The organism is Bacillus cereus group sp. BfR-BA-01408, assembly GCF_022663305.1.
Lineage (GTDB): Bacteria > Bacillota > Bacilli > Bacillales > Bacillaceae_G > Bacillus_A > Bacillus_A pacificus.
On record NZ_JAKUFF010000018.1, the window covers coordinates 1 to 57,671 of the forward strand.

Sequence of the window (57,671 nt, forward strand, 5' to 3'; positions counted from 1 at the left end):
CAAGTAATACGACAATAACGAGGGTGAATAGAGGGCGCTTCAATGTAATAAAAACAGTAAATAAACAAGCAACGCGAGTAGGAGATACGTTAACGTATAGTGTGCAAGTTACAAATACGGGAACGGTAACAGCGACGAATGTTCAGTTTGTTGACGTCCCATCACCTAGTTTAGAATTCATTCCTGGAAGTGTACAAATAAATGGAATTCCGCAAGTAGGCTTAGATCCATTTGTAGGCTTTTCATTACCGAATCTTGCAGTAGGAGATAGCGTATTAATTACATTTGAAGTAAATGTAATCGCGGTTCCACCTTCTAGTAGCATTATGAATACAGCGAGAGTAACGGGTGATTTCGAATTGATTCCAGGAGAACCTCCGTTTACAATTACGAATTCAAGTAATACGACGGTTACGCCAGTAAATAGAGGCAGCTTAGATATGCTAAAAGAAGTAGATCATTCAGTTGTTGGAGTAGGAGAAACGGTAACGTATACGGTTCGTATATTAAATACTGGTACTGCTGATGCAATGAATGTTCAATTTATAGATGTGCTATCTCCAGAAGCCGATTTTGTCGCAAATAGTGTAACGATAAATGGAGTTTCACAGCCGGGGTTAAATCCGCAGCTCGGATTTACGATACCTGATATTCCAGTTGGTGAGACCGCACTTGTAACATATAAAGCTACGATTACAAGTTTTCCAGATGGTGGTACAGTAGTGAACGTTGCAGGGGCGTTGGCAGAATATATTTTAGTACCAGGAGAGCCGCCAGTTACAGTGATGGACACGAGCAATACAGTTATAGTAACGGTAAATACTGCAATCTTATTTGTTGCAAAAGGAGCAAACTTTGAAGTAGCGATGGTAGGAGATGTTATCACTTACGGAATCGCCGTTATAAATGACAGTACAGTTCCTGTGACGAATATTATTTTAACAGATATCATTGATCCGAATACGTTATTTATAAATGGCACGGTAACGGTAAATGATGTACCTCTCCCATTTGCCAATCCGAATACTGGTATCCCGTTAGGTGATTTTCAGCCAAATGATGCGGCAATTATTAATTTCCAAGTTGTAATAACAGGAGGACAAATAAATAATTTAGTTACAAATACTGCTATAGCAAATGGGTTTGCAATTGTAAACCCGAATGAGCCGCCAGTATTAGTTGAAGGTGATAGCAATACAGTTGTTATCCCGTTTATTTCTCAAAATGTCTCAACGACAGTCGTAAAAACAGCAGATTTACAGGCAGCAACGATTGGAGATGTTATTACGTTTACAACAGTTATTACAAATACGGGGGATACAGCAATACAAAACATTCGTTTTCAAGATATGTTAGATAGTAGTGTTCAATTTGTCCTTGGAACTGTAACGGTTGATAATACGTCAGTGCCAAATGTAAACCCAGTATCAGGATTTCTTATAGGAAGTTTAAATCCTGGTCAAGCGCGAACGGTTTCGTTCCAAGTAGTAGTGCAGAGCGCACCAAGTGGTTCAGGAAATTATATTAATCAAGCGAGTATTCGTTTCGAACATCAAGTAGGTACAGTATTGCCACCTGTTACACAAATAGTAGAAAGTAATATGGTCGTCATTCCGTTCGTTCCAACGATAGAACAAATTTGCGAAACGAATCTTAATTGTTTAGGGAAAATTCCTTTTCAATGTTCTCCGTGTGATCACTTGCAAATAAAGAAAAAATAAATGCAGAAAGAGCATCCTGTAAGAGAAGGATGCTCTTTCTGTATGAATCATGTAGATTCTTTTTCGGGCGAGGTGAAAAATTCATCGATTTTGTCGGAGAGTAGTAATGGAATCGCTCTTTTTATAACAGAAATGTCCCAATCCCACCATGCAAGATTCTCTAGTTTGTCAATTATTTCTTGCGGGAAACGATATCGAATAAATTTTGCTGGATTACCAGCCACAATTGCATATGGAGGGACGTCTTTTGTAACAACACTTTTGGCACCAATAATGGCACCGTTACCAATTGTAACACCAGATAAAATGCAGGATTGATAACCAATCCATACATCATTGCCGACTACGATATCACCTTTTGAAGAGGGGTGACCAGTAATATGGGCTCCTTCGCTGAAAAGAGCGTTAAATGGATAAGTCGTTATCCAGTCCGCGCGATGTTCTCCGCCAAGTATGAAAACAACGTCTTCTCCTAATGAACAAAACTTACCTATTTTTAATTTCGTTTCATCATTCCAAGAAAAAATAGTTGGACCTACTTTACTATAAGTATAATCACCGATATCATACTTACTATATTCAGGTTTTTGATTTAAATATAACATGATTCCTCAACCTTCTTTCTCAATCAAGAAATAAGCGTGGAATATTATATGCAAGGTGTAGTAAGGTGACCAGTGTTAATAGGTAAAATGAATAAGTGGGAGTGGAATGTATGAGATATGAAATGGGATTATATAATAAACCTTTTCAGTCAATTAAATTAGGAAAAAAAGTGTATGAAGTGCGCTTATACGATAAAAAACGTCAACTCATAAAACAAGGCGATCATATTATATTTACGAACCTTACGACAGCAGCAACGATGGCTGTAAAAGTAACGGAGATAAAACGATACGAAAACTTTCAAGCAATGTACGAACAAATTGATAAAAAATTATTGGATTGTGAAAATGATAGTTTAGAGGAAATGTTAGAAAGTACATACAAAATATATACGAAAGAACAAGAAAAAAAGTGGGGAACAGTTGCGATCGGTATTAAGGTAATAAAATGATAAGAAATCGCGGCGCGGCTATCATTGTGCAGGAAGGAAAAATAGCTCTTATAAAACGTATTCGAGAAGATGAAACGTACTATGTTTTTCCAGGCGGAGGAATCGAAGAAGGAGAAACACCTGAAGAAGCAACAAGGCGAGAAATTTTTGAAGAATTAGGGGTACATATAAAAGTGGAGCATTTAATTGCAAAGGTGGAGTATAAGAGTACGGAGTATTATTTTAATGCCGATATTATAGGTGGAGTTTTTGGAAGTGGTAAAGCTGAAGAATTCGAAATGAAAGATAGAGGGATTTATATTCCGTTATGGTTGCCGATATATGAGTTGGAAAAAGTGAATATAAAACCGTATGAAGTGGTCGGAAGTATATTCAATCATTATAAAAAGTAAAGTCTGACAACATACAAAAAAAACCATTGACATAGCCTTCTGATTTAAGTATTGTATTCGAGTATGTTTATAATCAGGAGGTTTATATGAGCAATCAAACAACTACACATCATGTGAAAATGACAACAGCAGATCCATCTGGAATCGGTCTATTTGGATTAGCGATGGTAACACTTGTAGCATCATCTCAAAAGTTAGGCTTAACAGATGGCGTTTCACTCGTATTACCATGGGCAATCTTTTTAGGAGGATTTGCACAAATCTTTGCGTGCATTCATGATGCAAAGCATAACAATACATTCGGTACAACAGCATTCGGTGCGTACGGTCTATTTTGGCTAGGCGTTGGAATGACTTGGTTAATTCAACTTGGAGTATTCGGCGAAAAATTAGTACAAGCTGCAGATTCAAAACAGCTTGGTGTAGCCTTTATCGGATATTTGATTTTCACAATCTTTATGACAATTGGTGCAATGGAAACACATAAAGTATTATTTATGATTTTCGTTCTTATTGATTTCTTATTTATTGGTCTTTCATTAAGTACTTTAGGTGTTATGCCGCATGCAATGCATAATTTAGCAGCATATTCTGAACTTCTTATTTCATTATTATCTTTCTATGGTTCAGCAGCAGCAGTGTTAAACACACACTTTGGAAAAGTTGTTTTACCAGTTGGAAAGCCGTTTGGTATTTTTAAAAAGTAATAAAAAGCACAGATGATTGTATAGTCATCTGTGCTTTTTTATATGGAATAAATAAAAATATAATTGAAATTGATTCTCATTATTAATATAATGAGAATGAGAATCATTTATTGTAAGAGGGGGATGCCGAAGTGGCGAAAATTTTAATAGCTTATGCGAGTATGTCAGGAAATACAGAGAGTATTGCTGATTTAATTAAAGTTAGTTTAGATGCCTTTGATCATGAAGTAGTATTGCAAGAAATGGAAGGCATGGATGCTGAAGAGTTATTAGCTTATGATGGAATCATTTTAGGGTCTTATACGTGGGGAGATGGGGAATTGCCATTTGAAGCGGAAGATTTCCATGATGACTTAGAAAATATAGATTTATCAGGGAAGAAAGCAGCGGTATTCGGATCAGGTGATACGGCGTATGAACTATTTTGTGAAGCGGTAACGATATTTGAAGAAAGACTTGTAGAGCGCGGTGCAGAGCTTGTACAAGAAGGGTTGAAAATCGAACTAGCTCCAGAAGATGAAGAGGATGTTGAAAAATGCAGTAATTTTGCAATTGCATTTGCTGAGAAGTTCTAAGAATGGGAGTGTCAACGTGGAGACAATGTTAAGTGCGACCGCTATTACAAAGTTAAGAGATGGAAAGCTTATGTTAGCTACTACATATAATGGTTTATTTATTGAACAAGACGGAGAATGGAAACAAATTTTACATGGTTTTCAAAAACGAATTAGGGATTTACATAGCGAAGATAATGTAGTGTATGGTGTAGGTGACGAAGGAATTTTTATTCGTAGTATGAATGGTGGGGAGAATTGGACGGTTCAACGTTTTCCAACAAAGGCAACGAGTTGGAATGTGTGTAGTAATATAGAAGGAACTGTCATTGCTCATGGAGATAAAACGTTGTATCATTCGAATGATTTTGGTTCGACATGGGAAACCATTCATCCATTTCTTGAGTATGGTGGCGGGGCACCATCTATTCGATCGTTGTTTTTATATAAACATTACTTATTTATTGGTACGAAAATACATACTAAATATGGTGGTGTTTGGCTCTTTAATTTGGAGACACGTAAATTAAAGAGGATTAAAATCGTAATGAATCAGATGATTTCAGCGTTGACTTTACACAATTCTTATTTAGTAGCAGCCAGTGGGTCGTGCAAGGGGATTAGCGGTAATATTTCTTTTTGTAAAATAGATGAAAGTATAGAGAGTGAAAAAACATATTGGCACACATGTCAAAGTGAGCAAAAAGCAAGTAGCTATTTAGACTTAAGTGTAGATCAACATGTGCTATATACAACGTCAACGCAAAATAAGGCGGGGATTAGTACAGTTTGTCGTGTACTTCTAGAAGAAGGAATTGTTACAGTATGTGACTCAGTTAAAGGGCATGGTTGGCGCATCGTGAACGAAAAAGAAGGCTATGTTGTAGCTGGATCAGGTGAATCAAAAGCAATGCAATGGAAGAAAAAAGTTGTATAGTAAAAAAAACTTTGCTTTTATTATATTGATATGATATATTATATTTAAACCATTTTACTTTTAATAATATAGAGATTTAAATGAGCTGTAACTTCCGAGGAGGATAGCAATGTTAAATCTCCTCAGAGTTGCAGTTTTTTTAATGTCTGACTTATTTTTGTAAAGTGGTTGAAAATGAATATGTACATATAGGTACATTGTAGGAGGATTTTTTTCATGCAAAACGGTAAAGTAAAATGGTTTAACTCAGAAAAAGGTTTCGGATTCATCGAAGTTGAAGGCGGAGAAGACGTATTCGTACATTTCTCAGCTATCCAAGGCGAAGGCTTCAAAACTTTAGAAGAAGGTCAAGAAGTTACTTTCGAAGTAGAACAAGGTAACCGTGGACCTCAAGCTACTAACGTTAACAAGAAGTAATTGTGGAAAAAAGAAGGGCTTGCCCTTCTTTTTTTTTGCGTTTTTACTGAATAACCCCCTATGTACATATAGTAATGAGATTGAATTTGTTTTTTTAGACAAGGTATTGCATGCATAAAGTGTATGAATAAATAAATACTGAAAATAAAGTATGTGTGTGAAAAGGAACTTAGAAAGAGGTAAAAAAATTGAAAAACACTACACATTTTATTGTGTTTGATATAGAGAGAAATTTTAGGCCGTATAAATCAGACGACCCGTCAGAGATAGTTGATATAGGGGCTGTAAAAATAGAAGCGAGTACAATGAAGGTAATTGGAGAATTTTCGGAATTAGTAAAACCGGGTGCTAGGCTTACTCGTCATACGACAAAATTAACGGGAATTACAAAGAAAGATTTAATGAATGTAGAGAAATTTCCGCAAATTATAGAGAGATTTATTCAGTTTATCGGAGAAGATTCTATATTTGTTACATGGGGAAAAGAAGATTATCGGTTTCTAGTTCATGATTGTACGTTACATGGTGTAGATTGCCCGTGTATGGAAAAAGAAAGAAGAATTGATTTGCAAAAGTTTGTTTTCCAAGCGTATGAAGAATTATTTGAGCATACACCGAGTTTACAATCTGCAGTAGAACAACTCGGTTTAACATGGGAAGGAAAGCAGCACCGTGCTTTAGCGGATGCTGAGAATACAGCGAACATACTTCTTAAAGCATATAGTGAGAGAGATATTACTAAAAGGTATAAAAGGCATGGTGAACTTGAACTTGTAGAGAACGGAAAACTAACAGAAAAAGCGAAAAAAAAGATGCGAAAATGGGTATTTAAAGAAATGAGAAAAAATACTGAGCGTCCGTTCGCTTGGAGTACATTTGAAAGTAGTGACACGTGGGAAAGTATAACGGAAAGATATTATATAAGTGAACCTACAATAGAACTTCTGAAAAAACATTTTCGTACGGCGGTTAGAAAAGCGGAAAGGCAGATTAGGTATTTGGCTGAGATGGAGAAGAATGCAGAGGTTAAATGACATTCTTCTCTATTTGTAGCTACATAAATTTACTGTCATTGTATTGATGGATGAATAAAGTATTCATATAAATAGGAATTGATTTGTTGTGCTACTTTGAAATTTATGGTGTGGTAAGAAATTTTTTAATATATTCATAAAATTAGAGCCCATAGAAATGAAAGAGGGTAAAGTTGAATGGAAGCAATCTTTAACATTGTAACAGTTTTAGTTTTTGGGATAATATTTACCACGCTATTAGCGGTAATTACACTTCCTTTCATAGCAAAGAAGAAGAATTGGAAAAAGCTTAATATCTCTTTAAGTCGTGGTGTGTTAAAGATTAAAATAGAAGAGTAAAAGATGAGTTTTATACAAGGGAGGTGTGATAGTGATAGACTTAGATATTAAAGACGTCAACGTACAGATGGAATTAAACGGAGTCTTTTGGAATGAGGATGGGATTGCTGAAATGACGGTGACTACAAAAGAAGAGCATTCTTTTATTCTTCGTTTAGTAGTTGACTTAGAAAATAAAACGATTAGGGCGACGAGTGTTGAAATAGTGAATGGATTCTGTCCGCTATGCAAACAGAAAAGGAACGAATGTAGTGAATTGAATGACTTGCAAAATAAAATGGAAATTTTAGAAGAAGCCTACGATTGGGTGAGAGAGCATCCAGAATATCGTTTTCAATTATCTTTCTACGATTACAATAAATTTGAGGTAGTGAAGTGAAATTTTCACTTGAACAACATACATAGTGACTAAAAAGAAAACATAAAAAATGTATAGACGGACTTGTTCAACTAGAAATATTGAAGTAAGTCCTTCTATTGGCAATACGCTTGTGTAATAAGGAAGTAATCTACTTGATTCTGTAACAAATGTCCTCTTGGATCAAAAATAAGCATATTTTATTATAAAGCAGAAAAACCGATTCTTAGTAGAATCGGTTTTTTACATAACTTTCAAATATGTCCTAAATAAAAGATCGTTTGTTAATAGCGCTCAGTAAAAATAGGTATATAGAAGAATTTATTCAATCCCGTTCGGATCATAAGAATACTGCTGCTTATTCTCAATCCGCTCAATTACGTCTTGCAATTCATCTGGCTTCAGAAACTCAATTGGAGAGAAGCCTTTCTCAAATGTAAGTGTATCAGCCTCAATCATTAATACGTATCGGTCATTTACCTTTGCGATATGTATTTGATCCCCGAAATCAGCAAGCAGGGCCTTTACAGAGATATGGTCTGCTTTTAGCTTTAATTCCACTTCAGGCGCGTGCTCGACGATTTGAGCGGTAGCTTCCATTACTTCTTCGGTTGAAAATTGTTCCATAATTTCGCGTTTCGGACTGGCAGCCCATACTTCCATCGCTTGGTCGAATTGTTCGCGCTCTTCCGTACCTTCTTCAAATACATCTTCAATTTGGTCGTATACCATGTCCATTACTTGTGTTTTCATAATTTCAGGCATAGAGCGTTCGTATTCGACGAATTTTAAGAAGTCTTCAAAGTAACGGGCGTGTGATGCTTGGTGAATCTTTAGCTCGCCCACTTCGACCATACCTTCTTCGGGCATGTACGGATATTGGATAGATTTCATATTTTTTGTTGTGATGGCCATTTCAACGTTACGAATTAGTGTGGATTCATCGGAAATAGAAGCGACTTTTGGCTCGAAGTCACATTTCATAACGAAGACGAATGGATCATCAAAGTATTTGCGTAGTTTTGCTTGCGCAATTAAAAATACACCACCGCGCACAGCACTTGTGTCAAGATATGTATAAACGAGAGGTTCGCTCATATCTTTGAAGTTTTCCTTCGTTTCTGCAAAGCGGATGCGATTAAATAAGTTGTAATGAGGGTTTGAATCAAGTTCGTGCCCTTCTTCTACAATAAAGCGACCAATCTTTGTCGGAGCTTGTTCTGTTTTCGCATGACGTTCTACTTTTCGCTTTGAAATTTTTAATAATTCTCCATTCAAAAATTCTTTTAAGGAGCTATCTTCATACTCTTCAGCGTCTAATGTTTGAAAATGTTTGTAGCGTTTATCAACAGCTTCACCTTTTCCTTCTACTTGTATAACATAAAAGGAAAGATAATTTATTTCAAAATCCATATTTATCACCTTGTTTCATTTCATTAACTCTTATCAGTATAGAGATGGAAAAAACTTTCGTCAATTTATATAAGGAAGGGGAAGCCCCCTTCCTTCATATATTTTTTATTTTCGAAATTAAAATCCGTCTTCTAATGCTGAAAATGGAATGTTCAGTCTGTTTTCTACTGTACGTAAACGTTGGTTTAAGCGGTTTAATCTACGTGTATGACGCTCAACCGTGTTTTCTAATTGACGTACTCTTTGTTCAAGCTCATTTACTCGTCTTTCTAATTGACGGTTTCCAGCACCAGGAAAAGAGATTGGAAGTTGGAATTGTCGAGTTTGATCGTATGGATTAACTTGTTCTACTGGATCTATATATTGTTGGTATTGTGCTTGTAAATCATATTGAGGTTGATAACCAGTTTGGTTATATGGATCGTATGGATTGTAGGGGTACATAAAAACATCCTCCATTTCTTTAAAATAGGTTAATTCACCATAATGTATGTGTAAAAGCGGAGTGTGGCACGGCAAATACCTATTTATGTTCACAGGATGTTTTTTTATAAATATGAATATGGAGTTTTACATTTGTATTTCGTTCGTTTTATGGTATATACTGGATAATGGGGAGAGGTTACGTAAAGGTTACAATTTTATCAAACTCAAACTTTTATGTAAATATGTATAGACATTTGGAAAAGAACAGAGTAATTTATATAGAGTGAAAAATAACTTGTAACAATTTATAAATATATTGTAAAATGATTGTAACAAAACATACATAAAAATGAAATAATACATAAAAGTAGTATTGGGGAAAAGGGGAGAGTATATTGTTCCGTAAAGTAAAGGGTATATTAGTTGGGGTTTTATGTGTAGCTGTAGTGAGTGGCTGTGGTACAAAAGTAAGTGATGTTGCATTAGTAAGTGATATTGGTGGCCACACGGTAGAGGCTAAAGCAGAAGTACAGGATTCTATTAGTTTAGTAGATGGTCGTACAGGTACGGAAGTGAAAAAGCTAGATTTGTCGAGTCTAGGTTATTTTGAAGATGAAGCGAAATTTAAAAAATCCGTTGAGAAGGTTGCTAGGGAAGTTGGAAAAAATGTTGACAAAAAGATGGTCCCTTCACGTCTAGGATCTGATGGAAGTTGGCAAGAAGGGAAACCTTCTTATGAATTAATGGAAAAAGAATTAGTAGATAAATTATTAAACGTAGGTATGTGGGATTCTTCCTATCAATTACCTATTGTTGAGAAGAAGCCTACTGCAACATTAAGTGATGCGCAAGGAAGTGGTACGGTAATTGGTAGATATGAAACGAATTTAGGTGGCTCAACAGGTGGCCGTATTGAAAATATTCGTTTGTCAGCAGCGAGCATAAATGGAGTTGTATTAGCAAAAGGAGACCGTTTCTCTTTCAATGCATTAATTGGTGATACAACGCCAGATAAAGGATATCAATTAGGAAAAGAAATTGTAGATGGTAAATTAGTAGATGGATATGGCGGTGGTGTTTGTCAAACATCATCAACATTATACAATGCAGCAGATCAAGCTGGTTTGAAAATGGTAGAGAGAACAACACATTCTAAAACGGTAGGTTACGTTCCACAAGGAAGAGATGCTACAATTGCATATCCATACTTAGACTTAGTGTTTGAAAACACGAATGATGCACCTGTGAAGCTTTATATGGGTATTCAGGGCGGAAAGTTAGTTGCTGAAGTACATAAAATGCGATAAGAATCATAATCTAGAAAAAGCCATTATTTCTACTAACAATAGAAATAATGGCTTTTTCTGTGTAGTTTATCCAGTATTAGTGATACATTTCAAGACTAGGTGAATGTGAGGAACAAGATGTTTGGGCATTTATCCGGCTTTAATGGGCAGTAAGACCCCCCACCTCAAAATTCAGCGAAAGCAAAGAAGGTTAGGTGGGGGATGAAGAAACCCCCCACTGATTAAAGTTTCACTTTATCGAATTTAATTCTTAGTTTTCCTATTGACATTATTAGTTATTAATTGTATTCTTCATAATACCAACTAAATAAATGGAAAAATTTATTAGTTTTCTTATCAAGAGAGATGGAGGGACTGGCCCGATGAAATCTCAGCAACAGGCTATAAAAGTAATGTGCTAAGTCCAGCAAACGTATGAAGCGTTTGGGAGATGAGGGGAAATGGATTAACATTCAACTCTTCTTATATGTGTAAGAAGAGTTTTTTATTTAGAGAGGGGGGATAGAGTGAAGTTTGATGTAACGTATTTTTTAGAAAGTTTTCCGCAATTATTTAAGTATGTATACATAACTTTAGGAATTACTGTAGTTTCAATGATTATTTCTTTTGTTATAGGGATAGGTTTGGCGATCATAACGAAAAACAAAACGAAATTTCTATATTCTATTGCAAGAGTATATATATCTTTCTTTAGAGGAACACCTTTATTAGTTCAATTGTTCGTGTTGTATTTCGGATTGCCGCAAATATTTCCAACCTTTACAGTACTTACAGCGATGCAAGCGACTTTAATTGGTCTCAGTTTAAATAATGCAGCGTATTTGTCAGAAATTATTCGAGGTTCATTAAATGCTGTGGAATCAGGACAAATGGATGCTTGTTTATCAGTTGGGATGACAAAGGCGCAAGCTATGCGACAGATTATCTTTCCACAAGCTATTCGTGTTGCGGTACCGTCACTTGGAAATAATTTTGTTGGATTGTTAAAAGAATCTTCGTTATCTTTTGCACTTGGGGTGGCTGAAATTTTAGCGCAAGCGAAAATGTTAGCGGCACAATCGTATCGTTATATGGAAAGTTACTTAGCGGTAGCGATTGTATATTGGATTATTACAATTGTAATTAGCTGGGGGCAGAAAAGGTTAGAAAAGAAACTTGATGCACCGTATTTGTAACAAGGATGAGGTGATATGTGTGATTGAGATAAGTGATTTGTATAAATCTTATAAAAGTAATGAAGTACTAAAAGGAATCTCACTTACTGTCGGTAAAGGGGAGGTAGTAGTCATTATTGGACCTTCTGGTTCAGGTAAATCGACACTATTAAGATGTTTAAATTTATTAGAACAACCAGAGGGTGGAAGTATTAGAATTGAAGATTTAGAGATTCATGTGAAGAAGCTTTATAAAAAGGAAATAATAAAATTACGCCAAAAAACAGCAATGGTTTTTCAAAACTATAATTTATTTAAAAATAAAACAGCATTGCAAAATATTACAACGCCATTAACAGTTGTACAGAAAAAAAGTGAAGAAGAAGCAAAAAGAATAGCAAGAGAAATATTAAAACAAGTAGGTTTAGCTGAAAAAGAAAATTTCTACCCAACGATGTTATCAGGTGGGCAACAACAAAGAATAGGTATTGCTAGGGCAATGGCTTTAAATCCCGCTGTATTATTGTTTGATGAACCGACTTCTGCACTTGATCCAGAATTAGTGAACGAGGTATTGCAAGTCATTAAGGATTTGGCAAGGCAGCATATAACGATGGTTATTGTCACACATGAAATGAATTTCGCAAAAGAAGTAGCGGACCGTATTATATTTATGGCTGAAGGCATTATTGTAGAGCAGGGAACGCCAGAAGAAATTTTTCGGAATCCACAAAATGAGCGTACGAAAAAGTTTTTACGACAATTGAATGCTTCAGAAGAAGGCAATCATTTCGTTATTTAGGAGGAAAAATTATGAGGAAATCATCATTATTACTAACATTGGCATTAACAGTATCGGTTGGGCTTTTATCTGCTTGTGGTTCAGATACAGTGAGCAAAAAAACAGATGAAAAAGTAGTGAAAGTTGGGACGTCTGCAGGTCGTAGTCCATTTATTTTTAAAGAGGGTGAGAAAGTAAAAGGCTTTGATGCTGAAATTATTGAAGCGGCTGCTAAAAAAGCTGGATATAAAGTTGAATGGAACGTTTCTGATTTTGAAGGATTATTCGGTTTATTAGACTCGGGTCGTATTGATACAATTGCAAATGAATTATCGGTTTCTCCGGAAAGAAAAAAGAAATATGACTTTTCAATTCCATATGTTTATTCAGGATCTGTTTTCGCGGTGAAGAAAGATAATAATACAATTAAATCGATAGAAGATCTAAAAGGAAAGACTGTAGGTGTGGGGCTTGGTACAGCCGGGGAACAAGAATTAAAAGCTTTAAATAAAAATAATGCTTTTACAATTAAAACGTTCTCAGAAGATCCAACAGCAGAATTGAATGAAGTGGGACTTGGTCGTGTAGATGCTTACTATAATGATAAAGTGCAAGTAGAAACAACAATTAAAAAGGCAGATTTAGATAATGTGAAAGTAGGATTTGGTCCACTTAAATGGGGAGAGATTGCATTTCCATTTGCTAAAAAGAGCGAAAAGTTAGAAGATATAAATAAAGCATTGAAAGAATTAGAACAAGATGGGACATTAAGCGAAATATCAAAAAAATGGCTGAAAGTTGATGCTACAAAAAAACAAAATTAAAGTATGTTCGTTGAATGTGGCTATTGTCCATCAACTTATATAAAAATAAAAGGAAATTGGGGAGGAAGTTACTCATGGTACAAATTCATCCAAAAACACGTATTGGTCATGTTGAATTTAAGGTGTTAGATTTAGAACGTCAAATTGCTTTTTACGAGAATGTTGTAGGTTTAGAAGTAATTAAGCAAGAGGAGAATAAAGCGTATTTATCTGGAAAAGGTGGAAAGAACACGTTGCTTGTTCTTGAAAAGTTAGAGGACGGGGTACTGCAAGAGCCGCGTACGACTGGTATATATCATGTAGCCTTTTTGGTTCCGACTCGTGAGGCTTTTGCGTCGGCATTATTTGGTGTGATTCGTAATAAGAATGTAATTGATAGTCCAGCTGAGCAAGAGGGACGTTATACATATTCAAATGAAATTTTACCGATTTCAAGGTTTAATAGTGCGAGTGATCATACGTATAGCGAAGCGTTTTATTTACAAGACTTAGAGGGAAATGGTATTGAAATATATGCGGATCGTCCGCGCGATCAATGGGGAGAAGGGCCAGGAGGAAGTACCCCGCTTGATTTAAAAGAACTAGCAACGCTTGTTAATTATGAATTTGATGGATTACCTGCTAATACTGTCGTTGGACACGTGCATTTACGGATAGCCGATGTAGAGGAGTCATATGAATTTTATGTAGATACAATAGGCTTTGAAGTACAGCAACGCGAGGATGACTGCTTATTCATTTCTGCAGGAGGATATCATCACCATATCGGTGCAAATACGTGGAACGGAGTAAATAATCCGCACCCACCGGCATATGCAACTGGATTAAAAGTGTATACGATAGTACTGCCGCATAAAGAAGCGTTAGATGAAGTGAAAGAAAGATTAATAGAAAAACAACATGGAATAAATGAGATTTTAAATGGATTTACTGTAGTAGACCCGAGTGGTATTACAGTACAGTTTGAAATAGAAACAGCATAAAAGAAGTCGGAAGGTGTATAATTACCTTCCGATTTCTTTTTGATACGTAATCCAGGTAGCACAAGGATTGAAAGGGAAAGATTTTAATATTTCCATTGCATATATACTTGTTGAATCGAATTCACCTTGAAAGAAAGAATAACCGTGTGTATTTGCATACATAGCTTGTTTGAAAATGAGAAGTTTCAGTAAGGATACATTTTCTGTATTGTGAGTCCCGCACCATCCTAGTTCTACTGTATTATCCTTTTCTGATGTATGGAGGAAAGAGTATGCCATAATTCGATGCTCTTCATCTATAATGAGAAAGCTCTCATTTAGTAGTACGTCATCAGCTAAAATCATCTCTTGCCAAGTTTGTAGTGGGAATGAGGCAACGGGATTTGCTAGGTGGGTTTGCTCATAATTTTCTTTTACTAAGTAGGCTAGTTTTTCTAATAAATTATTATTTGATACGATGTTCGATAAAGTTTGTATATGATAATTTGAATTAGGGACTATCTCGATAGAAACTATTTTTTGTAAGTCTAATATCGGCATATATGTTCTTCGGATTTCCGTAAAATTATGTTCTTCAAAAAACGATTTTAAATGAGCTGATGTTTCCCATATAGAGGTTTGTAATGGTAGTTTGAAGTTTTCTCTTTTTGAAATCTCGTTTAATAAAAATTTTTCAATGTGTAGCTCCGAATAGAAAGGATTCGTATATATTCGAAAGTATGTGCAGTATGGATGGAAGTTACTGCCCCAGGTGAAAAAGATGCCTACTACATCTTTTTTATAGTAGGCAACATACGCACATTTTGTTTTATTATCTCGTAATAAGTGAAATACGTACGATTCTTCATTATATAAATCAATAAGTTGTTTTACTTGTAGCTTATTATTTTTACTATATTTCTCTATAACAAGATTATGTTCATTCAATGACTTCTTCATAGCTCAATCCAAAAACGTCTTACTACATTTCCGTCTTCCTCAGTGAAATCATCATCACGAAGGCCGCCGTTATGTAAAATTGTTTTTTCTGAAGCAGTATTTACTTCATCGCAAACGACAAGTGCTTTCGTGATGTTTAATTGCTTCGCTTTTTCCAGTGATAATGCTAGTAACTTCGTAGCATAACCTTTTCTTCTTTCAGAAGGGCGAATGCCATAACCGATATGACCGCCAGCGTTAAATAAATGTTCGGTTAAACTATGACGTATATTAACAGCGCCTACAATTCTATTATGATCTGTAACGAGCCAATACGTAGAATCTGGTACCCAAGATTCAGGAAGATTTATTCCGTTATGTGCATCGAGTAGTTCTTGTACCATAGCAGGGAAGTTAGAGGGGTCTTTTGTAATAACCCACGGAATCATCGTTTCACCGCTATCTTTCCATTCGTTATAAAAATCTAAGTATTCGTCTTGTAAATCGGTAGTAGGTGTAAGCAAAGAGACGTTCATTGTTAGCAAGCTCCTTTATTTATGTAGAATGTATAAAAAATTACAACACAAAATGAAAGCGTTTTCTAAACTTTCTCAACCTCATTTCATGTAATCTACCTTTGTTTTTCAAGAAAATGAGTGGATGTTTAAAATTAGAAGTTATTCATTTTATGTTAATATTTAAAATATTAACATAAAATGACCTAGGTATTAAGTGTATTTTAATGAAATTCATTCATATCGATAAATCGATGTGTGTGATAATTTTTATTTTATTTATCTATAATGAATGAAAGGGGGAAGGGCTCGTGAGTGTAAATATTGATTTCATTATACGAATCGGTGTTGCTGGTTTGTTAGGAGCAATAATCGGTATTGAAAGGGAAATTCGATCAAAAGAGGCGGGATTAAAAACACATTTCCTAGTAGCGGTAGGAAGTGCTTTAATAATGGTCGTTTCGAAATATGCTTTTTCAGATATTATGAATGAAGAACATATGGCTCTTGATCCAAGCCGTATTGCAGCGCAAGTTGTTAGTGGAGTAGGGTTTTTAGGTGCAGGTACAATTATTATTCAAAAGCAGGCGGTGAAAGGATTAACGACAGCGGCTGGTTTATGGGCTACAGCAGGAATTGGATTAGCAATTGGGGCTGGCATGTATGTAGTAGGAATTGGAGCGACGATTCTCGTTTTAATTGGTTTAGAGATTGTAAGCCGTATTTTTAAGGTGCAATTTTTATTTCCGCAAAATATAACGGTGCAAATGTGTATAAATAAACATGAAGCAGTACAACAAATATTAGAAACACTACAAGTGAAAGGCATTCCAATACTTTCATATGAAGTGGAAACTTCACAGCAAGGTACAGAAATAGTTTATAAGGTAGGGATGCAGCTGAAAAATATATCGTCAGAAGAAAAGAATGAGTTTATTCAGTATATGCAAACATTACCGGAAGTAACATTTATAAATTTAAAATCATAGCGCTGAAAACGAGGATAGATGTAGCGGGAATTTCGCTATTATCTATCTTTTTTTGATATAAAATGCACATAAAGTCAAGTGTTAATTTTACACGGCGTGGATACATGTGTGAACGTTACCTTATTTTTTCTCAATACAGTATAAAAAGTAAAAATAGTAAAATAATGGTGCGGTACACTAAAAAATGTAAGGTAGGGGAGAGCATGAAAGGCTATTCAAAAAAAGTGTTAGTAGGGGTAAGTTTTGCTAGTTTCATGTTAGGGAGTTTTCAAGGAGGCGCATTGGCGGAAAGTACAAAGGGAGAGCAAGTTTCTTATCGGAACGTTCTCAAAATGGAGCCAGTTGGTGTACAATTACCAGTGCAAGAATTAGCTCATTCATCAAAAGTGCTTGAAAGCAAGTCTTTTGAGAAAAGGCTACAGCTTGCTGATTTATCGCAAAGACCACCAGAAGTAAAAAAGAAAAGTAAACAATTAACCGCAGCGAAAACGTATACAATTGCTGAATTAAATCAATTGAGCAATCAGCAGTTAGTGAACTTACTTGTAACAATTGATTGGGAGCAAATCAATGGGCTATTTCAGTTTAATAAGGATAGTCTTGCATTCTATCAAAATGATAGTAGAATGCAGGCAATTATTGATAAATTGAAGCAGCAAGGACAAGCTTATACGAAAGATGATTCAAAAGGGATTGAGACTTTAGTAGAGGTATTACGCTCAGGGTTTTATTTAGGATTTTATCATACAGAATTAAGTAAACTAAATGATCGAAGCTATCATGATAAATGCTTACCGGCATTAAAAACGATTGCGAATAACCCGAATTTCAAACTCGGTACGTTAGAACAAAATAGAGTTGTCTCATCATACGGAAAATTAATAGGAAATGCTTCGAGTGATGTGGAAACGATAACATCAGCTGCAAAGATTTTTAAACAATATAACGATAATTTTTCTACATTGGTAGACAATCTATCAGCTGGAAATGCGATTTACGATATTATGCAAGGTGTTGATTACGATATTCAATCGTATTTATACGATACGAGAAAAGCACCGAAAGATACAATATGGTATCAAAAAATTGATAGCTATATTAATGAATTAAGTCGTTTTGCCTTAATTGGAACGGTGACAGAGAAAAATGGTTGGTTAATTAATAATGGTATTTATTATACAGGTAGACTTGGTACGTTCCATAGTACAGGAACGAAAGGGTTGCAAGTTGTAACGGACGCAATGAAAATGTATCCGTATTTAGGAGAGCAATATTTCGTAGCGGCTGAGCAAATTGCGACGAATTATGGCGGGAAAGATGCGAATGGAAATGTTGTGAATTTAGATCAAATACGAGAAGATGGTAAGAAAAAATATTTACCGAAAACGTATACGTTCGATGATGGAGCAATTGTGTTAAAAGCTGGAGATAAGGTGACAGAAGAAAAAGTAAAACGTCTATATTGGGCGGCAAAAGAAGTGAAGGCACAATTCCATCGTACGGTTGAAAGTGACCAGCCGTTAGAAAAAGGCAATCCTGATGATGTATTAACGATGGTTATTTATAATAGCCCAGCTGAATATCAATTTAACCGTCAATTATACGGGTATGAAACGAATAACGGCGGTCTTTATATAGAAGGAACAGGTACGTTCTTTACGTATGAACGTACGCCAGAAGAAAGTATTTATAGTTTAGAAGAATTGTTCCGACATGAGTTCACGCATTATTTACAAGGCAGATATGAAGTGCCAGGACTTTGGGGACAAGGGAAGATGTATGAGAATGAGAGATTATCTTGGTTTGAAGAAGGGAATGCGGAGTTTTTTGCAGGTGCAACGAGAACAGATAATGTTGTACCGAGAAAGAGCATTATAGGAGGAATATCTTCAAATCCAGCAGAACGTTATACAGCAGAGAGAACGTTAAACGCAAAATATGGAACGTGGGATTTCTATAATTATTCCTTCGCTTTACAATCGTACATGTACAATAAGAGGTATGATATGTTTGACAAAATTCATGATCTTATTAGGAAAAATGATGTAACAGCATATGATGCATACCGCTCTGCTTTAAGTAAAGATGCGAATTTAAATAAAGAATATCAAGATTATATGCAAATGTTAGTAGATAACCGTGAGAAATATAATGTTCCGTTAGTATCAGATGATTATTTAGCAACTCACGCACCGAAACCAGTTTCAGATATTGCGGCAGAAATTACAGCAGAAGCAAAATTAAATAATGTATCAGTTAAGAAAAATAAATCACAGTTCTTTCATACATTTACACTACAAGGAACATATACAGGTACTACTGCAAAAGGAGAATATGAAGACTGGAAGACAATTACACAAAACGTGAATGATACGTTAAAACGTTTAAGTGCGAAAGAATGGACAGGCTATAAAACAGTAACAGCTTATTTCGTAAATTACCGTGTGAATGCAGCAGGACAATTTGAGTATGATGTTGTATTCCATGGTATTAATACAGAAGAAGGTGCTGTGAATAAAGCGCCAGTTGCGGTTATAAATGGTCCCTATAGTGGAAATGTAAATGAAGCAATTTCGTTTAAAAGCGATGGATCAAAAGATGAAGATGGGAAAATTACTTCGTATAAATGGGAGTTTGGTGATGGAGCAGTAAGTAATGAGCAAAATCCGACTCACGTGTATACAAAAGAAGGAACATATACAGCGAAATTAACAGTAACAGATGACAAAGGATTAACGAATACTGCTACAACGAATGTAACGGTTCAAAAGAAAGAAGATAACAGTGTGGAAAAAGAGCCGAATAACTCATTTCAAACAGCAAACAAACTGCAGCTAAATCAAATTTTACGTGCTAGTTTAGGAAATGGCGATACGAGTGATTTCTTTGAAATTAATGTGGATACTGCTAAAAACCTTCAAATTAACGTAACGAATGAAAATAATATCGGAATGAACTGGGTTCTTTATTCGGAAGCAGATTTAAATAATTATGTTACGTATGCACAGCAAGAAGGGAATAAGTTAGTAGGAAGTTACTACACGTATCCAGGAAAGTATTACTTACATGTGTATCAGTATGACGGGGGAACAGGGAATTATACGGTAGAAGTGAAATAGTAAAAAGGTCGCCGTGAGTGGCGACCTTTTTTATGCGTTATACAAAAATTTTAAATGAAATTTATAAAAGCTTGATAGGCGATACCAATGGAAAATACGGTAGCTACCATATGTGCAGTCCATTTAGGCAGATTTAAATTCAATATGGTATTGTACAAGATTCCATATAAGGGGGCCGGCCGACGAAACGCGGAAATTATACGCTAAGCATAAGTTTACCAATAAAATAAAAAAAACAAAGTCTGTAAATTTATGTAAAATAATGATATAATTTAATTGAATATAAAGAAAAAGGAAACCTGTTTTTATCAGTGTTACCTTTTTCTAATTACACCACGGGGCCACCAACTAAATGTCATGAAAAACAAGATAAGACAATATCTCTCAAATATAAAGCCGATTAGATCCGTAAAAAAGTTTAGATTTTTCGCCTAAGTAAAGTCGTTCCATGTAAAATCAACACTCAAGATACCGACAGGATATGAGCTGGCCATATAGTTTCTTCTAGAAGCTAAAGCTAATTTCGGATTACGAAAACAAGTGTCATGACTGTCAAGAAAACATACATCAAGTTTTTCAGAGCTTACATCAATAGCTACGAATAATCTCAAAGAAAGGGCCTCCTTTCTTTGAATAGTATTTGGAATGAGCTTGGATACTGTGGGATCTCCCTAGAGTCCAAAACATAGCCACAACCTCGCGTATGAGTATTCAATGATTGCCTTCACCTAAGCTGCCCTCCCACCACTATGAGAGGTAAGTGAAGGAAACCGATACAGCTTGTGCGTATGCAGTGCATTTTGGTCTGGGTCACAGTCTTTTAACGTGCTCGAACTACAGGAGGAGTAAGCATATTCCCGATGGATTCATTGATGCACTTCCATTATCTGGGGGGATCCCCTGGTATCCAAGACTAAATTTTACCCATACATCATTTTTTTGATGTAGCTCTTGAAGATAAAAACTATTTAATTTTCAAGGAACAGTTATTAACTTAAAACTTATTATACGAGGAGGGTGTATCATGAAAAAAATATGCTTTGTATTAATTGTCGACGCTGGTATAAATTATGGTTCAATATTTTCTCTACCATTTTTAAGGAATCAGGATGATTTGAAGGGATATTTTTCTGAGTATTATGATGTTTCGATTAATTATATTAGGGATAAAAACTCAGTTGACTATTTGGTAGTTCCCAAACCGTGTCCACCTTTTGATAATGAAAATAATCTTCCAATAATTGAAGTACCAGCAATCTTATTTATGGAAAAGAATTTTGAAAAAATAAAGACTTATATAGACAATTATTTTTCTAATAACTCATAAAGAAAATAAAAGTACAGTAAAAAGAAGTCCGATAAAAAACGAGTGGTGAAGATTCAATGAATAAGGCACAAGCAACATTAGTAAATTACTAGCACCAACTAGAATTAGCTTCTTATTGGGGAGATGGTACCACTTCGTCTTCAGATGGGATGTGCATGCAAATTGGGGTTTCATCTTTACATGCAGACGCAAATCCACATTACGGAACAGGTAAAGGTGCTACCATTTATCCCACTTTAATGGGCAGTAAGACCCCCACTCAAGATTCAGCGAAAGCAAAGAAGTTAGGTGGGGGATTAACTGCCCATTAAAGTTCGATTGGTTCAACTAATAATCAGTGGGGGATGAAGAAAACCCCCACTGATTAAAGTTTCACTTTATCGCTTTGTGAGTGATCAATTCTCTAGCTTTTATACAAAAGTGATTAATACGAATGCTAGGGATGCCGTTCATGTCATTGATGGTTTACTACATCACGAAACAGATTTACATATGGAAGTAGGAAAACATCAGGAGCCTTTACTTGCCCATATTCCACCTTTAGGTTGGGAGCATATAAATTTCTTAGGTCAATATAAATTCGATATTAACAGTTCCCATTCTATTCGATCATTACGCCCCCTTAGAACATAAATGAAGCCCTTGATTTTCTGCTTAGCGTAGACAAATCAAGGGTTTTTCTTTCAAAATCTTTTTTACGCGTTATACCCGAATAATTTTAAATCTTCCCCTGAGTCCGAAATGACCTCTTCGAACTTCAATCCTACTTTTTCTAAAAGCTTTCCTGAATTGATGTTATCAATAGTAGTAATTGCTACAATTCGTTTCAGTCCTAGTTTTTGTACTCCGTATTCGATTACAGCGGAGGCTGACTCGTAGCCATATCCTTTTGAACGGAATTCTTCTAAAAAGGCAAAGCCAATATCAACATCTTCTAATGAATCTCTTTTAATAAGACCGCACATACCGAGTGGAGTGAGATCTTCTTTTCGCTCTACTAAGTAAAGACCAAATCCAAGTTTGTTATACATATCGATTGGTCCGTTTACAATATAATTTGTTGCGTCTTCTAAGGTTCTAACTCCTTTATTACCGATAAACTGAATCCATGCAGGATCGTTTACTAACTCTAGAATAAACGGAGCATCTTTTATATCGAGCCAACGAAGAATGAGTCGTTCCGTTTCAAGAACTATCAAGCTACTGCACCACCTTTAACATTTATAATCATTAGTATGGATTGTGTAATACAAAATCGCAACATATTTTAAAAGAGCCCGGATTGTTCACATAAAGTTCGTTTGTTTTGCATAAAGGGATATTTTATAATTAGAATTGATTGTAAAGAGTGAGATGCTTATACAATGACTCCTAGGTGACTAGGAGTTTTTACTATATAACTATCATTATTACTAAATATGACACACTACACATTCTACTCAAGGAGGTACATAATGAAGAAATTATATAATGCATCGTTTACGTATTTGATTATCGGTTTATTATCAGGGATTTTCGCTAGGGAGTATGGAAAGTATAAAGGGATTGTAGGATCTACTTTGTTAAACCTTTTACATACACATACACTTGTACTCGGCTTTTTCTTCTTTTTAATTGCTTTAGGATTAGCAAAAGTATTCGCGTTTCATGAAGCGAAAAGTTTTAATAAGTGGTTTGTTGTACATAATATCGCATTAATTTTAATGTTAGGTTCGCTAGCAGCAAGAGGGCTTCTTCAGTTAAATGGAGCGGACTTTAAAGGATTAACTTATATTGTTGGTTTTTCTCATTCGTTGATGGCAGTTACTTTAATTTGGTTTATGTTGTTAATAAAGAAGTCGTTTAAAATATAGTTTTATCCCGCATTAACGGGCAGTAAGACCCCCATCTCATATTTCAACGAAAGCAAAGAAGTTAGGTAGGGGTCGGACTGCCCGTAAAAGCCCGATTGGTTCAACTAATAATCAGTGGGGGATGAACCCCCTACTGATTAAAGTTTCACTTTATAGAAAAGAATTTGCCATAATTGTTATCTAGGGTAAAATATTTATAAGCAAACTAATAAAAAGGTATTACATTTTAATGATGTAGTGCCTTTTTTATTGTAGTTACATTTAAATATCTACGGTATTATATGTAATATAATAATCAAAATGTAGGTAAATGAAAAATAAAAAAATACATCCATTATCTCAAAAAAGATTGATTTAATGGATGTATTTTTACATACAGGGGTCACGCCACATTGCCATCAACCTAAGTTTTGAGATACCCCCATACCGGAATTTTCACCTTTTTACAGTTATTTATGAGAATTTAGCTCATTTTTTCGTTTTGGGGAACAATCAATTTCTTAAGTTGATGGGCATGTGATAATGCTTCCATTTGAATAAATTTTCCTTTTCCATACCGATCACACATCTTTTGTAGAGTAATAGTGTCAGCATATCCCGGTTTAAGAGGTTGCTTACAAAATATTTAGAATTTTTTTCGCGAGAATCCTCCGAAATGTAATATGGACTTTAAATACTTTCATTTATAATTCTCTATTTGTCTATACTTTTCATATCGCTGTTGTATAAGCTCTTCCGAGGATAATGGTATCAATTTTTTTAGAGATGATTCGATTACAGATTCAATCATTTTTGCCTGTGATTTTATATCATTTTGTGCTCCACCTTTAATTTCAGGGATGATTTCATCAATAATTCCTAAATGTTTTAAATCTTTTGCTGAAATTTTCATATGTTCAGCAGCTTCTGGAGCATACTTAGCGTCCTTCCATAGGATAGATGCTGCTCCTTCTGGCGAAATTACCGAGTACCATGAATACTCTAACATATGGATATGGTTACCGACACTAATGCCAAGAGCCCCACCACTTGATGCCTCTCCAATTACAATACAAACAATTGGCACTTTAAGTGTAGTCATTTCAAATAGATTTCGAGCTATCGCTTCAGAAATTCCACGTTCTTCAGACCCTATCCCTGGATAGGCGCCTATTGTATCAATAAATGTAATAATAGGGCGATTAAATTTATCAGCTTGTTTCATAAGTCTTAGCGCTTTTCTATAACCTTCTGGATGTGCCATTCCAAAATTTCTTTCTATACTTTCCTTTGTATTTCTACCTCTTTGATGACCAATAACCGTAACGGGCATTCCTTTAAATTTTGCAATACCACCTATCATTGCTTTATCATCACCATATAATCGATCACCATGAAGTTCGAGAAAGTTTGTAAACAATAAAGGTATATAGTCCAATGTCGTGGGCCGGTTACGTAGCCTTGCAATTTGAACTCGTTGAAAAGGTGTAATATTAGAATAAATTTTATCTTGCATTTTATTTAAACGTTTTTCTAATTCATGAATTTCTGAAGATAAATCTACATTATTTTCTTTCATAATTTTCTTTAATTCATCAAATTTCTCTTTTAATTCAATAATAGGACGTTCAAAATGCAAACTCATTTTATCCTCCAAATGTTATGATTTACCTCATTCTAATCAAAAGACTTAGAAATAGAATCAATAAATAATTCAAAACCATCCACAACTATTTTTTGTTCTGACTCTGATAAATTATTGAGAATACTTTGATAAAATGTAATGGATTGCTCTCTTAAGCAATTAACAGTTATGTGACCTTTTTCTGTGAGGTGCAGAAAAAGTTCTCTTCTATTTTTTTCATTTACTTCACGATAAATAAGCCCCTTTTTTACTAACTTATCTACCAATCTACTTACAGTTGAAGTCTCTAATCTAAGTTTATTGGATAGTTGCCAAACTGTTAATTTTTCCACCTCTAGTTCTTCTAACGCCATCATTTGAGAAGTTGGTAAAGGTTTTTCAAATGGTCCATTGGGCAAATTTTGAGATTCAAAAACCCCAGTTATTACAATCATTTTCTTAATATCTGTTCTTAGTTTTAAGGCATCTTCTCTTTTCAAAAAGGTCCCCCTCCTACAACTAATGTATCATACATCAATTGTATTATACATGAATATGTTTTTTTCACAAGCTTAACGTAAGCCAATATTACAACATGGACGAGATATTTCTTCTTGTTAAAATGGTATAAGTGAATTGTTTTCTACAAATGGCAGAACATCAATTATGTATTAGGGGCCTTTATGGGGTGCCGCTCATCGTAATCAAGCTAAGAAAATAAAACTACCAAAAAAACGAAAATTTTGTGATAACTTGTAACAAAAAACTCATAATTTTTTGGGGAAGTTCTAAATTCTTAAGGTGATGGGCATGGGGTACACCAACATAACGCGGATTCTGTACGTTAAGACAAATATTGTAATATTAAAGATGATATAATTAGAGAAAAAATGTGGGGGGTTCCTTAGTGGAGATAAGAAAATATAATTCTGATGACATCAAACAATTTACAGATTTAATGCCAGATTTAGGTTATCCCAGTTCATTAGATGAAATGAAAGTAAGAATGCAACGTATCGAATCCAATCCAAATTACTACACCTTTGTTGCAATAAATGATAATAACTTAGTAGGGATGATAGGAATAACAATTCATACAACGTACACAAACAATGATGAAAAGATTCAAATAACATCGCTAGTTACAAAGAAAGAATATCGTGGTCAAGGTATTGCGAAAGCATTGATTAAATATGTGGAAGAATGGTCTTTGAAAAGGGGTTCTAATTTTATTTATCTTCTAAGTGGAAAAAGTGAACAGAGGATAAAGGCACACGAACTATATAAATTCCTTGGTTACGAGATAACAGGTTATAGGTTTGTAAAGCGTATGAAAAAATAGATATTATTTAACAGTTGAGTGCAATTGTTAAATAATTAAATCCCAATTTCTTATGTATATCACTGAGAGATTGGGATTTTTTATATTGGATATCCTTAGCGTACGAAATTCGCGTTTTATTTGTGCTACCCCATACAAACAAAAAGTTTGATTATATATAATCAAACTCAAAAACTCTAAATATAAGGTCTGGTTTTATTTTATTATACTATTTAATCTATATTCAATTAATTGCAAGTTCTTTTTGTTTATTGGATAGTAGGAAACGAATTTCATTTATGTAAAACTTGAATTATTTAATTTTTCGGATTATTATGTATAAAACACTTAACATATTTTGTAATTCAAATTTATAGAGAGTAGGAGAGTGTACGATGGAAATAACAGTAGAGCGTTTAGTAAATGAATTAAAAAACGTAATTCCTGAAGATCGAGTAGTAATCAATACGACAGTAAGAGAGTTACATAGTAAAGATGAATCTTATCATGCTAGTAGTTTACCTGATGTAGTAGTTTTTCCGAAAACGACCGAAGAAGTTAGCGCGATAATGAAAGTAGCGAGTCAGCACGGAACAGCTGTCGTTCCGTTTGGAGTAGGGTCCAGTTTAGAGGGACACGTAATTCCTTATGAAAAAGGGATTACAGTTGATTTTTCGTTAATGAACAAAATTCTTGAAATAAGAGAGAAAGATTTTCTAGTGAGAGTACAACCAGGAGTGACTCGCTCTCAGCTTAATAAAGAATTGAAAAAGTATGGATTGTTTTTTAGTGTGGATCCAGGAGCAGATGCAACGTTAGGTGGAATGGCTGCTACAAATGCAAGCGGAACGACAGCGGTTAAGTATGGAGTAATGCGTGATCAAGTTCGTGATTTAGAAGTCGTTCTTGCTGATGGAGAAGTAATACATACCGGGAATTTAGCGGCGAAGTCGTCATCAGGTTATCATTTAAATGGTATTTTCGTAGGTTCAGAAGGGACGCTTGGATGTTTTACGGAATTAACTGTAAAAGTATACGGTATACCAGAGCATGTTATGGCCGCGAGAGCATCGTTTCCGGCTATAAATGATGCAGTAGAAGCTGTTATTAACATATTACAAGCGGGTATTCCAATTGCGAGAATTGAACTCGTTGATGAACTATCTATAAAACAAGTCAATCATTATAGTGAAACAAGTTACAGAGAAGAGCCTACGCTGTTTTTAGAGTTTCACGGTAATGAAGCAGGGCTAAAGCAAGATATTGAGTTTACGAAAGAAATTGTTTTTGATCATAAATGTAAAGAAGTTGCGTTTGAGACGGAGACAGCAGCGAGAAATAAACTGTGGGATGCAAGACATAACTTAGCGTACTCTTATGTGCATAGTTATCCTGGTAAAAAATTAATGAGTACAGACGTATGTGTACCAATTTCAGAATTGGCTGGGGCAATTCAACATGCGAAAGAGACATTAGATAAGGTTGGTCTTGTTGGTGGTATTCTTGGTCATGTAGGAGATGGGAATTTCCATGTGCTTTTAATGATTGATCCTAACGATAAAGAAGAAGTGGAAAAGGCAGACGAAATAAATGAAAATATCGTTTTATATGCTCTTAAACGAGGGGGAACGTGTACGGGAGAACATGGCGTTGGAATCGGAAAGCGGAAGTATCAAGAAGAAGAACATGGGGCCGCATTACTCGTAATGGAGAAAATAAAGAAAGTTCTTGACCCGCAAAATATTTTGAATCCGAATAAAGTTTTTCAGTTAAAGGATAGGGGCTGATTGGGTGAAAGTACTAGAAGCGATAAGTAATATAGCTGGAAAGTATTTTGCATTTTGGGTTATTTGTATTGCAGCTATTGCGTATTTTATTCCCGCGCCATTTCTTGGGTTAAATAGTTACATAACGATTTTACTTGGAGTTGTCATGTTTGGGATGGGATTAACGTTAAAGGCTGTTGATTTTAAAATCATTGCTACAAAACCATTGCCAGTTATTATCGGTGTATGTGCTCAGTTTATTATTATGCCACTTGTCGCATACTTACTAGCCTACGTTATGAATCTGCCAGCCGAATTGGCAGCTGGATTAGTGTTGCTCGGTTCAGTACCGGGTGGCACTGCATCAAATGTTATGGTTTATTTAGCAAAAGGGAACTTAGCGTTGTCTATTGCAATGACGTCATTATCAACGTTACTAGCACCAATTGCTACACCTCTTATTTTACTATTGCTTGCAGGACAATGGATGCCGGTTAATCCTATGTCTATGTTTCTTTCTATCGTACAAGTCATTATCATACCGATTATTTTAGGATTAGTAGTGAAGAAGTTTTTCCCGAAAACTGTTACGAAAGGAATGACCGTTATCCCTTTCATATCAGTTTTAGCAATTATCATTATTGTTTCAGCGGTAGTTTCAGCAAATGTAAGTAGTATTACTTCTTCAGGCCTTCTTATCTTTATTGCCGTTATGCTCCATAATGCATTTGGTTTTTTACTCGGATATATAACAGCATTCGTACTTGGACTAGATGAAGGGACAAGAAGAGCTATTTCAATAGAAGTAGGAATGCAAAATTCAGGCCTAGGTGTTGCCTTAGCAACAGCACATTTTGGACCAGCAGCTGCGCTTCCAAGTGTATTAGCAGCAGTATGGCATAACATTGCAGGACCAATATTAGCAACCATCTGGTCAAAAAATGCAAAGGATACTTTCAGTGATGAAACTTTATCGGTAAATATAGAAAAATAGGAATGATAAAGAATGCAAAAACGCATTGTACATTTTGAAGGGCTAGTTGTTTTCATAGCTGCGATTTATGCGTATTCAGTATATGAATTTAGTTGGATAATATTTTTTCTGTTCCTTTTAGCTCCGGATTTATCAATGTTAGCGTATGGTATAAATAATCATGTTGGGGCTAAAATTTATAATATATGTCACACATATATTATATCGATAGTAATAGCTATCATAGGAGTCTATTTTAAGGTAGATACGGTTATAATGATTGGTTTAATATGGACAGCACATATTGGAATGGATCGAATGTTTGGATATGGATTGAAATATGAGACGGATTTTAAGGATACTCATATTCAGAGGTTATAGTTGCTTTTGAGGAGAGGGATACATTGAAACAAAGAATTACTATCGAAGAATATAACATCAAATGGGAAAATGAATTTAATAAGCTACAAACTCTCATTAACGATGTAATGGAAGACAGCATTTTATCCATTGAACATGTTGGGAGTACATCTATTAAAGGACTTGCAGCAAAACCAGTATTAGATATTGATATTGTAATAGAAGATTATGAGTTTTTTCCTAAAGTAGTAACTAAGCTTGAAGCGATAGGATACTATCATCAGGCAGAATGGAGCTACAAAGGGAGAGAGGCGTTCGACAGAAAGGACGCTTTCGTTCCGTGGAGTGAAGAAAGTACAGTTTGGATGGAACATCATCTATATGTTTGTGATAAAAATAGTGAAGAGTTAAGAAAACATATAGCGTTTCGGGATTACCTTCGTGAACATGAAGATGTTGCTGTTGAATATGGACATTTAAAGGAAGAGTTAGCCAGAGAGACAAAAAGTAGAACGAGCTATAGTGAAGGTAAGACGAAATTTATTACAAATATATTAGAAGAAATAAACTAAGGTGGCATGGAGTATATGCCGCTTGTTCTTTTTGGATAGAAAGTTGCCATTGTAAAAGAAATACAAACTGGCCCTATTGAATGAAACGAAACTTAAATATAATGAGAAATAAAAGATCGGAAAAGAGGGAGCTTATGTACATACCAAAATATTTTGCAATACAAGATGAAGAGGTGAAGTATGAAATAATGGAACAAAATAGCTTTGCGACATTATTTTCTCAACATAACGGGGAACCATATGCAACACATTTGCCGTTGTTGTTAAATAGGGAAACACTCACGTTACATGGTCATTTCGCACGGCCGAATGAACAGTGGAAAGATATTGGGACTCAGCAAGTACTAGCTATATTTCAAGGACCACATAGTTACATCTCTCCGTCATGGTATGAAACAAACAATGCAGTACCAACATGGAATTACGTTGCAGTGCATGTATATGGTGAATTAGAAATTGTTGAAGATGAACAGGAATTAATAGATTCTCTTCAAGAGTTAGTACATAAGTATGAAGATCCAGAGAGCGCCTACTCACTTAATGATGTAGACCCGAATTATATGGGAGGATTAAGTAAGGGAATAGTTGGGTTCAAAGTAAAGATAAATAAAATAGAAGGAAAAGCGAAGTTAAGTCAAAATCATTCTGTGGAAAGAAGAGCATTAGTTGTGGAGAAACTTGAGAAAGTTGGTAGTGAGGGGAGTAAGGGGATTGCTGAGTTGATGAGAAAACAGAGTTTACTTGAAAGGGAAACATTCTAAATAAGCATATTTAAAAAGACCTTCTTAATGGAAGGTCTTTCGTTTTTTAAAGTGTTTTTTCAGCTGTTGTTGAGTTATAGTCTTTACTTGCGTCAACGGATTGAACAAGGTCAGGTCTTTGTGGTGCAGGGAAATCCGCATGACCTGCTTGATATGTAAATGAACTATTTAGACCAATAGATACAATACCTAGTACAGATAATCCTAAAACGATAGAACTAATTTTTTTTATCATTTTAATGCCCCTTTCTCAAACGTTTTTTCTTTTGCTTGTAACGCTTTATGAAAATACTCACTTGCTTTTATATGATTATTTTCATCGTAAAGTTTAATGGCTAACTTTTCTGAATATTCCTGAGTGTAGTTATATAAGGATTCTTTGTCGAAATACGCAATTCCTTCAAGAATAATTTTTTCTAAGTCTTCAGTTGACTTGTTATTGTTAAGGGACTCTAAAATTTTAAAGTGAAGCATATATTCTTCATTGTTAAGTTCTGTACAAATTTTTAATCCTTTTTTAATAAATTCTGAAGCGATATTTATCTCACCAAGTTTAGAATGTTCCCTTGCTTGTAAGAAAATCGCTTTAAAATGTGTAGGCATTTTTGTTGTCACTTCAGATAGATGACGAATAGCTAATGTTGATAAGTTTTGATTAGCATATAGCCAACCTAAGTTATTACGCACTCTTAACAGTAATGATTCTTCACCCTGTTTCTGTAAAATATTGATTGCTGAATTATATTTTTCCTCTGCTTGCTCGTATTGTTTTAAATATACAAATGCTGCACCTAATACGCTTTCACAAGAGGCGACATTCTTTTCATAGCCTACAGCTTTTATGAAGAATTCTTTCGCCTTGGTTGCATACTCAATAGCCTCAATTGGCTGGTAAAAATGATAATAGAAAATAGCCATTCGATAATTAAATTCCCCTTTTTCTAGATCATCAGTGGCATTTACCAGTAGTCTCTCAGCTTTTTCATAATGTTCACTTGCTAAATTATAATTTGTTGTTAAAGTAGCATGAATCGCCTTAAATAAATGATAGTAGTAAGAAAGTTGGTGATTAGGTGAAATGGCGTAAGAATCTATCTTATTGAAACTGTCTTTTGTAATACTTAAACCATCAGTTAAAACTTTGAAACGAAAATCTAGTAGAGAATAGTATAATGCTAAGTTTTCATCTTCTGTAATGTTTAGTTGCTTTTCCTCAATTTCATGCTTTAAGTTTGTCGCCTGGGACACATCTTGTTTTAGCATGGCTAAATACCAGTCATTAAATAATTTTGTAATTTGTTCATTACCTTGTAGTTGAACGTTCATGAAATCCCCTCGCTTTTTGAATATTCTTATAAAATATAGTATCAAAAATAACAATATTTAGAAATACGATTTTTATTTCTCAATATTTGTTTAATAAGATTTTCAGTAAGCCGATTGGAATAGTATTAATTTTGGTTTGGAGTAAAGAAAGGAAATCGGGGAGGGGTATTTTAAAGTTCTAGTTGAGAGGTGGGAATATAAAAAAGGTGTGTTCACACAATTTGTATGAATACACCTTTTTACATATTAAACAATCAAGTCCCACAAAAAGTACGATAAGGACGATTCGTAGGCGCAGGTGTAACGCAGTATTCTTCTTGATCTGTAGCATACGCATAAGGATTTGCTAGAGCTTCAAGAAGTTTTTCCATTACGCTATAGTCGCCATTTGTGACAGCTGCTTCTAGTGCTTCTTCTACGCGATGGTTTCTTGGGATGATTGATGGGTTATTATTTTTCATCATTTCGTAGGCATTTTCTTTCGATTCATCTTGTCTTTCTAATCGAGATTGCCACAGTTTGTACCATTCTTTAAATTCAGAGCTATCGAATAGAGGGGTATTTTCTAACGTATTAAGAGTTAATGAACGGAATGTATTAGTGTAATCCGCTTTATATTTCTCCATCATTTTTAAAAGTTGCTCAATAAGTGAATGATCTTGTTCTTCGTTGCTAAATAGTCCTAATTTCTTTTTCATTCCAAGGAACCACAGGTTTTCATACTGTACGCTAAATTTTGAAATTTCGTCTTGAGCAATTTTTAATGCTTCTTCTTCATCTTCGTGCAGAATTGGTATTAAAGATTCTGCTAATCGCGCAAGGTCCCATGCGGCCATATATGGTTGGTTTCCATATGCGTAGCGGCCTTGTGTATCAATAGAGCTAAATACAGTTCCTTGGTCGTAATGGTCCATAAATGCACAAGGGCCGTAATCAATCGTTTCACCGCTAATCGTTATATTGTCAGTATTCATTACGCCGTGAATAAATCCAACAAGTTGCCATTTAGCGATGAGGCTGGCTTGTTTTTTGATGACTTCTTGTAGCAATGCAGTATATCGGTTTTCAGGATCTTCAATTTCTGGGTAATGTCTTTTTATTGTATAGTCAGCTAGCGATTGAAGATCTTCGATTGAGCCGCGAGCTGCAGCATATTGAAATGTGCCGACGCGTATATGGCTGCTTGCAACTCTAGTTAAAATAGCTCCAGGTAACTTTGTTTCACGATAGGTTGGCTCACCTGTTGTGACAACTGCTAAACTGCGGGTAGTTGGGATATCAAGTGCATACATTGCTTCGCTAATAATATATTCACGTAGCATCGGACCGAGTGCAGCACGACCATCACCACGGCGTGAATAAGGAGTAGGGCCAGAACCTTTCAGCTGAATGTCAAAACGTTTACCTGAAGGAGTAATTTGTTCACCAATTAAAAGAGCACGACCGTCGCCTAACATATTAAAATGTCCAAATTGATGGCCAGCATACGCTTGAGCTAATGGATGAGCTCCTTCTGGTAGTGCATTACCGGCGAAAATCGCAATTTCGGTTTCTTTCTTCAGTTCTTCCGGATTAAAGCCAAGAGATATCGCAAGTGAATGGTTTAGCTTAACTAACTCCGGTGAACTTACGGGAGTAGGGGGGATTTCTGTATAAAATGAATGTGGTAAAGTAGCATAACTATTGTCTAAATTCCAACCTGCTTCATTATTTTTAGTCATTGTATCTCCTCCTTGTTTATTTTTTTATTATGTATGTGTACGTATGTATTCTTTGTAAAATTAGCTAAAAGTATAATATGATATTTCCCCTTGCAATCTATTGTAAGGACTTCACTGCACTATGTCTATTTAACAGCAAATATAAAAACTCCATTTTAAAAAATGGAGTTTTTATTATTACTTAATTTTTACGATTATTTTTCCTTTTGCTCTGCCAGCCTCTGAATATTCCATTGCTTTTTGAGCATCTTCAAATGAAAAAACTCGATCGATTACCGGTTTGATTTTTCCGGCTTCAATATAGTTTGCAATAGTGCGTAGTTGATCTCCGCTTGGCTTCATAAATAAAAATGAATATTGAGCATTATGCTTCTTTTCAAGTGCAGTAAGTTTTTTGCTTGCTAATGAAAATAAGAGTGTTTTGAAAAATCCTGAACCGAATTCTTTACCGAATCGAGCATTCGGCGTACCTGAAACGGAAACAATGTTGCCACCGCTTTTTATAATGTTGAATGATTTTTCAAGTGTTGTACCGCCAATTGTATCAAATACTGCATCATAATTTGTTAGTATTTCTTCAAATTTTTCTGTTTTGTAATTAATAATTTCATCTGTACCAAGAGACTTGACTAAATTCGTACCAGCTTCACTAGCAGTCGTTGTAACAGTAGCGCCCATTATTTTTGCTAACTGAATTGCGAAAGTACCAACACCACCAGATCCAGCGTGAATTAAAATCTTTTGACCTTTTTGTAAGTGCATAATGTCATGTAATGCTTGATAGGATGTTAAGCCAACGAGTGGAATTGACGCAGCTTCCTCAAAACTTAAATTTTTCGGTTTTAAGGCTATATCATCTTCATGAATGGCTATATATTCCGCGAAAGTACCAATCTTATTTTTTCTTGGACGAGCATATATTTCATCACCGACTTTAAAACGAGTTACTTTTGATCCAACCTTCGTAATGACACCGGAAAAGTCATTCCCAAGGATTAGCGGCATTTCATATTTCAGTAACATTTTTACTTTTCCATCGCGTATTTTAAAATCAATTGGGTTAATGCTAGCTGCATGAATTTCTGCGAGCACTTCATACTCATTTATTTCAGGAGTAGGTACCTCTGTCATATGCATTGGGACTTTTCCGTATTTATCAATTATCATCGCTTTCATTTCTTATACCTCCAAATTTCAATAAAATGAAACTGTGGGGGGCTTCATCCCCCACTGATTATCAGCCCTCACCAATCGGACCTTTATGGGCAGTTGATCCCCTATCTAAATTATTTGCTTTCGCTGAATTTTGAGGTGGGGGTCTTACTGCCCGTTAAAGTGGGATAAAAGTTGTGCAATAGCTTTTCAATGTCTAATACAAGATTTTTTAATAAACTTAATTTTGTACGTATATCAATATAATAAAAGTTTTTTGTACCTTCTTTACGCATTAAAATAATACCGGCTTCTCGTAAAATCCTTAGGTGATGTGATACCGCTGGCCGAGAAAGGTGTGTTTGTTTCGTAATTTCTCCTACACGTAATCCGGTTTGACATTCCGTTTCCATGAGAACTAACAAAATAGCTTGACGTGTTTCATCGCCAATTGCCAATAATACTTTTTGAGAATCAATAAAATCTTTTTTTATAACATTTAATTGTTCTTGTTTATTCATTTCAATCACTTTACCTCCAAAAATTAGTCGAAAGGTTTAAAATGATGGACCATTATTTCGATACCGTAATGCTACATAATTGTTGTATGAACTGCAATATTGGGAAAGAAAATCGAGACGAATGAATTTTTTATGTTGAAAATGATAAAGGGGGTAGAAAAGAATTACATATTGGAATGGATAAAGTTTTAAAATAGAAAATGATTTAATAATACGTTGTTTCTAGATGAGGATAGTTAAGCCATTGAACAAAAAATTAAGCGGTCGTAACCCTGTATAATTTTTAGGGTTACGACCGCTTATCATGTTTTTATTATTTTAAAGTGAGTTGTTTCGTTTTACTCTTTCATACATACATAATACAAGCGGATTATAGATATATGAAAGAGTAAAAGTAATTTGGGGCGTAATCTATCTATATGATACTTTAAAATGAAATATAAGTCTATATTTTTGTTGTTTTTTTGATTATATTTATGTCACTGAGCTCAGAACAATGATGTGGAGGATAAATATATGAAATCGAATGATGTACCAGTTTTAATTGTTGGAGGGGGATTATCAGGATTAGCATCTGCGTTATTCCTTGCAAAACATAACATTAAGTACTTACTTATTGAAAGGCATCCGTCTACTGCAATTCATCCAAAAGCGGGTGGAATTACTTTTCGTACGATGGAGTTATTTCGAGAATTAGGTTTAGAACAAAGAATTAGATCAGCGGGTAAAGCGTTAGAAAATTGCCGAGGAAGAATAGCGGTTCATACAATAGCTGAGGCGAATCAGGAAGAATTGGCACAAATGAGGGCGAATCAGTATGAAAATGATGAAAAGTTACTTCAGAAAATAGAAGAGATTAGTCCATCAAAACAAACTGCTTGTTATCAAATTACTTTGGAAAAGATGATGTTACAAGAAGCGAGAACATTAGGCGGAGAATTATCTTTTTATCATGAATTAGTTTCTTATGAACAAAATGAGCAAGGGGTAATCGCAACGATTCGGAATCGCGAAACGGAAGAAGAAAGTATTATTCATTGTGATTATGTAATTGCAGCAGATGGAGCAAAAAGTAAAATACGTAAGGAATTAGGGATTACAACTGAGGGTCGTGGAACCATTGGCGGTTATTATATGAATATTTATTTTGAAGCGGATTTAAGTGAGTTTATACAAGGAGATGCATTTGGTTTTACTATGGTACTTCATCCGGAAGTTCTTGGTGCGCTCATTCCAGTCGATAACGAAAAAAGATGGATTTACCATGTATCCTATGATCCATTAAAAGGAGAGAGACCAGAGGATTTCACTATAGAACGTTGTAAACAAATTATTCAAACCGCAATTGGAAGTACAAATGTTGAGTCAGAAATAGTAAGTGTTTTACCGTGGGAAGCGACTGAAAGTACTGCTACAAAATTTCAAGATAATCGCGTTTTTTTAGTTGGCGATTCTGCACATATTATGCCGCCAACTGGAGGGTTTGGTTCCAATACAGGAATACAAGATGCGCACAATTTAGCTTGGAAATTAGCGGCTGTTATAAAAGGCAAGGCAAAACCAAAATTGTTAGAAACATATCATGAAGAGAGATATCCTGTTGCAAAATTAACGACAGATTATGCGAGTAGTTTACTGTTTCGTGCTGCGAATAGAGAGGAAGGCAGTTTGAATAATATGGATGGTTTAGCTGTTACAGTTGGATATCAGTATTGTTCAGAGGCGATTATAGATGACTCAGTCACTCCACATAGAATGGATAGCGTAGAGTTGAACGGGAGACCTGGAACGCGAGCGCCGCACTTTTGGGGGATGTATAAAGGGAAAGAAGCTTCTATATTAGACTTATTTGGTAACAATTTTGTATTACTTACTGGAGTAGACAATAGCTCTTGGGCTGAAGCTGTATTTGATGTTTCATCTAAATTAGGAATAAATATTAAACTGTATCGAGTAGGGGGAAGTGGAGACTTTATTGCTCAAGAAGATATTTTTAGTAAATTATATGGGATAGAGAATGGCGGAGCTGTATTAATTAGACCAGATGGTTTTATAGGATGGCGTTTGGAAAAAGAGGTAGCAAATCCAGATGCAGTACTTAATGAAGTAATGAATCATTTATTATGTAATTTTTAAGTAACGAGGAAGAATTGTCTTATATAAGGCAATTCTTCTATTATGCTTTCAACTTACAAAATAAAAATATTGTAAGTTGAAAGAGGATGTGTTAATCTTATAACCTAATTGAAATAGTATTTTTTTGCACTTAACTTACAAAAAATAAAAAATGTAAGTTGTTATTGGAATGATATTGTTATGTAAATAAAATGGACGGTGAGAAAAATGACAGATAAGGCGTTAACGAAAAATGTTGTTTTAGATGCAGCGGAAAAAGAGTTAATGAAATATGGATGGAGCAGAACGACACTTGTTAGTATTGCGAAGTCACTTGATGTTAGTCATGCAGCTTTATATTCTTATTTTCGGAGTAAGGCAACGCTGCGCGATGCTATTTTAGAAAGGTGGCTGTTCAAATACTCGGATCAGCTTGAGAAAATTGCAGGAAAAGATGGAGAGACGGAAAGCATTTTACAAGAGTGGTTCTTTCGTTTATTTCAGCTTAAAAAGAAAGAGTTGCTGGAAAACGAAGAGTTATTTACATTGAATAGTTCATTAGTGCAGCAAAAGAATAAGGTAATTCAAAAGCATGAAGAAAGATTAGTTGGACAACTGGAGAATGTGATAAATCGCGGGATAGAGCGCAATGAGATTGAAAAACAAGATAGTTTGTTTTTAGCGCATACGCTATTTTGGTTACTTTCAGTGTTTTATCATCCTGCCTTTTCTGAGAGATGGAAAGAAGAGAGGATAAACGAAGAGTTCCAAAAGTCATGGGAGATTGTTACCTGTGGCATTTTTCGAAAGTAAAAAGTTACGTATCATATAAGGCTTTCAAACAGTATGAGAAGGGGAGATTATATGAGTCATTATAAAGAAGAGAAAAAACGTGTAAATATAGTCATTGAAAAAGTAGATGAAGAACTGAAAGAGCTTGATGGCCGAGTTGGATCGGTGAAGTCTGAAATTGTTAGTATTAGAAAAAACTTTTGGGAAGATGTAAAAGTAAATATAGATAATATTAAAGAAGCGGTTGAAACGGCGGCGAGTATTAGGCAAGAGGCAGAGCTTCTCGCTGAAAGAGAACATACACATCGTCATACGAAAAATGAATATAACCTTTTAATGAAAATAAAAGAAACGCCGTATTTTGGCCGGATTGATTTTAAAGAAGATGATGAAGCGGATGCCGATGAAATGTATATCGGTATCGGCTCTTTTTATGATAAAGAAAATGATGAGTTTTTAGTATATGATTGGCGAGCACCTATTTCGAGTCTTTATTATGATTACACTTTAGGCAGGGCACAGTATAAAGCGCCAATAGGTACGATTTCAGGTGATTTGCTTTTAAAACGTCAATACATGATTCGAAACGGAACGATTCAAAGTATGTTTGATACAGGTGTGACGATAGGTGATGAATTATTACAAGAAGCACTGGGACGAAATGCAAGTGAACAAATGAAAAGCATTGTAACGACAATACAAAGAGAACAAAATCAAATTATTCGAAACGATAAAAGTGATGTGTTAATTGTGCAAGGAACTGCTGGGAGCGGGAAAACTTCAGCGGCACTGCAGCGCGTTGCTTATTTATTGTATCATTACCGCGGCACGGTTTATGCGGATCAAATGTTACTGTTTTCTCCGAATGAGTTGTTCAATAGTTATATTGCAAACGTTTTGCCAGAGCTTGGGGAAGAGAATATGCAACAAACGACGTTTCAAGCGTATGTGGAACATGTGATTGGAAAAAGCTTTACTGTAGAAGATTCATTTGCGCAGTTAGAATACGTATTAACGAAGAAGCATGAAAGTACGTATGAAACTAGAGTGAAGGGAATTCAATATAAATCCTCGGTTGAATTTATGGGACTACTTGAGAAATACGCGAAAAGTCTAGGGGAAAAAGGTTTACACTTTCATGATGTTACATGTAAAAGTGAAGTACTTATAAAAGCAAAATCCATATGTGATTATTTTTATAGTCTAGACATGTCTATTGCTATACCGAATCGAATGCAACTTACAATGGAATGGGTTCTTCGGAAGTTAAATGATTTTGAAAAGATAGAAGCGAAAAAAGATTGGGTGGAACGAGAAGTTCAGTATTTAAATAAAGAAGATTACAATCGCATATATGAAAAAATAGAGAAAGATAATCAATTTGATTATTATGAGAAAGAACATGAGTTATTAACGAAATATGTAGTGAAGAAACATTTTCGTTCGCTACGTAGAAAGGTGAAAAAATTTGCTTTTGTAAATCATCCTGCAATTTTTGAGCAGTTATTTGAAAGTAAGCAGAAAGATATTTTCGTACCAGATTGCTGGGAAGATATATGTAAGCAGACAGTGAAGCGTTTGAAGGATAAACAGCTAGCAAATGAAGATGTTACGCCGTATTTATTTTTAAAAGAATTACTTGAAGGTTTTAAAACGAATCATCTTGTGAAATTTGTATTCATCGATGAAGTGCAGGATTATACATCCTTTCAATTAGCATTTCTAAAACGACTATTTCCGAAGGCGAAATGGACATTACTTGGTGATCTCAATCAAAATATTTTCTCTCATGATTACAATAGAGAGAACAATTTTATCTCCGCATTATTTGCAAATCGTAAAGTAGAAACAGTCCAGCTTAACCGGAGTTATCGATCGACAAAACCAATCATTGAATTTACAAAGTGTATGATTCCAAATGGAAATGATATTGAAGCTTTTAACAGGGATGGTAAGAAGCCCGTTTATATAAAAGTAAGTGATGAACGAGAGCATGTAGAAAATATGATTTTTAAGGTGAAAGAGTTAGAAGAAAAAGGACATAAAACGATTGCAGTTATTTGTAAAACAAATGAAGAATGTATGAAAGTGATGGAGTTAATAGGGAATACATTACACGTCCATCTTATGAAAAAAGAGAATACAACTTATGAGAAAGGCGTTGTTGTTATTCCTGCTTATTTGGCGAAAGGGATAGAATTTGACGCTGTTATTATATTTGATGCTTCTCATGAAAGTTATTATAGGGAGTCTGAACGCAATTTATTTTACACAGCATGTACGAGGGCGATGCATGAATTATATGTATATTATGCCGGGGAGCTAACGGAATTTCTTACACATGTTCCAGAGGAATTATATATAAGGGAGAGATGTTAAATGGCGAATCAATATAATACTTTTCAAAATTGTAGTAAAGAAGTGTCAATGTTATTACCACTTCCGAAGTATGTAAAGTTAGTACGGGAGCATGAAGAATTACGTGACGGTGTACAAGTTTTCATCAAGCGCTATCAGGCGGAAGAGTTGTTACATTATGGCGGTGCTCATATTACAACCATTACTACTCAAAATGATAAGTGTTTATTAAGTTATACGAATATGATGCCGGTATACTCAAATAAACTGCCTCGTAAAGATGATGCTGAACAAATAGCAATGGATGTAATGGAAAAGGTTGATCAACAATATGCAAGTGGTTTAACTTTAATTCGTATAGAAAAACAAACGAGACAGTATAAAGGTGAAGGAGAAATTGTTACTTTTCCTGTTTTATGGGTGAAAATGATGCATGATAATGGGAGTTTTAACTGGGTGACAATTGGAGGCGACGGACAAATCATCGAATTTGAGCGTGAAGTACGCTGGGATTATATGATGAGTCGTCGTCAAACGGAAATGTGGTATTACGATGATTGGGTGTTGGCACGTATGGGAAAGGGTCCGCAGTTAATGCCGCCGTTTGCTTTAGTATAGAAAATATCTATTTAAATAATATTCACAAATATTAATAGGTTTGGTATGATTAATTTCGACAAGTTAATCGAGGCCGGAGATATTTGAGATAAGCCATAAATTTATTTAGGGATACAGAAGTGTCCTTTAAATAATTTATGGCTTTTTTTATTGATGAACTGTAATCAATAGGAAGTTACATGTGAATAGGGGGGATATGGAAAATAAATAGTATAGTAATAACATAGGGGAATTATATTTGTAAGATTGGAATTTTAATATAAACTTATAAAAATGATGAAAGTATATCTTCTATTTCGTGTAAATCTCATTAACTTGTTGAAATTTGCAGCGTAGGAAGGATTAGAAGGATGAGAAAAATTATTAGCGTGTTAGTTATCTTCTTTATGACGGGAAGTATCTTTGCTGGGGGAGCTGTTCATGCGAAAGCAGAAGGGAAGCATGAATGGAATACGAATAAGTTTTTAAATATTGCACATCGCGGAGCAAGTGGACATGCACCTGAGCATACTTTTGCTTCTTATGATCTTGTGAAAAAAATGAAAGCGGATTATTTGGAATTAGATATTCAGTTAACTAAGGACGGCCAGTTGATTGCAATGCATGATACAGCAGTTGATCGCACTACAAATGGAACAGGTGAAGTACGAGATAAAACATTAAGTGAAATAAAAAGCTTAGATGCAGGATCTTGGTTCAATAAAGCTTATCCAGAAAAGGCTAAGCAAGAGTACGTTGGTCAAAAGGTTCCGACTCTTGAAGAAATTTTCCAAAAGTACGGAAGAAGCATGAAGTATTACATTGAAACAAAATCACCAGATGTGTATCCAGGAATGGAAGAGAAATTATTAGCTTTATTAAAAAAATATAATTTAGTAGGTCAAAACATGTCTTCTAGCCGTGTTATGATTCAGTCATTTAGTAAAGATAGTTTAACAAAGATTCATAGTATGAATAAAAATATTCCGTTAGTTCAACTGCTTTGGTATTATCCAAATGAAAACAATGAGATTGTTGAATGGTCTGGCATTACACATGAACCGAAACGTGTAACAAATGAAGATTTTCAAGAAATTAAAAAGTATGCAGTTGGTATTGGACCGAACTTACGCAATGATAACGGAGAACTAATTATTGATGAGTCATATATGAAAATGGCTAGAAATAATGGTCTGTTAATTCACCCTTATACAATTAATGAGAAACCAGATATGAGATTGTTAATGAAATGGGGTGCTACAGGAATGTTTACAAATTATCCTGATCGATTACATAGTGTGTTAAAAGAAAAATAAATAGGAGAAAAGGTATACCGAGGTTTTGGTATACCTTTTTCTATTATGCTAGATTATAGTAGTAGGATACATATTCTTCTAAACCTTCAACCTCATTTTCAGGTGGCTCAATGCCGCCTTTTCTACCGTAGCAAATATTTCTCAAGTATTCTCCAAAAATCATAGAGCGGCTTTTCTCATTTTCCATCCAATTATATCTATTAATTATAAACTCACCATCGAAACTTGTATCAAATGTATATGGGATACAAGTAATAGTTTTAGGTAAATGTTTTTTTAATACTCTGTATTGCCGACCAGCGCCTAAGCTTTTGCAAACAAATAGTAGCTGATTAATCTTTGTAAAATCAAAAATCTTTTTCGCTTCTATTACATTAGCGATAGAATGGAGGGAGTTTTTCTCGAACATGATAGCATCTTTTGGTACGCCATGTTCAATTAATTTAGTTACAATTACTTCTGCATCTGACAAATCCCCGTAATTCCAGCTCGGATGTTTCATGCCATGCAAACTAGTACCACCTGTAACGATAATTTGATTTCCTAAACCTTGTCGGTAAGCTTCTAGAGGAGCTTGCCAATTGCCGGGATGAGAACCGCCGAAAACGAAAATAGCATCACATTTTTGTGTTGTTATTTCTTTTAGAAAAACGATTTCTGTAATTTGATCGATTTGTTTTTTCGTAAGAGTAGGGACATCAGGATATTTAGGTATTACCATTTGAAAACCTCCTATAAAGTAAAACGATAAATTCATTATATAGCGATTTTATTAAGTGGAAAAAGGGAAGCTTTTCATTTGAAAGTACCCCTTTTAAGATAACTCTCCAATAAACCAAATCTCTTTTTTATCGATTGCATCTTCATCATAAATGACTTCTAGAAAGTGCAACATTTGGGCAGTAGGGCAAATTGAAATTCCCCAAGTTTCCCAAAAATTAATTTCAATTGAAAGAGGGATCCATGTTTGAAATTCATTATTTCTATTGAAAAAAATTTGAAAGTAGTCATCGTTTTTAAATACGATAATTTGCGATCTCCATAAATTTTCTATAGAAATTATAGTAACAACTCGATATGTATGTGTATCACTTGGTTTTATTTTTATTAAATGATTTACTCGATCTATTAAGGTTTGTATACATAATCGTTTTACTTTTCTAGGTGTTTTATGAGACTCGATAAAAGCTTGAGAAACTGGTAAAGGCATATACCAATATTCATCGTTATAGAAAGTAGAAGGGAACGTTTTTGTATGTTCCTCAATGCGCTTAATCATAGTGTTTGTTTTTCGTTTCATACCACGTATTTTCTTTTCATGCATTGTGAGTCATCTCCATAAATTTTTGTAATGCAGCTGAGCGAAATATATCGTTTCTAGTAATGAAAGTAGTAGGAACTTTTTTGAAGCTATTGGGTAAAGGATTGAATGATACGTCATGTTCATGCCCCTTTAAAATTGATTTCATCATAATCGCTACGCCCATACTTGATTTTACACATGCAAGTATAGCTTCGATTGTCCCGAATTCTAAAACTCGTTTAGGTGAGATGTCTTCTTCTTGAAGCCAGTCTTCTAATAAACTTCTATAATAGCACCCGTGACTAAAAGCAAGTAAATTCATATCTTCTATGTCTGTAAGAGAGGACAAAGGTTTTTTACTAATAAGAACCAATTCTTCTTCATGAAATACAGTTGTATGGAGTTCAGCATGCTGAGTAGAGCCAGCTATAAACGCTCCGTCTAGTTTTCGCTCGAATACAAGCTTAATTAGTTGTTCAGTCGTATTTGTTTCTAAAATTAAATCGACTTTTGGGTATTTCTCATAGTAGGCCGTTAATATAGAGGGGAGCCTTACCGCAGTTGTAGATTCTGTACATCCGATTGTCAAAGTGCCTTTAGGATCAGTTCCATTACTTTGAACCGCTTTTATAGATTGATCCATTAAGTGGATAATTTGTTTGGCGTACGTTAATAAAATCTCACCGTTAGAAGTTAAAGTTACACCTTTTCCGTTACGGTAAAATAAAGGCACGCCTAATTCATTTTCTAGTTGTTTCATACGCATTGTTACGCCTGATTGTACGTAGTTCAAATTTTTCGCTGCGTGAGAAATATTATTTTCCTTCGCGACCTCGTAAAATACAGTTAAATCTTTTATGTCCACGTATCATCCCTCCGAAAAGGTATCAATTTTTTTGATGGATTATATGATGAATCTTTATTTTATATGATATCAGAACTTTCATACAATGGAAGGGGGGAGGGATTATTATGTTGATTGAAGAAAGGGTGAATCGTACTTATAAATGGGTTATGTTAATTGTTGCGACGATTGCTCAAACAACAGCGACACTTATAACGTATGGTGTCGGGGTTTTCGCTTTATTTTGGAAAGAAGAATATGCACTTACGAATACGGAGAGTGGATTGTTAGTAAGTGTTGTAAATGTTGGGCCGTTATTTTGTATGCTTTTTGTCGGTCGGCTACTTGATCAATATAATGAAAAAATATTAATTTCTATCAGTTCATTTTTGCTAGGGAGTTCACTTTTACTGACTAATATAGTAAATGGATTTAATGGGTTATTATTTGTACTTTTATTAATGGGCATGTTTTATAGTGTTTCCCAGCCAGGAGGAAGTAAAGTGATTTTAAAATGGTTCCCAAAAGAAAATCGTGGGTTAGCGATGGGGATAAGGCAAGCTGGTATACCGATTGGTGGCGCGTTAGCGGGAGTGCTAATCCCGTTTCTAACAATACAATATAATGTGACTTACGCGATCAATAGTATTGCATGCATTTGTATAATTGGAGGATTATTATTTTTTGTGTTTTATAAAGAGTCATATGTACAGGAGGAAGCAAGGAAAGAACATATTAAAATTTCTTTTTGGACGCAGCTAAAAGTAGTGATATGTAAAAAAGAGTTGTATCCAATATATATAACGGGTATTTGTATGATTTCATTGCAAATGGTGTTAGTTGGACACTTTATGAAATTTTTAGTAAAGGAACAATCTATCACATCTATTGTAGCCGGAACAGTATTTTCAGTTATGTTCTTTTCTGGAATGATTGGCCGTGTTATATTAGCGTCTATTAGTGATTTGTTTTATAATGGAAATCGGCGCACGCCATTATTTATAGCTGTCTGTGCTTCTATCGGCTTAATTCTATTGTTAGTAATGAGCATACATACAGTAACGAGTGGAGTATTGTATGGTGTAAGTGCATTGCTAGGTTTCTTTTCAATTGGATGGTTTAGTCTTTTTATAGCCGAAGTTGCTGAGTTGGCTAGGGAAGATTCTGTTGGGATAACAGTTAGTTTGGCACTTACATTCAATCAAATTGCTATTATTGTTGCACCTATTTTATTTGGTTATATTGTAGATAAGAAAGGGTATACGTATGCGTGGTTGTGTATAGTAGTATTACTATGTATCTCAGCAGTCAGTTTATATAGAAAAAACAAAAAATAAAAGAAAGTTAGCAATGTAAATTTTTTATGAAGAAAGTCTAAAGAAATGCCGAATGAGCGACATTTCTTTTTTATATGTTGTATAATTAAAATATAAATGAGATTCATTTTCAGTTACGTTCATTTTCTCTTTCGAAATTGCCTGTTACTTTAGCCATAATGAGTTGTTTTTCTGTATCATTATGTGCATGATTTATTTTGTATAAAAATTTGTTAGCGTCATTTCCTTTTAATATTATAATCTGTTTTATGTAATATTCAATTAAAACTATGTTATTTTTTGTTACCCTGTAATGAAATATCCTATCATTTAAGCGATTGCGTTTGTCAGTATTTTTCATCGTAACAACTCCGTTTCTTATCGTGTGTAACAAATGTTACATAAGATGTTGAAATTATAGTAGGGTGCATCCGATTGTAAGGTGGAAATTTTGCAAGAAAGAAATACAATAGAGAGTAGCTAAAAACTGAATATGAGAAAAAGGAATCTAGTTCATTTAGGTGAATAATAGGTAGTATTATAAAATATTTGAAAATAAAAAGATATAGAACAGAATGGATGTACGTTAAGTGAAACTATATAAAAGAGGGTTCCTATTATGCTAAAGAAATGGTTAATCGTTTTCTTTGTTTTTGCTATTTTTTGTGGGAGTGTCGTTGCACTAATACATGCAAATAAAGGTAAGAAATATGATATAAAGGCATTTTCTAATTTAAATAGTAAGCAAAAGGACGATATGCAAGAAGTTGATGCAACTGAGAAAAAACGCTATGAAGCTGTAGCTGGAAAACTAGATCAATATTTAAAAGATAAAGGATTTAATGGGAGCGTTCTTGTAGCTAGTAAAGATCATGTGATTTTACGAAAAGGTTATGGATATGCGAATGTGAAAGATAAAGTAGTAACAACGCCAAGAACGAAATATCGTATTGGTTCTATTACGAAAACGGTCGTTGCAATATCTATTATGCAGCTAAAAGAAAAAGGGAAATTAAACATTGAAGACAATGTAAATAAGTATATTCCATCGTTTCCAGCAGATAAAAACATTACGTTACGAAATCTATTAACACACACATCTGGCTTGCCAGATCAAGGACAAGGTAGGGTGGATGCAGGGTCACGTTTAAAGTTAGTAACGTGGATTGGAGCGCAAAAATTGCAATTTCCTGCAGGGACAGGCTGGAAATATACAGACTATAATTACATGGTGCTTGCATATATTGTAGAAAAAATTACGAATAAACCGCTCGCTGAATACGTCAAAGAAAATATTTTTACTTCTGCTGGCATGCATGAATCTGGAATGGGGGCGACTCTCCCAGAAGATATTTTTTTAGCAGAAGGTTATACGAGAAAAGATAATGAATTAATAGCTGCACCCCGCTTAAAAATGAACTGGTTGTATGGGTGTGGTGAAATGTATACAACTGTTGAAGATATGAAAAGATTAGATGAGGCAATAATGGATGGAAAGCTGTTATCTAAACAAAGTGTATTAGATATGTTTACGGCATCACCTGCAAGAAGATATGGATTTAGTTTCTATACGTATCCAGATTATTATCATAACCACGGCGTATTAGCGGGGTGGAATACTTTTAATAATTTTAACTGGGATAAAAAAACGTTTGTCATATTATTCTCTAACGTTCAAAATGGTATGAATGATGCATTTAATCAAGAGTTTAGGAAAATGGCGAATGATTTAATAGAAGGAAAATAATAATTTGAAAATCGGTATTGATATGTAATTATCAATACCGATTTTTTTGTTTGGAGATGTTAAGTTTGCTGAAGAAGTAATGATGAAAGGGGAATATTAGAATAACTTTGTATAGAAAGTTAAATGATATGGATGTTAAATATAGGAAAGTTGCTGTGTGAAGTTCATCTATACGTAATGAATTTATGCGGAAAAATAATTGGTAAATTTTACATCGGTAAAAAAGCTTGAGCTTCACACTATGTGAAGCTTTACATTATTGAAGTAACAAACAGGAGGTTAGAAAAATGAAAAAAGCAATAAAGTTTTGTTTAATAGCTACACTCTCTACAGCGATTGTTAGTGGATGCTCTTTTGAGGGGAACAATGAAAATGCTAAGGGGAAAGAAGGAGAAAAAGTAGAGATACAGAAAACCGTCGGAAAATATACGATGCCAGATGAAAAAGATAAACATGAAGGTACATGGCTGCAATGGCCTCATGAATACACATATGGTGAAGAGTATAAGCAGGAAGTTGAACCGATTTGGGTTAAGATGGCAAGTGCTTTAACTGAGGGGGAAAAAGTCCACATTGTTGCATACGACGAGGAGGAGAAAGAGCGAATCAATAAACTTTTAATAGATAAAGGACTGAATATGGATAAAATTGATTTCTTTATCGCTCCTACTGATGATGTATGGGCACGAGATAGTGGACCAATCTTTGTTTATGACAATAATAAAAATTTGAAAATATTAGACCCAGCATTTAATGGGTGGGGAAAGAAAACGCCGTACAAAAATGATGCTCGTATACGTGAAAATGTGAGTAAACAATCAGGAATTGAAAGAATTGATTGGGGGAAATTTGTCCTTGAGGGCGGCGCAATTGAATTAGACAGCAATGGGACTGCTTTATTAACTCGAAGTGCGGTAACGAACAAAAATAGAAATCCTAATTTATCAGAAAAGGAAATTGAAAAATATATAAGTGACCTGGGTGTGACAAACTTTATTTGGTTAGACGGAGTGCCTAATTTAGATATTACTGATTTTCATATTGATGGGTTTGCTAAATTCCATAATAAATCTACCATTGTAACGATGAAAGAAGATGACCTAGCCGAATGGGGTTTATCTAATAAAGATATGGATACATTGTTAGATGCAAAAAATGCTTTAGGAAAAAATATAAGTATGAATACTTACCGCTTAGTAAAGAAAAGGTTGTATTAGAAAATGGACAAACTCTCGATTATAAGGGATCATATATCAATTATTATATTGGAAATACAGTAGTGTTGGTGCCTAATTATAATGATCCGAATGATAAAATCGCAAACGATACGATTCAGAAATTATATCCAGATCGTAAAGTAGTCGGTATTGATGTGAGAGAGCTTTATAAAAATGGCGGTATGATTCATTGTGTGACACAACAACAACCGATTGCATTGAAGTAATAGATTGGAATTTCGTTGTGCTGCTATATAGACAAAATAGGTGAAATATTATCTTTGCCTATTTTGTCATGTTTTATTTTTTGCAAAAAGGGAGTAACGGTATTGAAAGAGATAATCTTAACTAGCTTCATAATGATAGGGATTATGATTCTATTATTAAATTTCATACTTTCATATGAATTCTTAATATTGTATTTTAAAATCCTGTCAATAGTCGATCTTTCGCTTAACTAAGGTTTTGTATATATAATATTTCACCGTACTATATCCACCCAAGAAATGTTGAGGAAGAGTGGGCTACTTAATTACTATAAAAAAGCGAGGGAAAGAAAATGGAACAAAAACAAAAGGGAATTATTTTTACTGCGATACCAGATGAATCAAATGAATATTATGAACCGTTTTATGAAGAAATTATTTATTTTAATGAAAATTTAAATAAAAAAAAGGGAGCTACAGATCAATTTATTTCTTTATCTGTTGAAGAACAAGACTTTTATACAAGCTTTTTTGAATATAATGATATTTGGCTAAGAGATGTAGCGCCAGTTGTAAAGAATCATCTTGTTAAATTTAAATATCGACCAAATTATTTGCCAGGTGATCAAGGGAGATATTTAGATCAACATTTTAATAAATGGTTGAAAAAGAACGACTTTGAATATGTGAAGTCCCCGTTAATATTAGATGGTGGTAATCTGATTTGGAATAAAAAAGATACCATTATAGTAACAGAACGCATATTTGATGATAATGATGATTGGACAGAAGAGGAAATTATTGAGCAATTAGAGTGGGATTTAGATGTAAGCCGGGTTATTATTATTCCTGCTGAAGAAGGAGATGTACTGGCACACGCAGACGGAATGGTTAAATTTATTGATGAACATACGATGTTTATTAGTGATTTTTTAGGGGATCATGAATTTAGATATCATGTTCAAGAGATTATTCAAGAGCAAATGCCAGAAGCTGAATTTATAGTTGTTCCTTCCTCATATACAGAGAAAGGGCAATATGATCAAGAAATAGCGTCGGCAAAAGGATTATATATAAATATGTTGGAAACATGTGATGCTCTTTACGTCCCTAAGTTTGGGCTTGCCAAAGATAGAGAAGTTTTATGATATATTCAACAACATACAGAGAAACAAGTTATTCAAATTCATGTAGGAGAAATATCGACCATGGGAGGCGCAATGAATTGTTTAACGTGGTATTGTCCGAGTCATTTGTTACCTTCAAAGATGAAAAAATTGAACAATCAGAATGAAAGTTCTTCAATTAGAAAGTTTTTAGATTGGTTTTAATAATAAAGTTTACAAAAGAAAATGTATTCAAGGGGTATGTATATGTATACAATTACTGAATTTTCTCGGATTTGTAAAATGAGTACACGGATGCTAAGGCATTATGATAAAGAGGAAATATTGAAACCGGCATATGTAAATCCGGTAAATGGATATAGATTTTATGAGCAAGGGCAGCTAGAGATAGCACTGAAAATTAAAAAGCTGAGGGAGTACAAGTTTCCTTTGCCGAAAATTAAAGTAATACTGCAGTCATCAGATCAAGAGTCATTCATTCACCATATGCAGGCGCAAATTATCGAGTTGTCTCATGAGGTGAAACAAAATTTACAAGTTATTTCTGAAATGAATGAGATGGTAAATATGAATACGGCTTTAAATATTGCTCGTCATAGAAGTTACAATATATTAATTGGGATGAGAAATGAAATAACAGTAATTGCTCAAAGGTTACAAATAGATATAGATTATATGGATGATTATTTTTATGATTTATATGAAGAAGTACAAAAAAGTAGTTTGCAAATAGTAGGCTCTCCTTCTACAGTTTTTTATGATGAAGAGTTTATGCCGGGTCACAGTGATATTGAATTACGAATTCCGATTATGGATGGTGACGATAAAAATGAATTGCAAGGATGCGAAATAAAAAAGATACATCAACATCAAATTGTTACTACTTTGCATTATGGTAGTTATGACTATATAGGTTATGCTTATATGGCATTAGAAGAGTGGGTGGAAAAGAACGGTTATACAATAGATGGTCATCCATATGAAGTTTATATAAAGGGACCCGAATGTGATTGTTTAGTAGAAGAGTATGTGACACAAATTTGTTTTTTAGTTACGAAAATAGCATGAGGATAAAGTGATTCAAATGAGAAAGCATGCAGAGCATATACTCTGCATGCTTTTTATAATGCTGAAAATTCTTCAACAAGTTCACTAAAACGATTTAATGCGCTTTCAATCGGTTCTGGCGTAGTTAAATCAACACCAGCTTTTTTCAATAAGTTTAATGGGTAGTCTGAACTTCCGCCTTTAAGGAATTCAATATAATGTTTTTGAGCATTTGGATCGCCGCTCAATAACTTATCGGCAATTTGGATTGCAGAAGCGAATCCAGTTGCATATTTGTACACGTAAAATGGACGATAGAAATGCGGTATTCTAGCCCATCCGTATTTTACTTCTTCGTCAAATACGAGGGAGTCGCCATTATATTCTCTAAACAAGTTTTCGTAAACCTCGCTAAAGGTTTGGGCATTTAATGGTTTACCTTGCTGTGCCATTTCATGTGTGATTTTTTCAAACTCAGCGAACATGATTTGTGTAAAGAAAGTGCCTTTAAATTTGTCGATGAAGTGATTTACTAAATGGTTACGTACATCAGCATCTTTTGCTTCTTTTAATAAATGATGAATTAATAGCACTTCATTTACTGTAGAAGCGACTTCTGCGACGAAAATAGTATAGTGTGCAGAAATTCTTGGTTGGTATCCGTGTGAATAGTGCGTATGCATACCGTGCCCGCATTCATGAGTAAGAGTGAAAAGGCTATTTAAATCATCGTGATGATTTAAAAGAATGAATGGATGAACGCCGTATACACCAAAGTTATAAGCCCCGGAACGTTTTCCTGGCGTTTCTCTCACATCGATATAACGTTTATCTTTAAAGCTCTTTAATGTTTCAATATATTCTTCACCTAAAGGGGCTAGTGATTCAATCATGATGTCAAACGCTCTATCGTATGGAATGTCCTGTTTTACACCAGATACTAAATCAACACTTAAATCGTACTGGCGTAGTTCATCTACATTTAATTTTTCTTTTCGAAGTTTATTATAAGTATGTAAAGAATGAATGTTTTTTTTCGTTGTATCAATTAGGTTTTCATATACTTCTTTCGGAACCATATCGCCAAATAATGATTTTTCTAAAGCTGATGGATAGTTTCTTAGCTTAGAAACAGTAACATTATTTTTAATAGCTGCAGATAAAGTAGAAGCGATAGAATTCTTTAATTGAACGTATGGTTTGTAATAAGCTTTATAGGCTTCTTTACGTTTTTCACGGTTCTCATCTTCTATTAACTTTGCATACATTCCTCTTGTTAAAGTAACTTTTTCTCCATCATTAGTAGTCACTTCACCAAATAGTATATCTGCATTATTTAACATGCCATATGTATGTTGCGGAGAGGAGAGCGCTTCGCCCATTTGTGATAAAATCTCTTCTTGGTCTTTATTCAATACGTGTTTTTTATAACGATATAATTCAAATAAGTCTTCTTTATAATATTGTAAGCCCTCTGCTTCTTCTATGTAAGATTGTAATGTGTTTTCATCTACGCTAAGTAAGAATGGAGAAAAGAAAGATTTAGCTGCACTTACTTTCACTTGTAATTGTGTTACTTTATCGACAAGAGATTGAGCGTCAGTATCGCGTGTATCAAGATCAGATTGTAATCGTGCATAAGCGAACATTAAAGTTATTATGCTAGAAATTTCTTCACTCTTTGTTAAATAGGCTAATAAACTATTGCCATCGTGAATATTTCCATTAAACTCGTGTAATTCTTTCGTTAATATTTCAATTTTATGAAAATCGCTTTCCAAATCTTCAATGGTATCGTAAATATCCGTTAAATCCCATTTTTCTTTATCCGCTACTTGTAGTCGATCTTTAAGTTCTGTCATAATCATTTCCTTTCTAAATATGTAGTTATATTCCTATATAACTATGAAATACAACAAATTGCAAAAAATCCCTGCTGAAAATTGAAAAGCCTTGCTAAAATGGCAAGGCTTAAAAAATTATAATGTAATTCCGAATTTTGCATGTAAAAGATTTTTATATTGCACATCTGTAATTTTTTCTTTCATTTTTTTACCGTTTTTCGCTATTGTGAGACTATCCTTTGTTAAAGATGCATGCCCATCTTCAGTTAGTTTTACAATGAGAGGTACTTTGTTAAATGGTGAGTCCTCATGTTCAACGATAATTTTTTGTGCTGCATTTGCTTTTTCTTCATCCACTTCTTCTATATAAAATGCATAGCCTAACGTCCAATCATCAGTAGAAGATTGATCCAAAAACTCATTGTTTTTACGCATCTCTAACATGTAGTTTCCTTTTTCGGTCATTTCTTTACGAATACGATAATCTCCTGTAATGGAGTGAATGACTTCACCTGAGAAAGGAACAGGTGCAAGAGGTAAGTATGATCCGAATCCAACTTCAATTAGATAAAGCTCATTATGATGTTTTAAAACGGTTGCGATATGGCCAGAATCAACAGCCCATATGGAGTTTGCAGCGTTATACACTGTTCCTGAAACGAGATGAACATCAAATCCAGCGTCTTTAAGGAAGTAATACATAGTAGGATTGAGTTCATAACAAAGACCGCCGCGGTTGTTTACTAAAATTTTTTCTTTCAGATTGTCTTTAGATATTTGCGTAAAGTTGTTTTCGAGAATATTTAAGTTTTCAAAAGGGACAGTTTGTGCCATTGCGTACATAATGTTAGGTAAATCTTCAAATGAAACTTTGTCTTTTTTTTTCTATATGTAATCGTGCGAAAAATTGTTTTTGAAAGTCTGTCATGGAAATCCCTCCGTTAAACGATTTATATATATTGTATCTAATATTGCAAGAGGAAACATCTGCATATGTGCGTACGACTAAAGTATGACACCTTTACTTCTTGCTATACATATAGTATGATGATTTCAGTAAATTAGATTTCAATGACCATAATATAAAATAATGAGAGGTGCTTTTTGTGAGTGCGGTAGGTACTAAATAGGAAAAATTGAATGAAATAAATCGGATAAGAACAGGGGATTTTTATGTATACCATACCCCTAATTTTGTCATGGATTTATTTCGATACCTATGAAGATACCTACAATACTTTATAAAGCGTGTAATAAGGGGATTTCCATCCGTTTTTTTATGGTTTATTTCCCCATATGTTATTACTCATGCCTTGTAAATGTAAAAGCTGCGGTATCCCCGCAGCTTTTTTGTGTATATTTTTAATGTTTAAAAATGGTAATTGAATCATGTAGAACTCATTGAAATCTAATGAGTAGGTATCTTCATTTATGATAGAAATCAATCATAGTGAGGAGAAACAAAATGAATACGATGACTTTTGAAAAGTTACAATATAACGAATTAAAGGATATAGTGAAATCTTATTGTGTAAGTGGATTAGGAAAAGAATTAATAAATAAATTAGAGCCGAGTACGAGTATAAAAGTAGTAAGGAATCGATTAAATGAAACGACAGAAGCACGAGCTATATTAGATGCAGAAGGGCATGTGCCTTTTTTCGGTATTTCAAATATTGCTAGTACAATTCAAAAATTAGAAAAAGGGATGATTTTAGATCCAGAAGAATTAGTAAGTGTTTCAGACTTTTTACGTGGATGTAGAAAGATTAAAAAGTTTATGTTAGATAAAGAATTTTTTGCGCCAGTATTAGCTTCTTATGCAAATTCAATGACTGAATTTAAAAGTATTGAAGAGGAAATTAATTTTTCAATAAAAGGTAATAGTATTGATTCTGCCGCTAGTAAAGAGTTAAAACGAATTCGAAATAACATTGATTCGGTAGATGGGAAAATAAAAGAACGTTTAACGAAGTTTTTAAATAGTAGTGCAAATAAGAAGTATATTCAAGAATTCTTTATTAGTAAAAAGGACGATAGGTACACGATTCCGATTAAATCTTCTTATAAAAATCAAGTTGCGGGAAGTATAGTTGAAGCGTCCGCTAAAGGTTCTACTGTATTTATAGAACCGCATACGGTTACAAAGTTAAATGTGGAACTCGCAAGTTTGAAAGCAGAAGAAGCGATGGAAGAATATCAAATTTTAGCGACTTTATCAGGAATGGTAGTAGAAAATATTTATCATATAAAAATTAATATGGAATTGATTAGTCAGTATGATATGGTGTTTGCGAAAGCGAAGTTTAGTAAATCAATCGATGGAATAGAGCCGAAGTTAAATGATCATGGCTACGTTCATTTAGTAAATTGTAAGCATCCGCTTTTAAGTGGAAAAGTAGTACCATTAAACTTTGAAATCGGTCAAAACTATCGTAGTTTAATTATTACAGGGCCGAATGCGGGCGGGAAGACAATTGTATTAAAGACGATTGGATTGTTAACATTAGCGACAATGTCAGGTTTGCATATTGCCGGAGATAAAGAAACAGAAATTGCTATTTTTGAAAATGTATTTGTAGATATTGGTGATAATCAAAGTATCGAAAATGCATTAAGTACATTTTCATCACATATGAAAAATTTATCTGAGATTATGAGGATGTCAAATAATAATACGTTGCTACTATTTGATGAAATAGGAAGCGGGACTGAACCGAATGAAGGAGCAGCACTTGCAATTTCTATTTTAGAGGAGTTTTATCTTGCTGGATGTATTACAGTTGCGAGTACGCATTACGGTGAAATTAAACGTTTCTCAGAAATGCATGATGATTTCATGAACGCAGCAATGCAATTTAATAGTGAGACACTAGAACCGCTTTATAAATTAGTAATCGGTAAATCAGGTGAAAGTAATGCGCTTTGGATTGCAAATAAAATGAACGTAAGAGAACATGTACTGAAAAGAGCGAAAGAGTACATGGGAAATAAAGAATATGCATTAGAAAAAGTGAATGAAAGTAAAATTAGAAAACCGAAATTCGTGCAAGAAAAAAGAGAAAATCACTACGAGTACAAAATCGGTGATCGTGTAAATTTATTAGATTACGATGATTTTGGTATTATCTATAAGGAAATAGATAATTTCTATAATGTTGTTGTATATTATAACGGCGACTTTGTTGAAGTGAATGTAAAACGTATTACGTTAGAAGGAGCGGCAAAAGAATTATACCCAGAGGGATACGATTTAAATACACTATTTGTCGATTATAAAGAAAGAAAAATGCAGCACGACATTGAGCGTGGATCGAAAAAAGCGCTTCGTAAAATCCAAAAAGAAATAAGGAAGAATAGAGGATAAATTAAAATGGTAACGATTAGACAAGAACAACAAACTGATTATAGAAAAACGGAAGAAGTTGTACAACAAGCATTTTTGAATGAAGAATTTAGTGATAAAAAGGAACATGAACTTGTAAAGCGTATTAGAGAATGTGACGCGTTTATTCCTGAGTTATCTATCGTTGCGGTAGACGAAGAAATAGTCGGGCATATTATGTTATCTAAAATTACGATAGAACAAGATGGAGCTTCTGTAGATTCATTAGCGCTTGCACCAGTATCAGTTGCCAGGGGCTATCAGAAAAAAGGAATTGGTGGAAAGCTTATAGTAGCTGCGTTAGAAAAAGCGAAAGAACTTGGATACGGATCAGTTGTAGTATTAGGACATTCAGAGTACTATCCGAAATTTGGTTTTAAGAAAGCAAGTGAGTGGAATATAAAAGCACCATTTGAAGTGCCAGATGAAGCGTTTATGGCGGTTGAGCTAAGTGAGAACGCTCTGCAAGGTATAGAAGGAGTTGTGCAATATTCGAGTGCATTTGCTGAGTAGGAGTATTGTTTAAAAAAAATGTAATCATAAAAGATGCTATCTTTTTGTAGGGATATACAGAAAGATAGCTTTTTTATTAAACAAATGCACTTACGTATATTTTGCTCAATGAATAATTAAGATGGTAAAATTGATATAGAAATGTAAAGGGAGAGAATTGAATGAAGAAGCGAGAAACAAATAGCAATGAGAATGTAGTTACGTTATATGTTACAAGACATGGTAAAACAATATTAAATACGAACCATCGCGCGCAAGGTTGGGCAGACTCTCCGTTAGTAGAAAAAGGTGTGGAAGTTGCCACGAATTTAGGAATGGGATTAAAAGATGTTCATTTTATGAATGCGTATAGTAGTGATAGCGGCCGAGCGATTGAAACTGCTAATTTAGTATTAAAATATAGTGAGCAATCAAAATTGAAACTTGAGCAAAGGAAAAATTTACGAGAATTAAATTTCGGTATTTTTGAAGGTGAAAAGCTTGAAAATATGTGGGATGTGGTTGGAAAAGCTGCGGGCGTTGCATCACCAGAAGAACTTATGAAGTTTTCTATTCAAGAAGTAATTAATCTTATTAGAGCAGCAGACCCTACGAAACAGGCGGAAGATTGGGAATTATTTTCTACTCGTATAAAAGCAGAGATAGATAAAATTAGTGAAGAAGCTGCTAAAGATGGTGGCGGTAACGTTTTAGTTGTTGTTCATGGGTTGTTGATTACTACCTTAATAGAAATGTTAGACAGT

55 protein-coding genes, 5 pseudogenes and 1 riboswitch (1 of these 61 running past the window's edge) are annotated in these 57,671 nt (G+C 34.4%); of the genes and pseudogenes, 40 read left to right on the forward strand and 20 right to left on the reverse strand.

Annotated elements, in window-relative coordinates:
• Positions 1 to 1,721: DUF11 domain-containing protein (locus tag MR083_RS10575; RefSeq protein WP_242269194.1), on the forward strand; the 1,721-nt coding region annotated here is incomplete at its 5' end.
• A 47-nt stretch (positions 1,722 to 1,768) separates the two neighbouring features.
• Here MR083_RS10575 and MR083_RS10580 read toward each other — a convergent pair.
• A complete protein-coding gene (locus MR083_RS10580; RefSeq protein ID WP_000966315.1) occupies positions 1,769 to 2,326 on the reverse strand; it encodes a CatB-related O-acetyltransferase in 558 nt (185 codons plus the stop codon).
• 110 nt (positions 2,327 to 2,436) lie between these two features.
• Here MR083_RS10580 and MR083_RS10585 point away from each other — a divergent pair, with 110 nt between their 5' ends.
• The 9 genes from MR083_RS10585 (at position 2,437) to MR083_RS10625 (ending at position 7,537) form a co-directional block, all read left to right on the forward strand.
• On the forward strand, positions 2,437 to 2,778 hold the full coding sequence (locus MR083_RS10585) for an ASCH domain-containing protein (RefSeq protein WP_001268342.1): 342 nt from the start codon (positions 2,437 to 2,439) through the stop codon (positions 2,776 to 2,778).
• Complete coding sequence (locus MR083_RS10590) at positions 2,775 to 3,170, forward strand: NUDIX hydrolase (protein ID WP_000620820.1); 396 nt, start codon at positions 2,775 to 2,777, stop codon at positions 3,168 to 3,170. Before MR083_RS10585 ends, MR083_RS10590 begins: the two co-directional genes overlap by 4 nt.
• 86 nt (positions 3,171 to 3,256) lie before the next feature.
• Positions 3,257 to 3,877 carry an acetate uptake transporter gene (locus tag MR083_RS10595; protein ID WP_000070946.1) on the forward strand — a complete coding sequence of 207 codons (621 nt, stop codon included), beginning with the start codon at positions 3,257 to 3,259 and terminating at the stop codon, positions 3,875 to 3,877.
• Positions 3,878 to 4,008: 131 nt separating this feature from the next.
• Positions 4,009 to 4,452, forward strand: a complete 444-nt coding sequence (locus MR083_RS10600) for a flavodoxin (protein WP_001062754.1) — start codon at positions 4,009 to 4,011, stop codon at positions 4,450 to 4,452.
• Between the two features lie 16 nt (positions 4,453 to 4,468).
• Positions 4,469 to 5,368, forward strand: a complete 900-nt coding sequence (locus tag MR083_RS10605) for a WD40/YVTN/BNR-like repeat-containing protein (protein WP_000449506.1) — start codon at positions 4,469 to 4,471, stop codon at positions 5,366 to 5,368.
• A 216-nt stretch (positions 5,369 to 5,584) separates the two neighbouring features.
• Positions 5,585 to 5,785, forward strand: coding sequence for a cold shock-like protein CspB (gene cspB, locus MR083_RS10610; RefSeq protein WP_001179150.1), 201 nt, complete (start codon positions 5,585 to 5,587; stop codon positions 5,783 to 5,785).
• A 188-nt stretch (positions 5,786 to 5,973) separates the two neighbouring features.
• Positions 5,974 to 6,819, forward strand: coding sequence for an exonuclease (locus MR083_RS10615; protein WP_242269197.1), 846 nt, complete (start codon positions 5,974 to 5,976; stop codon positions 6,817 to 6,819).
• Between the two features lie 177 nt (positions 6,820 to 6,996).
• Complete coding sequence (locus MR083_RS10620; protein ID WP_000387290.1) at positions 6,997 to 7,158, forward strand: hypothetical protein; 162 nt, start codon at positions 6,997 to 6,999, stop codon at positions 7,156 to 7,158.
• Positions 7,159 to 7,189: 31 nt separating this feature from the next.
• Positions 7,190 to 7,537, forward strand: a complete 348-nt coding sequence (locus tag MR083_RS10625) for a hypothetical protein (protein ID WP_000566102.1) — start codon at positions 7,190 to 7,192, stop codon at positions 7,535 to 7,537.
• A gap of 300 nt (positions 7,538 to 7,837) precedes the next feature.
• Here the strand turns inward: MR083_RS10625 and MR083_RS10630 are convergent, their stop codons facing one another.
• Together MR083_RS10630 and MR083_RS10635 are read right to left on the reverse strand one after the other, a co-directional pair.
• On the reverse strand, positions 7,838 to 8,929 hold the full coding sequence (locus MR083_RS10630) for a DUF3900 domain-containing protein (protein WP_242269198.1): 1,092 nt from the start codon (positions 8,927 to 8,929) through the stop codon (positions 7,838 to 7,840).
• Positions 8,930 to 9,046: 117 nt separating this feature from the next.
• Positions 9,047 to 9,388 (reverse strand): hypothetical protein, encoded by a 342-nt coding sequence (locus MR083_RS10635; protein WP_001997954.1) that lies wholly within the window; start codon positions 9,386 to 9,388, stop codon positions 9,047 to 9,049.
• A 362-nt stretch (positions 9,389 to 9,750) separates the two neighbouring features.
• Here MR083_RS10635 and MR083_RS10640 point away from each other — a divergent pair, with 362 nt between their 5' ends.
• From MR083_RS10640 to MR083_RS10660, 5 genes are all read left to right on the forward strand, one after another.
• On the forward strand, positions 9,751 to 10,662 hold the full coding sequence (locus MR083_RS10640) for a VanW family protein (protein WP_000488988.1): 912 nt from the start codon (positions 9,751 to 9,753) through the stop codon (positions 10,660 to 10,662).
• A gap of 330 nt (positions 10,663 to 10,992) precedes the next feature.
• A riboswitch (SAM riboswitch) is annotated at positions 10,993 to 11,099 on the forward strand.
• 69 nt (positions 11,100 to 11,168) lie between these two features.
• Entirely contained in the window at positions 11,169 to 11,837 is a 669-nt protein-coding gene (locus tag MR083_RS10645) for an amino acid ABC transporter permease (RefSeq protein WP_242269200.1), read from the forward strand.
• Between the two features lie 19 nt (positions 11,838 to 11,856).
• Positions 11,857 to 12,618, forward strand: a complete 762-nt coding sequence (locus tag MR083_RS10650; RefSeq protein ID WP_061183440.1) for an amino acid ABC transporter ATP-binding protein — start codon at positions 11,857 to 11,859, stop codon at positions 12,616 to 12,618.
• Positions 12,619 to 12,629: 11 nt separating this feature from the next.
• Complete coding sequence (locus MR083_RS10655) at positions 12,630 to 13,421, forward strand: amino acid ABC transporter substrate-binding protein (protein ID WP_242269201.1); 792 nt, start codon at positions 12,630 to 12,632, stop codon at positions 13,419 to 13,421.
• Between the two features lie 74 nt (positions 13,422 to 13,495).
• Complete coding sequence (locus MR083_RS10660) at positions 13,496 to 14,404, forward strand: VOC family protein (protein ID WP_074614918.1); 909 nt, start codon at positions 13,496 to 13,498, stop codon at positions 14,402 to 14,404.
• Between the two features lie 21 nt (positions 14,405 to 14,425).
• Here MR083_RS10660 and MR083_RS10665 read toward each other — a convergent pair whose 3' ends face one another.
• Positions 14,426 to 15,343, reverse strand: coding sequence for a GNAT family acetyltransferase (locus MR083_RS10665; RefSeq protein WP_242269203.1), 918 nt, complete (start codon positions 15,341 to 15,343; stop codon positions 14,426 to 14,428).
• Entirely contained in the window at positions 15,340 to 15,858 is a 519-nt protein-coding gene (locus MR083_RS10670; protein ID WP_242269205.1) for a GNAT family N-acetyltransferase, read from the reverse strand. The genes MR083_RS10665 and MR083_RS10670 overlap by 4 nt, the downstream gene beginning before the upstream one ends.
• Before the next feature lie 290 nt (positions 15,859 to 16,148).
• Between MR083_RS10670 and MR083_RS10675 the strand changes: the two genes are divergently transcribed.
• Together MR083_RS10675 and colA are read left to right on the forward strand one after the other, a co-directional pair.
• Entirely contained in the window at positions 16,149 to 16,826 is a 678-nt protein-coding gene (locus tag MR083_RS10675) for an MgtC/SapB family protein (protein ID WP_062821446.1), read from the forward strand.
• A gap of 203 nt (positions 16,827 to 17,029) precedes the next feature.
• Positions 17,030 to 19,945, forward strand: coding sequence for a collagenase ColA (gene colA, locus MR083_RS10680; protein ID WP_242269207.1), 2,916 nt, complete (start codon positions 17,030 to 17,032; stop codon positions 19,943 to 19,945).
• Between the two features lie 431 nt (positions 19,946 to 20,376).
• Here the strand turns inward: colA and MR083_RS10685 are convergent, their stop codons facing one another.
• Positions 20,377 to 20,556 carry a hypothetical protein gene (locus tag MR083_RS10685; protein WP_071711426.1) on the reverse strand — a complete coding sequence of 60 codons (180 nt, stop codon included), beginning with the start codon at positions 20,554 to 20,556 and terminating at the stop codon, positions 20,377 to 20,379.
• 413 nt (positions 20,557 to 20,969) lie between these two features.
• Between MR083_RS10685 and MR083_RS10690 the strand changes: the two genes are divergently transcribed.
• From MR083_RS10690 to MR083_RS28165, 3 genes and pseudogenes are all read left to right on the forward strand, one after another.
• Positions 20,970 to 21,272: a hypothetical protein gene (locus tag MR083_RS10690; RefSeq protein ID WP_061183444.1), complete on the forward strand. Its 303-nt coding sequence runs from the start codon at positions 20,970 to 20,972 to the stop codon at positions 21,270 to 21,272.
• A gap of 47 nt (positions 21,273 to 21,319) precedes the next feature.
• Positions 21,320 to 21,493: pseudogene (locus MR083_RS10695) on the forward strand (Tn3 family transposase); the annotation flags it as partial.
• Between the two features lie 142 nt (positions 21,494 to 21,635).
• Positions 21,636 to 21,770, forward strand: a pseudogene (locus MR083_RS28165) (Tn3 family transposase); the annotation flags it as partial.
• Positions 21,771 to 21,967: 197 nt separating this feature from the next.
• Here the strand turns inward: MR083_RS28165 and MR083_RS10705 are convergent.
• Positions 21,968 to 22,471 (reverse strand): GNAT family N-acetyltransferase, encoded by a 504-nt coding sequence (locus MR083_RS10705; RefSeq protein WP_242269210.1) that lies wholly within the window; start codon positions 22,469 to 22,471, stop codon positions 21,968 to 21,970.
• Positions 22,472 to 22,726: 255 nt separating this feature from the next.
• Between MR083_RS10705 and MR083_RS10710 the strand changes: the two genes are divergently transcribed.
• Entirely contained in the window at positions 22,727 to 23,125 is a 399-nt protein-coding gene (locus MR083_RS10710; protein WP_000737904.1) for a DUF2871 family protein, read from the forward strand.
• Between the two features lie 679 nt (positions 23,126 to 23,804).
• Here MR083_RS10710 and MR083_RS10715 read toward each other — a convergent pair.
• Positions 23,805 to 24,749, reverse strand: coding sequence for an acetyl-CoA carboxylase carboxyltransferase subunit alpha (locus MR083_RS10715; protein WP_000052087.1), 945 nt, complete (start codon positions 24,747 to 24,749; stop codon positions 23,805 to 23,807).
• Positions 24,750 to 24,781: 32 nt separating this feature from the next.
• The gene (locus MR083_RS10720) at positions 24,782 to 25,228 is read right to left on the reverse strand and encodes a MarR family winged helix-turn-helix transcriptional regulator (protein ID WP_000817666.1); all 447 of its coding nucleotides are present in this window, start codon (positions 25,226 to 25,228) and stop codon (positions 24,782 to 24,784) included.
• A 407-nt stretch (positions 25,229 to 25,635) separates the two neighbouring features.
• Between MR083_RS10720 and MR083_RS10725 the strand changes: the two genes are divergently transcribed.
• The 6 genes from MR083_RS10725 to MR083_RS10750 all read left to right on the forward strand — a co-directional run bounded on the left by MR083_RS10725 (position 25,636) and on the right by MR083_RS10750 (position 30,481).
• Positions 25,636 to 26,070: a GNAT family N-acetyltransferase gene (locus MR083_RS10725; RefSeq protein WP_000405815.1), complete on the forward strand. Its 435-nt coding sequence runs from the start codon at positions 25,636 to 25,638 to the stop codon at positions 26,068 to 26,070.
• A 374-nt stretch (positions 26,071 to 26,444) separates the two neighbouring features.
• Positions 26,445 to 27,836 (forward strand): FAD-binding oxidoreductase, encoded by a 1,392-nt coding sequence (locus MR083_RS10730; RefSeq protein WP_242269212.1) that lies wholly within the window; start codon positions 26,445 to 26,447, stop codon positions 27,834 to 27,836.
• A gap of 4 nt (positions 27,837 to 27,840) precedes the next feature.
• Positions 27,841 to 28,809 (forward strand): bile acid:sodium symporter family protein, encoded by a 969-nt coding sequence (locus MR083_RS10735; protein ID WP_242269214.1) that lies wholly within the window; start codon positions 27,841 to 27,843, stop codon positions 28,807 to 28,809.
• A 12-nt stretch (positions 28,810 to 28,821) separates the two neighbouring features.
• On the forward strand, positions 28,822 to 29,169 hold the full coding sequence (locus tag MR083_RS10740; RefSeq protein WP_001172037.1) for a DUF4260 domain-containing protein: 348 nt from the start codon (positions 28,822 to 28,824) through the stop codon (positions 29,167 to 29,169).
• A gap of 23 nt (positions 29,170 to 29,192) precedes the next feature.
• Positions 29,193 to 29,720: a GrpB family protein gene (locus tag MR083_RS10745; RefSeq protein ID WP_242269216.1), complete on the forward strand. Its 528-nt coding sequence runs from the start codon at positions 29,193 to 29,195 to the stop codon at positions 29,718 to 29,720.
• Positions 29,721 to 29,854: 134 nt separating this feature from the next.
• Positions 29,855 to 30,481, forward strand: a complete 627-nt coding sequence (locus MR083_RS10750; RefSeq protein ID WP_242269217.1) for an FMN-binding negative transcriptional regulator — start codon at positions 29,855 to 29,857, stop codon at positions 30,479 to 30,481.
• Between the two features lie 46 nt (positions 30,482 to 30,527).
• Here the strand turns inward: MR083_RS10750 and MR083_RS10755 are convergent, their stop codons facing one another.
• The 5 genes from MR083_RS10755 to MR083_RS10775 form a co-directional block, all read right to left on the reverse strand.
• Positions 30,528 to 30,716: a Phr family secreted Rap phosphatase inhibitor gene (locus MR083_RS10755; RefSeq protein WP_242269218.1), complete on the reverse strand. Its 189-nt coding sequence runs from the start codon at positions 30,714 to 30,716 to the stop codon at positions 30,528 to 30,530.
• Entirely contained in the window at positions 30,713 to 31,807 is a 1,095-nt protein-coding gene (locus MR083_RS10760; protein ID WP_001102723.1) for a Rap family tetratricopeptide repeat protein, read from the reverse strand. The genes MR083_RS10755 and MR083_RS10760 overlap by 4 nt, the downstream gene beginning before the upstream one ends.
• Positions 31,808 to 32,061: 254 nt before the next feature.
• On the reverse strand, positions 32,062 to 33,528 hold the full coding sequence (locus tag MR083_RS10765) for a protein adenylyltransferase SelO (protein ID WP_000164894.1): 1,467 nt from the start codon (positions 33,526 to 33,528) through the stop codon (positions 32,062 to 32,064).
• Between the two features lie 177 nt (positions 33,529 to 33,705).
• Positions 33,706 to 34,704: an NADP-dependent oxidoreductase gene (locus MR083_RS10770; RefSeq protein ID WP_242269220.1), complete on the reverse strand. Its 999-nt coding sequence runs from the start codon at positions 34,702 to 34,704 to the stop codon at positions 33,706 to 33,708.
• Positions 34,705 to 34,814: 110 nt separating this feature from the next.
• A complete protein-coding gene (locus tag MR083_RS10775) occupies positions 34,815 to 35,210 on the reverse strand; it encodes an ArsR/SmtB family transcription factor (RefSeq protein ID WP_000571883.1) in 396 nt (131 codons plus the stop codon).
• Between the two features lie 507 nt (positions 35,211 to 35,717).
• On the opposite strand from MR083_RS10775, the gene MR083_RS10780 reads away from it, so the two are divergent.
• From MR083_RS10780 to MR083_RS10800, 5 genes are all read left to right on the forward strand, one after another.
• Positions 35,718 to 37,337 (forward strand): FAD-dependent oxidoreductase, encoded by a 1,620-nt coding sequence (locus MR083_RS10780; protein ID WP_000839986.1) that lies wholly within the window; start codon positions 35,718 to 35,720, stop codon positions 37,335 to 37,337.
• Positions 37,338 to 37,544: 207 nt separating this feature from the next.
• Positions 37,545 to 38,129, forward strand: coding sequence for a TetR/AcrR family transcriptional regulator (locus MR083_RS10785; RefSeq protein ID WP_000129988.1), 585 nt, complete (start codon positions 37,545 to 37,547; stop codon positions 38,127 to 38,129).
• A 51-nt stretch (positions 38,130 to 38,180) separates the two neighbouring features.
• Positions 38,181 to 40,487, forward strand: a complete 2,307-nt coding sequence (gene helD / locus MR083_RS10790; protein ID WP_000020212.1) for an RNA polymerase recycling motor HelD — start codon at positions 38,181 to 38,183, stop codon at positions 40,485 to 40,487.
• Positions 40,488 to 41,084, forward strand: a complete 597-nt coding sequence (locus tag MR083_RS10795) for a hypothetical protein (RefSeq protein WP_000013356.1) — start codon at positions 40,488 to 40,490, stop codon at positions 41,082 to 41,084.
• Between the two features lie 350 nt (positions 41,085 to 41,434).
• Positions 41,435 to 42,379: a glycerophosphodiester phosphodiesterase gene (locus MR083_RS10800; protein ID WP_001226336.1), complete on the forward strand. Its 945-nt coding sequence runs from the start codon at positions 41,435 to 41,437 to the stop codon at positions 42,377 to 42,379.
• A 43-nt stretch (positions 42,380 to 42,422) separates the two neighbouring features.
• Here MR083_RS10800 and MR083_RS10805 read toward each other — a convergent pair whose 3' ends face one another.
• The 3 genes from MR083_RS10805 to MR083_RS10815 all read right to left on the reverse strand — a co-directional run bounded on the left by MR083_RS10805 (position 42,423) and on the right by MR083_RS10815 (position 44,547).
• Entirely contained in the window at positions 42,423 to 43,100 is a 678-nt protein-coding gene (locus tag MR083_RS10805; protein ID WP_242269222.1) for a YdcF family protein, read from the reverse strand.
• 93 nt (positions 43,101 to 43,193) lie between these two features.
• Entirely contained in the window at positions 43,194 to 43,703 is a 510-nt protein-coding gene (locus tag MR083_RS10810; RefSeq protein ID WP_000544604.1) for a DUF3916 domain-containing protein, read from the reverse strand.
• Positions 43,696 to 44,547 carry a LysR family transcriptional regulator gene (locus MR083_RS10815; RefSeq protein ID WP_000351705.1) on the reverse strand — a complete coding sequence of 284 codons (852 nt, stop codon included), beginning with the start codon at positions 44,545 to 44,547 and terminating at the stop codon, positions 43,696 to 43,698. The genes MR083_RS10810 and MR083_RS10815 overlap by 8 nt, the downstream gene beginning before the upstream one ends.
• Positions 44,548 to 44,654: 107 nt before the next feature.
• Here MR083_RS10815 and MR083_RS10820 point away from each other — a divergent pair, with 107 nt between their 5' ends.
• Entirely contained in the window at positions 44,655 to 45,863 is a 1,209-nt protein-coding gene (locus MR083_RS10820) for an MFS transporter (RefSeq protein ID WP_000904348.1), read from the forward strand.
• A 109-nt stretch (positions 45,864 to 45,972) separates the two neighbouring features.
• On the opposite strand, the gene MR083_RS10825 is transcribed toward MR083_RS10820, so the two are convergent.
• Complete coding sequence (locus MR083_RS10825) at positions 45,973 to 46,203, reverse strand: hypothetical protein (RefSeq protein ID WP_242269224.1); 231 nt, start codon at positions 46,201 to 46,203, stop codon at positions 45,973 to 45,975.
• A 258-nt stretch (positions 46,204 to 46,461) separates the two neighbouring features.
• On the opposite strand from MR083_RS10825, the gene MR083_RS10830 reads away from it, so the two are divergent.
• The 4 genes and pseudogenes from MR083_RS10830 (at position 46,462) to MR083_RS10845 (ending at position 51,207) form a co-directional block, all read left to right on the forward strand.
• Complete coding sequence (locus MR083_RS10830) at positions 46,462 to 47,589, forward strand: serine hydrolase domain-containing protein (protein ID WP_016718158.1); 1,128 nt, start codon at positions 46,462 to 46,464, stop codon at positions 47,587 to 47,589.
• 287 nt (positions 47,590 to 47,876) lie between these two features.
• A pseudogene (locus MR083_RS10835) lies at positions 47,877 to 49,033 on the forward strand (agmatine deiminase family protein).
• Between the two features lie 332 nt (positions 49,034 to 49,365).
• Positions 49,366 to 50,343 (forward strand): annotated as a pseudogene (locus MR083_RS10840) (agmatine deiminase family protein).
• A 42-nt stretch (positions 50,344 to 50,385) separates the two neighbouring features.
• Positions 50,386 to 51,207: a MerR family transcriptional regulator gene (locus MR083_RS10845; protein ID WP_242269225.1), complete on the forward strand. Its 822-nt coding sequence runs from the start codon at positions 50,386 to 50,388 to the stop codon at positions 51,205 to 51,207.
• A gap of 53 nt (positions 51,208 to 51,260) precedes the next feature.
• Here MR083_RS10845 and pepF read toward each other — a convergent pair whose 3' ends face one another.
• Positions 51,261 to 53,048, reverse strand: a complete 1,788-nt coding sequence (gene pepF / locus MR083_RS10850) for an oligoendopeptidase F (RefSeq protein ID WP_242269227.1) — start codon at positions 53,046 to 53,048, stop codon at positions 51,261 to 51,263.
• A gap of 117 nt (positions 53,049 to 53,165) precedes the next feature.
• Positions 53,166 to 53,958, reverse strand: a pseudogene (locus MR083_RS10855) (arylamine N-acetyltransferase family protein).
• 537 nt (positions 53,959 to 54,495) lie between these two features.
• On the opposite strand from MR083_RS10855, the gene MR083_RS10860 reads away from it, so the two are divergent.
• From MR083_RS10860 to MR083_RS10870, 3 genes are all read left to right on the forward strand, one after another.
• The gene (locus tag MR083_RS10860; protein WP_242269229.1) at positions 54,496 to 56,397 is read left to right on the forward strand and encodes an endonuclease MutS2; all 1,902 of its coding nucleotides are present in this window, start codon (positions 54,496 to 54,498) and stop codon (positions 56,395 to 56,397) included.
• A 6-nt stretch (positions 56,398 to 56,403) separates the two neighbouring features.
• The gene (locus tag MR083_RS10865) at positions 56,404 to 56,928 is read left to right on the forward strand and encodes a GNAT family N-acetyltransferase (RefSeq protein WP_000256491.1); all 525 of its coding nucleotides are present in this window, start codon (positions 56,404 to 56,406) and stop codon (positions 56,926 to 56,928) included.
• A gap of 161 nt (positions 56,929 to 57,089) precedes the next feature.
• Positions 57,090 to 57,671, forward strand: the 5' portion of a protein-coding gene (locus MR083_RS10870; protein WP_000745512.1) for a histidine phosphatase family protein. Its footprint extends 129 nt past the window's final position; only the first 582 of its 711 coding nucleotides appear in the window; its start codon is at positions 57,090 to 57,092; its stop codon lies off the right edge, out of view.

Excerpts from the sequence above, each read along its gene's own strand:
- MR083_RS10580 (WP_000966315.1), bottom strand. The coding sequence starts at position 2,326 with ATGTTATATTTAAATCAAAAACCTGAATATAGTAAGTATGATATCGGT.
- MR083_RS10765 (WP_000164894.1), bottom strand. The coding sequence starts at position 33,528 with ATGACTAAAAATAATGAAGCAGGTTGGAATTTAGACAATAGTTATGCT.
- MR083_RS10620 (WP_000387290.1), top strand. The coding sequence starts at position 6,997 with ATGGAAGCAATCTTTAACATTGTAACAGTTTTAGTTTTTGGGATAATA.
- MR083_RS10760 (WP_001102723.1), bottom strand. The coding sequence starts at position 31,807 with ATGAACGTTCAACTACAAGGTAATGAACAAATTACAAAATTATTTAAT.
- MR083_RS10750 (WP_242269217.1), top strand. The coding sequence starts at position 29,855 with ATGTACATACCAAAATATTTTGCAATACAAGATGAAGAGGTGAAGTAT.
- MR083_RS10665 (WP_242269203.1), bottom strand. The coding sequence starts at position 15,343 with ATGAAGAAGTCATTGAATGAACATAATCTTGTTATAGAGAAATATAGT.
- MR083_RS10820 (WP_000904348.1), top strand. The coding sequence starts at position 44,655 with ATGTTGATTGAAGAAAGGGTGAATCGTACTTATAAATGGGTTATGTTA.
- MR083_RS10635 (WP_001997954.1), bottom strand. The coding sequence starts at position 9,388 with ATGGAGGATGTTTTTATGTACCCCTACAATCCATACGATCCATATAAC.
- pepF (WP_242269227.1), bottom strand. The coding sequence starts at position 53,048 with ATGACAGAACTTAAAGATCGACTACAAGTAGCGGATAAAGAAAAATGG.
- MR083_RS10590 (WP_000620820.1), top strand. The coding sequence starts at position 2,775 with ATGATAAGAAATCGCGGCGCGGCTATCATTGTGCAGGAAGGAAAAATA.
- MR083_RS10845 (WP_242269225.1), top strand. The coding sequence starts at position 50,386 with ATGTATACAATTACTGAATTTTCTCGGATTTGTAAAATGAGTACACGG.
- MR083_RS10660 (WP_074614918.1), top strand. The coding sequence starts at position 13,496 with ATGGTACAAATTCATCCAAAAACACGTATTGGTCATGTTGAATTTAAG.
- colA (WP_242269207.1), top strand. The coding sequence starts at position 17,030 with ATGAAAGGCTATTCAAAAAAAGTGTTAGTAGGGGTAAGTTTTGCTAGT.
- MR083_RS10630 (WP_242269198.1), bottom strand. The coding sequence starts at position 8,929 with ATGGATTTTGAAATAAATTATCTTTCCTTTTATGTTATACAAGTAGAA.
- MR083_RS10755 (WP_242269218.1), bottom strand. The coding sequence starts at position 30,716 with ATGATAAAAAAAATTAGTTCTATCGTTTTAGGATTATCTGTACTAGGT.
- MR083_RS10795 (WP_000013356.1), top strand. The coding sequence starts at position 40,488 with ATGGCGAATCAATATAATACTTTTCAAAATTGTAGTAAAGAAGTGTCA.
- MR083_RS10740 (WP_001172037.1), top strand. The coding sequence starts at position 28,822 with ATGCAAAAACGCATTGTACATTTTGAAGGGCTAGTTGTTTTCATAGCT.
- MR083_RS10715 (WP_000052087.1), bottom strand. The coding sequence starts at position 24,749 with ATGAGTTTGCATTTTGAACGTCCTATTATTGAATTAAAAGAGAAATTT.
- MR083_RS10830 (WP_016718158.1), top strand. The coding sequence starts at position 46,462 with ATGCTAAAGAAATGGTTAATCGTTTTCTTTGTTTTTGCTATTTTTTGT.
- MR083_RS10595 (WP_000070946.1), top strand. The coding sequence starts at position 3,257 with ATGAGCAATCAAACAACTACACATCATGTGAAAATGACAACAGCAGAT.
- MR083_RS10730 (WP_242269212.1), top strand. The coding sequence starts at position 26,445 with ATGGAAATAACAGTAGAGCGTTTAGTAAATGAATTAAAAAACGTAATT.
- MR083_RS10670 (WP_242269205.1), bottom strand. The coding sequence starts at position 15,858 with ATGAACGTCTCTTTGCTTACACCTACTACCGATTTACAAGACGAATAC.
- MR083_RS10770 (WP_242269220.1), bottom strand. The coding sequence starts at position 34,704 with ATGAAAGCGATGATAATTGATAAATACGGAAAAGTCCCAATGCATATG.
- MR083_RS10585 (WP_001268342.1), top strand. The coding sequence starts at position 2,437 with ATGAGATATGAAATGGGATTATATAATAAACCTTTTCAGTCAATTAAA.
- MR083_RS10710 (WP_000737904.1), top strand. The coding sequence starts at position 22,727 with ATGAAGAAATTATATAATGCATCGTTTACGTATTTGATTATCGGTTTA.
- MR083_RS10690 (WP_061183444.1), top strand. The coding sequence starts at position 20,970 with ATGAAAAAAATATGCTTTGTATTAATTGTCGACGCTGGTATAAATTAT.
- helD (WP_000020212.1), top strand. The coding sequence starts at position 38,181 with ATGAGTCATTATAAAGAAGAGAAAAAACGTGTAAATATAGTCATTGAA.
- MR083_RS10800 (WP_001226336.1), top strand. The coding sequence starts at position 41,435 with ATGAGAAAAATTATTAGCGTGTTAGTTATCTTCTTTATGACGGGAAGT.
- MR083_RS10785 (WP_000129988.1), top strand. The coding sequence starts at position 37,545 with ATGACAGATAAGGCGTTAACGAAAAATGTTGTTTTAGATGCAGCGGAA.
- MR083_RS10860 (WP_242269229.1), top strand. The coding sequence starts at position 54,496 with ATGAATACGATGACTTTTGAAAAGTTACAATATAACGAATTAAAGGAT.
- MR083_RS10810 (WP_000544604.1), bottom strand. The coding sequence starts at position 43,703 with ATGCATGAAAAGAAAATACGTGGTATGAAACGAAAAACAAACACTATG.
- MR083_RS10825 (WP_242269224.1), bottom strand. The coding sequence starts at position 46,203 with ATGAAAAATACTGACAAACGCAATCGCTTAAATGATAGGATATTTCAT.
- MR083_RS10655 (WP_242269201.1), top strand. The coding sequence starts at position 12,630 with ATGAGGAAATCATCATTATTACTAACATTGGCATTAACAGTATCGGTT.
- MR083_RS10865 (WP_000256491.1), top strand. The coding sequence starts at position 56,404 with ATGGTAACGATTAGACAAGAACAACAAACTGATTATAGAAAAACGGAA.
- MR083_RS10805 (WP_242269222.1), bottom strand. The coding sequence starts at position 43,100 with ATGGTAATACCTAAATATCCTGATGTCCCTACTCTTACGAAAAAACAA.
- MR083_RS10780 (WP_000839986.1), top strand. The coding sequence starts at position 35,718 with ATGAAATCGAATGATGTACCAGTTTTAATTGTTGGAGGGGGATTATCA.
- cspB (WP_001179150.1), top strand. The coding sequence starts at position 5,585 with ATGCAAAACGGTAAAGTAAAATGGTTTAACTCAGAAAAAGGTTTCGGA.